This window comes from Pseudomonas sp. (assembly GCF_051660785.1).
GTDB lineage: Bacteria > Pseudomonadota > Gammaproteobacteria > Pseudomonadales > Pseudomonadaceae > Aquipseudomonas.
This window is the reverse complement of record NZ_JBOFQE010000105.1, coordinates 1-50671: the sequence shown is the minus strand read 5'-3', so window position 1 is coordinate 50671 and position 50671 is coordinate 1. Positions and strand designations below refer to the sequence as shown.

34 protein-coding genes and 1 pseudogene are annotated in these 50671 nt (G+C 59.7%); 10 read left to right on the top strand and 25 right to left on the bottom strand.

Annotated elements, in window-relative coordinates; translation table 11 throughout:
• Positions 1-158 precede the first annotated feature (158 nt).
• The 3 genes from ACRC4F_RS29585 to ACRC4F_RS29575 are packed head-to-tail and all read left to right on the top strand — an operon-like array spanning position 159 to position 3141.
• A complete protein-coding gene (locus tag ACRC4F_RS29585) occupies positions 159-1334 on the top strand; it encodes an NAD(P)/FAD-dependent oxidoreductase (RefSeq protein ID WP_438662481.1) in 1176 nt (391 codons plus the stop codon).
• Positions 1331-2143 carry an aldo/keto reductase gene (locus ACRC4F_RS29580; protein ID WP_438662480.1) on the top strand — a complete coding sequence of 271 codons (813 nt, stop codon included), beginning with the start codon at positions 1331-1333 and terminating at the stop codon, positions 2141-2143. The genes ACRC4F_RS29585 and ACRC4F_RS29580 overlap by 4 nt, the downstream gene beginning before the upstream one ends.
• A gap of 32 nt (positions 2144-2175) precedes the next feature.
• Positions 2176-3141 (top strand): metal ABC transporter ATPase, encoded by a 966-nt coding sequence (locus ACRC4F_RS29575; protein WP_438662479.1) that lies wholly within the window; start codon positions 2176-2178, stop codon positions 3139-3141.
• A 162-nt stretch (positions 3142-3303) separates the two neighbouring features.
• Here the strand turns inward: ACRC4F_RS29575 and hldE are convergent, their stop codons facing one another.
• Together hldE and msbA are read right to left on the bottom strand one after the other, a co-directional pair.
• Positions 3304-4725 (bottom strand): bifunctional D-glycero-beta-D-manno-heptose-7-phosphate kinase/D-glycero-beta-D-manno-heptose 1-phosphate adenylyltransferase HldE, encoded by a 1422-nt coding sequence (hldE, locus tag ACRC4F_RS29570; RefSeq protein ID WP_438662478.1) that lies wholly within the window; start codon positions 4723-4725, stop codon positions 3304-3306.
• 173 nt (positions 4726-4898) lie between these two features.
• Positions 4899-6701 (bottom strand): lipid A export permease/ATP-binding protein MsbA, encoded by a 1803-nt coding sequence (msbA, locus tag ACRC4F_RS29565; protein ID WP_438662477.1) that lies wholly within the window; start codon positions 6699-6701, stop codon positions 4899-4901.
• A 157-nt stretch (positions 6702-6858) separates the two neighbouring features.
• On the opposite strand from msbA, the gene ACRC4F_RS29560 reads away from it, so the two are divergent.
• Positions 6859-8721 carry an O-antigen ligase family protein gene (locus tag ACRC4F_RS29560; protein ID WP_438662476.1) on the top strand — a complete coding sequence of 621 codons (1863 nt, stop codon included), beginning with the start codon at positions 6859-6861 and terminating at the stop codon, positions 8719-8721.
• Positions 8721-9938, top strand: a complete 1218-nt coding sequence (locus tag ACRC4F_RS29555; RefSeq protein ID WP_438662475.1) for an acyltransferase family protein — start codon at positions 8721-8723, stop codon at positions 9936-9938. The genes ACRC4F_RS29560 and ACRC4F_RS29555 overlap by 1 nt, the downstream gene beginning before the upstream one ends.
• Before the next feature lie 55 nt (positions 9939-9993).
• Here ACRC4F_RS29555 and ACRC4F_RS29550 read toward each other — a convergent pair whose 3' ends face one another.
• The 17 genes and pseudogenes from ACRC4F_RS29550 to glnE all read right to left on the bottom strand — a co-directional run bounded on the left by ACRC4F_RS29550 (position 9994) and on the right by glnE (position 30116).
• Positions 9994-10878 (bottom strand): glycosyltransferase, encoded by an 885-nt coding sequence (locus tag ACRC4F_RS29550; protein ID WP_438662474.1) that lies wholly within the window; start codon positions 10876-10878, stop codon positions 9994-9996.
• Positions 10875-12029 carry a glycosyltransferase family 4 protein gene (locus ACRC4F_RS29545; protein WP_438662473.1) on the bottom strand — a complete coding sequence of 385 codons (1155 nt, stop codon included), beginning with the start codon at positions 12027-12029 and terminating at the stop codon, positions 10875-10877. The genes ACRC4F_RS29550 and ACRC4F_RS29545 overlap by 4 nt, the downstream gene beginning before the upstream one ends.
• The gene (locus tag ACRC4F_RS29540) at positions 12026-12910 is read right to left on the bottom strand and encodes a DUF6625 family protein (protein ID WP_438662472.1); all 885 of its coding nucleotides are present in this window, start codon (positions 12908-12910) and stop codon (positions 12026-12028) included. Before ACRC4F_RS29540 ends, ACRC4F_RS29545 begins: the two co-directional genes overlap by 4 nt.
• Positions 12911-12963: 53 nt before the next feature.
• On the bottom strand, positions 12964-14397 hold the full coding sequence (locus ACRC4F_RS29535; RefSeq protein ID WP_438662471.1) for a PIG-L deacetylase family protein: 1434 nt from the start codon (positions 14395-14397) through the stop codon (positions 12964-12966).
• Between the two features lie 8 nt (positions 14398-14405).
• Complete coding sequence (locus ACRC4F_RS29530) at positions 14406-15302, bottom strand: antimicrobial resistance protein Mig-14 (protein WP_438662470.1); 897 nt, start codon at positions 15300-15302, stop codon at positions 14406-14408.
• Complete coding sequence (locus ACRC4F_RS29525) at positions 15302-16432, bottom strand: glycosyltransferase (protein ID WP_438662469.1); 1131 nt, start codon at positions 16430-16432, stop codon at positions 15302-15304. The genes ACRC4F_RS29530 and ACRC4F_RS29525 overlap by 1 nt, the downstream gene beginning before the upstream one ends.
• Positions 16416-18173, bottom strand: coding sequence for a carbamoyltransferase family protein (locus ACRC4F_RS29520; RefSeq protein WP_438662468.1), 1758 nt, complete (start codon positions 18171-18173; stop codon positions 16416-16418). Before ACRC4F_RS29520 ends, ACRC4F_RS29525 begins: the two co-directional genes overlap by 17 nt.
• 228 nt (positions 18174-18401) lie before the next feature.
• Positions 18402-19280 (bottom strand): annotated as a pseudogene (locus tag ACRC4F_RS29515) (DUF3800 domain-containing protein).
• A 72-nt stretch (positions 19281-19352) separates the two neighbouring features.
• Positions 19353-19688: a YceK/YidQ family lipoprotein gene (locus tag ACRC4F_RS29510; protein ID WP_438662467.1), complete on the bottom strand. Its 336-nt coding sequence runs from the start codon at positions 19686-19688 to the stop codon at positions 19353-19355.
• Between the two features lie 223 nt (positions 19689-19911).
• Positions 19912-21363: a lipopolysaccharide kinase InaA family protein gene (locus tag ACRC4F_RS29505; RefSeq protein WP_438662466.1), complete on the bottom strand. Its 1452-nt coding sequence runs from the start codon at positions 21361-21363 to the stop codon at positions 19912-19914.
• The gene (locus ACRC4F_RS29500) at positions 21363-22115 is read right to left on the bottom strand and encodes a lipopolysaccharide kinase InaA family protein (protein ID WP_438662465.1); all 753 of its coding nucleotides are present in this window, start codon (positions 22113-22115) and stop codon (positions 21363-21365) included. Before ACRC4F_RS29500 ends, ACRC4F_RS29505 begins: the two co-directional genes overlap by 1 nt.
• Positions 22112-22846 (bottom strand): lipopolysaccharide kinase InaA family protein, encoded by a 735-nt coding sequence (locus ACRC4F_RS29495; protein WP_438662464.1) that lies wholly within the window; start codon positions 22844-22846, stop codon positions 22112-22114. The genes ACRC4F_RS29500 and ACRC4F_RS29495 overlap by 4 nt, the downstream gene beginning before the upstream one ends.
• Positions 22846-23652, bottom strand: coding sequence for a lipopolysaccharide core heptose(I) kinase RfaP (gene rfaP / locus ACRC4F_RS29490; protein WP_438662463.1), 807 nt, complete (start codon positions 23650-23652; stop codon positions 22846-22848). The genes ACRC4F_RS29495 and rfaP overlap by 1 nt, the downstream gene beginning before the upstream one ends.
• A complete protein-coding gene (locus tag ACRC4F_RS29485; RefSeq protein ID WP_438662462.1) occupies positions 23652-24773 on the bottom strand; it encodes a glycosyltransferase family 4 protein in 1122 nt (373 codons plus the stop codon). The genes rfaP and ACRC4F_RS29485 overlap by 1 nt, the downstream gene beginning before the upstream one ends.
• Positions 24773-25834 (bottom strand): lipopolysaccharide heptosyltransferase I, encoded by a 1062-nt coding sequence (gene waaC, locus ACRC4F_RS29480; RefSeq protein WP_438662461.1) that lies wholly within the window; start codon positions 25832-25834, stop codon positions 24773-24775. Before waaC ends, ACRC4F_RS29485 begins: the two co-directional genes overlap by 1 nt.
• Position 25835: 1 nt before the next feature.
• Positions 25836-26870 (bottom strand): lipopolysaccharide heptosyltransferase II, encoded by a 1035-nt coding sequence (gene waaF, locus ACRC4F_RS29475; RefSeq protein WP_438662460.1) that lies wholly within the window; start codon positions 26868-26870, stop codon positions 25836-25838.
• 306 nt (positions 26871-27176) lie between these two features.
• Positions 27177-30116 (bottom strand): bifunctional [glutamate--ammonia ligase]-adenylyl-L-tyrosine phosphorylase/[glutamate--ammonia-ligase] adenylyltransferase, encoded by a 2940-nt coding sequence (glnE, locus tag ACRC4F_RS29470; protein ID WP_438662459.1) that lies wholly within the window; start codon positions 30114-30116, stop codon positions 27177-27179.
• Between the two features lie 384 nt (positions 30117-30500).
• Between glnE and aceE the strand changes: the two genes are divergently transcribed.
• From aceE to msrA, 5 genes are all read left to right on the top strand, one after another.
• The gene (aceE, locus tag ACRC4F_RS29465) at positions 30501-33146 is read left to right on the top strand and encodes a pyruvate dehydrogenase (acetyl-transferring), homodimeric type (RefSeq protein ID WP_438662458.1); all 2646 of its coding nucleotides are present in this window, start codon (positions 30501-30503) and stop codon (positions 33144-33146) included.
• 11 nt (positions 33147-33157) lie between these two features.
• A complete protein-coding gene (gene aceF, locus ACRC4F_RS29460) occupies positions 33158-35122 on the top strand; it encodes a dihydrolipoyllysine-residue acetyltransferase (RefSeq protein ID WP_438662457.1) in 1965 nt (654 codons plus the stop codon).
• A gap of 271 nt (positions 35123-35393) precedes the next feature.
• On the top strand, positions 35394-36785 hold the full coding sequence (locus tag ACRC4F_RS29455; protein WP_438662456.1) for an alkaline phosphatase D family protein: 1392 nt from the start codon (positions 35394-35396) through the stop codon (positions 36783-36785).
• 311 nt (positions 36786-37096) lie between these two features.
• Entirely contained in the window at positions 37097-39796 is a 2700-nt protein-coding gene (locus ACRC4F_RS29450) for a sensor domain-containing phosphodiesterase (RefSeq protein WP_438662455.1), read from the top strand.
• Positions 39797-39852: 56 nt separating this feature from the next.
• Entirely contained in the window at positions 39853-40500 is a 648-nt protein-coding gene (msrA, locus tag ACRC4F_RS29445; RefSeq protein WP_438662454.1) for a peptide-methionine (S)-S-oxide reductase MsrA, read from the top strand.
• A 127-nt stretch (positions 40501-40627) separates the two neighbouring features.
• On the opposite strand, the gene ACRC4F_RS29440 is transcribed toward msrA, so the two are convergent.
• From ACRC4F_RS29440 to ACRC4F_RS29415, 6 genes are all read right to left on the bottom strand, one after another.
• Entirely contained in the window at positions 40628-41467 is an 840-nt protein-coding gene (locus tag ACRC4F_RS29440) for a 23S rRNA (adenine(2030)-N(6))-methyltransferase RlmJ (RefSeq protein WP_131058746.1), read from the bottom strand.
• 309 nt (positions 41468-41776) lie between these two features.
• Positions 41777-42100, bottom strand: coding sequence for a hypothetical protein (locus ACRC4F_RS29435; protein ID WP_438662453.1), 324 nt, complete (start codon positions 42098-42100; stop codon positions 41777-41779).
• Positions 42101-42469: 369 nt separating this feature from the next.
• Entirely contained in the window at positions 42470-42886 is a 417-nt protein-coding gene (locus tag ACRC4F_RS29430) for a hypothetical protein (protein WP_438662452.1), read from the bottom strand.
• Positions 42886-47685 carry an RHS repeat-associated core domain-containing protein gene (locus tag ACRC4F_RS29425; RefSeq protein ID WP_438662451.1) on the bottom strand — a complete coding sequence of 1600 codons (4800 nt, stop codon included), beginning with the start codon at positions 47683-47685 and terminating at the stop codon, positions 42886-42888. Before ACRC4F_RS29425 ends, ACRC4F_RS29430 begins: the two co-directional genes overlap by 1 nt.
• The gene (locus tag ACRC4F_RS29420; RefSeq protein ID WP_438662450.1) at positions 47685-48422 is read right to left on the bottom strand and encodes a DUF4123 domain-containing protein; all 738 of its coding nucleotides are present in this window, start codon (positions 48420-48422) and stop codon (positions 47685-47687) included. Before ACRC4F_RS29420 ends, ACRC4F_RS29425 begins: the two co-directional genes overlap by 1 nt.
• The gene (locus ACRC4F_RS29415) at positions 48412-50430 is read right to left on the bottom strand and encodes a type VI secretion system Vgr family protein (RefSeq protein WP_438662449.1); all 2019 of its coding nucleotides are present in this window, start codon (positions 50428-50430) and stop codon (positions 48412-48414) included. The genes ACRC4F_RS29420 and ACRC4F_RS29415 overlap by 11 nt, the downstream gene beginning before the upstream one ends.
• Positions 50431-50671: the final 241 nt, after the last annotated feature.

Genomic DNA, 50671 nt, shown 5'->3' with positions numbered 1-50671 from the left:
AGCGAGCCTGCTCGCGATGGCGGTGTACCAGTCGACTGAAAGGTTGCCTGACCCACCGCTATCGCGAGCAGGCTCGCTCCCACAGTTTGATCAGCAACAAATCCCCACTTCCTCGAGTCTGTATACTGCGCCCTCGTCTTGAACACTGAGGTCGCTGCATGCCATCCGTTATTTCCACCGACGTTTTGATTGTCGGCGCTGGTGTCGCCGGCCTCTGGCTGAATGCGCGTCTGCGTCGCCAGGGTTTTTCGACCGTGCTGGTGGAAAGCGCCAGCCTCGGCGGCGGGCAGAGTGTGAAGTCCCAGGGCATCATCCACGGTGGCGCCAAGTACGCGCTGCATGGCGCCCTGACCGGTGCCTCGGAAGCTATCGCCGACATGCCGCGCCGCTGGCGTGAAGCATTGGCTGGCGACGGCGAGCTGGACTTGTCCGGGGTGCGCCTGCTGTCCGAAGCCCATTACCTCTGGTCTCCGGGAACGATCGCCGGCAACCTCACCAGCTTCTTCGCCAGCAAAGCGGTGCGTGGCCGGGTCGATCAGGTCAAGGGCGACCAACTGCCGCCAGCCCTGCAAGACAAGCGCTTCAAAGGCAAGGTCTATCGCCTGGCGGAACTGGTGATCGACGTGCCGAGCCTGATTCAGCGCCTGGCCGATCTGGCCGGTGATGGCCTGCTTGCCGGTCAGAAGATCGAACCGTTGCTCGACGGCGGCGTGCTGGTGGGCCTGAAGGTCGACGAGCGCGAGATCCGCGCCCAGCGCATCGTGCTCAGCGCCGGTGCCGGCACAGCGTCGTTGCTCGAGTCACTGGGCCTGAGCCGGCCGGCCATGCAACGCCGACCGTTGCACATGATCATCGCCAAAGGCCCAGGCCTCAAACCGCTGTACGCTCACTGCCTGGGCGGCGGTACCAAGCCGCGCATCACCGTGACCACCCATCCGGCCGCCGATGGCCAATGGGTCTGGTACATGGGCGGCGATATCGCCGAAGCCGAAGGGGTTGCCCGCGAACCCGCCGAGCAAATCGCCACGGCACAGAAAGAGCTGGGCCAGTTATTGCCATGGATTGACCTGAGTACCGCGCAATGGGCGACCTTGCGCGTGGATCGCGCCGAACCGCTGCAATCGGGGCTGACTCGTCCTGACAATGCATTCCTTGCCGAAGAAGGCCGGCTGCTGGTTGGCTGGCCAACCAAACTGGCGCTGGCGCCGGACTTCGCCGACCGGGTCATCACATCCTTGCAGCGTGACGGCATTCAGCCAAGCCATCCGGCGCCGCTGCCCGAACTGCCAAAACCACCGATTTGTGTCCCCGCCTGGGAGCAACTACTGCCATGAGCCAACCGACCCTGCATGAACTGCATCGCCCCTTAGGCAGCACCGGCCTGCTGGTGTCGCCGCTGGGCCTGGGCACGGTCAAGCTCGGCCGCGATCAAGGCGTGAAATACCCCAACGGCTTCCAGATTCCCGGCGATGACGAAGCGCGCATGTTGCTCAAACTCGCGCACAACATGGGCATCAACCTGATCGATACCGCCCCGGCCTATGGTCGTAGCGAAGAACGACTCGGGCCGTTGTTGCGCGGCCAGCGCCAGGATTGGGTGATCGTCAGCAAGGTCGGCGAAGAGTTTGCCGACGGCCAGTCGAGCCACGATTTCAGCGCCGCTCATACTCGATTGTCAGTGGAACGCAGCCTGCAACGCCTGGAAACGGATTTCATCGACCTGGTGCTGGTGCACTCCGATGGCAACGACCTGGCAATCCTCAATGACAGTGAGGTCTACGCGACCCTCGCCGCGCTCAAGGCCGAAGGCAAGATTCGCGGCTTCGGTTTTTCCGGCAAAACCGTTGAAGGTGGTTTGAAGGCTCTGGAACAAGGTGATTGCGCCATGGTCACCTACAATCTGAACGAACAGAGCGAGAAGCCAGTCATTGACTATGCTGCTGCTCACGGTAAAGCCATTCTGGTCAAAAAAGCCCTCGCCAGCGGTCACGTCTGCCTGAGTCCGGGCGTGGACCCGGTGCGCGCCAGCTTTGAGTTGTTGTTTGAACACCCGGGTGTTGCCAGTGCTATTGTCGGGACCATCAATCCGCTGCACCTCGCCCACAACGTCGCGACCGTTGCCCAGGTCCTACGTAGAAACTGATGCCGCCCACGCGGCCTTAAGCAGGAGCCGACATGCCGCGTACGCTCATAAGAAAGAACCCGAGCAACTTCAAGACCCTGCCGTTGTACGTCGAAGCGACTCCCGAAGGCTTGAGTTATCAGAGCGTCGGGATGCCGCTCAATTTCTCCCAGACCCTGCAACGTCGCCGCCCGGTGACGGTGCCCGACACCGAGCGCTTCGCTCTCGAACTGGCCAACCTCGGGGTCTCGGTGCGCCTGACCCTGCATTGGCAGAATCGCGATTACTGGGTGTTGGTGCGTCAGCGCCGGCAAGACCGTGGCGATGTGGTGCTCAAGTTGATCTCCGGCTATGTGCCGGCGCACGAGCTGAACCTGCCACTGCACACGGCGATCCAGGAGATTGCCGAAGAGTGCCTGCTGGAAACTCCGGAAGGTTGGCTAGGTGGGCGATTCAATGACACCTGGCTGCCGGCGCCCTACTCCTCCGCGCTGCATTATCGCGAGGCATTGCCCTTTCGCCTGACGCCGCTGTCCGGCTCGGCGCGGCCGGTGCGTTGCGCCAAAATGCAGCTGATCGAACGTCCACGGGCCTATGTGCATTTGCCGACGGCCTCGTTGCAATTGATTTATGACTTGCGCCTGGACGTGCCCAAAGAAGCCAAATCCCTGAGCCTGTTCCATGTCGACGAACGACTGGAAGGTGATCAACTGGTCGCGAGACTCGATCGCAAGCGCCCCGATTTGTACTTGATGCCGTTGCAGGACGGTCAGCCGATGGCCGAGTTGTACACCTTGAAAAAGGATCAACTGTACCCGGCGAGTACGCGCGGTTTGTATCTGGCCGAGAGCTTTGCCCAGCAGGAAGGCTGGCTGGTGCGGGATGAGCGGATTCGCTGGAAGGATTGGGTGCGCCAGCAGGGGTTGAGTCTGCCGGGGAAGGACTCAGGTTTGGCGCGGTTGCGCGGGAAGGCGAAGCAACTGCTGAAGAAGATCGTGCCGCGCAAGGCGGTGCGGTAGGAACAAGAGTTTTTTGTGGCGAGGGAGCTTGCTCCCGCTCGGCTACGCAGTAGCCGCAACCGGCTAACGACTGTTCCCCTGATATTACGCGGTGTATGGTTTTAGGGCTGCTTCGCAGCCCAGCGGGAGCAAGCTCCCTCGCCACAAGTGAGCGTTTCGCTCTCAGTTATTACGGATTTTCTCGACTATTGCGGTAGTCGAGCTGTTCGCCACCAGCCCCAGCACTTTCACGGTTCCGCCGTAAGCGGTCACGATGTCCGCGCCGACCACCTGGTCTATCCCGTAATCCCCGCCCTTCACCAATACGTCCGGCTTGACCTCGCGCAGCAGGTTTTCCGGGGTGCCTTCAGGGAAGCTGATCACCCAGTCCACTGCACCCAAACCGGCCAGTACCGCCATGCGACGGTCGACGCTGTTGATTGGCCGGCCCGGCCCTTTCAGGCGGCTCACCGAAGCATCGTCGTTGACCGCGACAATCAGACGATCACCTTGGGCGCGCGCCTGCTCGAGGTAGGTCACGTGGCCGGCGTGCAGGATGTCGAAGCAGCCGTTGGTGAAGACGATCTTCTCTTTATGCGCACGCGCATCGTCGACCGCCAGCAACAACTGCTCAAGGCCCAGCACACCGCGCTCGGAGCCTTCTTCACGCTGGATGGCGCGACGCAGTTCCGGGGCACTGATCGCCGCCGTACCGAGTTTACCGACGACGATGCCCGCCGCCAGGTTGGCCAGCGCTACCGCGTGTGGCAGCTCTTCGCCCGCGGCAATGGCGGCCGCCAGGGTGGAAATCACCGTGTCACCGGCACCGGTCACGTCGAACACTTCACGCGCACGAGCCGGCAGGTGCAGCGCCGGGTGATCCGGGCGCAGCAAGGTCATGCCGTGTTCGCCACGGGTCACCAGCAATGCGCCGAGGTCCAGGTCGTGCATCAACTGCGCGCCCTTGCTCACCAGCTCGTGCTCATCGGCGCAGCCACCGACGATGGTTTCGAATTCGCTGAGGTTCGGCGTGATCAGGCTCGCCCCCCGGTAGATCGAGAAATCCTTGCCCTTGGGATCGGCCAGCACCGGGATCCCACGGGCACGGGCGGCCTGGATCAGCACCTGATGGTTTTTCAGCGCGCCTTTGCCATAGTCGGACAGCACCAGAACCTTGATGCCTTCGAGCAACTCGTCGACTTGCTCGCCCAGCGCCCGGGCGTCAGTGGCGAAGGGTTCTTCGAAGTCAATACGCAGCAATTGCTGGTGACGACTCATGACCCGCAGCTTGACGATGGTTGGCTGGTGCGCAATACGCTGGAACATCGCGCGCACACCAGCACCCTTGAGGCTGTTGGCCAGGCTGTCGGCAGCTTCGTCATCGCCGGTCACGCCGACCAGCGAGGCCGGTGCACCGAGGGCGGCAATGTTCAACGCAACGTTGGCAGCACCGCCCGGGCGGTCCTCGATTTGCTCGACCTTGACTACCGGTACCGGCGCCTCAGGGGAAATCCGTGAGGTACCACCATGCCAGTAACGGTCGAGCATGACATCGCCGACCACCAAGACAGGGGCTTGATCGAATCGCGGCATGGACAACTTCATGGAGCAACCCACATACAAAATGAACAGGGGCGCGATATTACCACAGGGTTGACGCTGGCTTGCGTAGCGGCTGCAATGGGATGATCTGGCGGGGAAAACTGTTCATTTATTGAGCAGAAATGCCGATAAACGATACAAATCACCGGGCGCATTGCACGCCCGGTGAGCAAGGGTCAGGCGATGTCTTCCGCCGGAGCATCAAGGCCCATGGCGTTCAGTCGGGCGTAATAACCGTTGTGCGCAAGGAGTTCGGCATGGGTGCCGCGCTCGACGATCCGCCCCTGATCCATGACCAGAATCAGGTCCGCCTTCTCGATGGTGGACAACCGGTGAGCGATCACAAGCGTGGTCCGGCCTTTCATGACCTGGTCCAGCGCCGCCTGAATATGCCGCTCAGACTCGGTATCGAGGGCCGAAGTGGCTTCGTCGAGTATCAGCAACGGTGCGTTCTTCAACAGGGCACGGGCAATCGCCAGGCGCTGGCGCTGACCGCCGGACAGCAACACGCCGTTCTCGCCGACCTGGGTGTCCAGGCCTTCGGGCAACTGTGCGATGAAGTCCATCGCATAGGCGTCTCTTGCCGCTTTTTCAATGTCTTCGCGGGGCGCGCCCGCCAGATCGCCGTAGGCAATGTTGTTGGCTACGGTGTCGCTGAACAGGGTCACATGCTGGGTCACCTGGGCGATGTGCTTGCGCAGGTTCAGCAGTTTGTATTGTTCCACTTCGACGCCATCGATCAGGATCTCGCCCTTGTCGTGGTGATAGAAGCGCGGAATCAGGTTGGCCAGCGTCGACTTGCCGCTGCCCGAACGTCCGACCAGCGCGACCATTTGCCCCGGCTCGACCGAGAAACTGATGTCGTCGAGGACCTGGCGATCGGTGTCCGGGTAGGTGAAGCTCAGGTTGCGCACGTCCAGGCGACCACTGACGGCATCGCGCTCGACGGTGCCCGTATCAATTTCAGGCGCGACGTCCAGTTGCTCGAAGATGCTCTCGGCACCGGCCACACCCTTCTGGATGGTCGAGCTGACTTCGGACAATTGACGGATCGGCTTGGGCAGCAGGCCGGCCAGGGTGATGTAGGCGACCATGTCACCGGCCGACGCATCGCCGCGCAGGTACAGCACCAGGAACATCAGCACCGCCATGGCGCTGTAGATCACCAGTTGCAGCAACGGCGTGTAGATGGCGCCGGTGCGGGTCATGCGCAGCTGTTTGTCGGTGTTGCCCTGGCTGGCATCGTAGAAGCGTTTTTCTTCGTAGACTTCGCCGCCGAAGCTGCGCACCACGCGATAACCCTGGATGGTTTCCGACGCTACGTGCGTCACATCGCCCATGGCCAGCTGGATTTTCTTGCTCTGCTTGCGGAATTTCTTGCTCGCAGTGCGCACCATTAACGCAATCAACGGCAGGATGGCCACCATGACCAGGGTCAGGCGCCAGTTCATGAACAGCAGCGAGGCGAACAGGAAGATCACCGTCATGCCTTCACGGATTACGACCTTGATCGCATCTGTGGCCGCCCCGGTGACCATCGTCACGTTGAAGGTGATACGCGAAATCAGATGACCCGAGTTATGCTTGTCGAAATACCGATTGGGCAGAACCAGCAGGTTGTTGAACAACTGCACACGCAGGTCGTGCACCAGCCCGAGGGAAACCTTGGCCAGAAAGTAGTTGCCCAGATAAGATCCCAGCCCCTGCCATGCGGCAATCAGGATGATCAGCAACGGCACCGCCTGCAGCAGTTGCAGGTCACGCAGGTAAGGCACGGTTGGAAACAGCACCGCCTCAGGGTTGGACAAGCCGTCGACGAAGTATTTGAGGATGTAGCCGAGCATTGGCTGCGTCGAAGCGAAAATCAGAAAACCGACGATGCTGATCAGAAACAGGCTGATATACGGCCGGACATAGCCGAGCAGGCGGAAGTAGATTTTCAAGCTCGAAGGGCTTGCGGAGAGACTGGAGTCGGTCATATCACGCGAATGTCGATAAAAAGGACGCTGACTTTAGCACAGCTTCTTCAGGGTTCTGGCAATCGCATAAAGGCTGTTATTGTTAGGCGTCATATTCAGCATCAAATAGCCATCACCCCGAAATGGCCGATCAACTTTCAGGATTGAATCTCTCAGCATGCAACTCAGCGGCTTCAACAGCACATCCAATCGAGTTTTCGATTTCATCTGCCTCTGGATTCTTCCAATCGGCTATCTTTTGCTCCTGTGTGCGCTGTTCTTCCTGCCCGGCCGAAGTCTGCATCACAAGCTTTTTTATGGCCTGTTCAGCATTCCGTCGCTGATCGCCCTGTGCCTGCGCCCCCGTGAACTCAAGGAGTTGCTGCGCGAACCGGTCTTCATCGCCGTGCTGCTGTTCGCGACCTGGGCCATGATGAGTTTGTGCTGGGGTCCCGGCAGCGAAAGCGTTGCCGCACAACTCAAGGCTCCGCTCCATACCCTGCTGCTGTTTGGCGGCTGTTACCTGCTGGTGCGTTATCGCAGTGAAATCGTCCAGCCCTTGCTGTTCACTGCCGCGATGGTCGGACTGATCGGCACCGCCTACAACCTGTTCATGTTCGCCCGCGTGTACGCGCCCGGTTTGCGTCTGATCGGCGGCGGCGCATTCGACAACCCGCTGCTCAGTTCTCACATGTATGGTTTCTACTGTGCCTACTGGCTGAGCATGAGCATGATCTGCAAGCGTCGCCAGATGCTCTGGCTGAGTATCCCTGCGATGGCAATCATGTTCACCGCCGTCATTGCCACCGGTTCCAGGACGCCGCTGGTGGCCCTGACAATGGCCGCGCTCTGGCTGGGTTTCATCTGCTGGAACCGTCGGTCCCTCGTATTACTGATTGCCCTTATTGCCAGCGTGGCAGCGGTGACCGTGCTGTTTTCGCAGATGATCATCGAACGAGGCGATTCCTACCGCTTTGAAATCTGGCAATTGGCCGTGCAGAAAATTGCCGACCACCCATGGATCGGTCATGGCTACAACGCCGACCTGGCCCTCGACCCCGGTGTCGGCTACACCTTTCAAGAGCCCCACAGCTTTGCCTTGGGCGTGCTCTATTACGTCGGTATCTTCGGTTTGCTGCCGTGGCTGTTTTTCCAGGCCTGGGGGTTGTTCAGCAGCTGGCGCTATCGCCTGCAACCGTTGTTCATCATCGCCTCGACCTGGCTGATATTCGGTATCGGCGCTGGCCTGACCGAGGGCGGCGGGATCATTTCCCGGCCCAAGGAGCACTGGTTCCTGTTGTGGATTCCGTTGGCGCTGATCGTCGCGCTCAGCGTCAACCAGCGCGCCAGACGCTTGCTGGCAATGCCGATCAAGACGTTGACGCCGACCGCCCTGCAGCAGCTCACCGCCAGTGCGCACGTGATCGAAGAAGATGGCCTGGGCCCGAAAGTCCTGCGCCTGATCGATGGCAGCTTCCTCAAGCTGTTCCGCCGCCGCCGCTGGTACACCTCGGGCAGTTTCAATCCCTATTCCGAACGCTTTGCCGTCAACAGCGAGCAACTGCGCACCATGGGGATTCCAACCCCGGCTATTCTTGACCTTTACCGCCTCAAGGATGGGAGCAGCGCGGTGCATTACTCGCCGTTGCCGGGAAATACCCTGCGCCAGGTCCTGCAAGGCATAACCGCGCCGGCGGTGCGTCAGGCGCTGGTGGAGCGTTTCGGCAAGTTCATGGCTCAACTGCATGAGCAGGGGGTCTATTTCCGCTCGCTGCATCTGGGCAACGTGCTGGTGCTTGAAGATGGCGAGTTCGGCCTGATCGATGTGGCCGACATGCGCATCTATCCATCGTCGCTGAGCCTGTCCCTGCGTCAGCGTAATCTGCGTCATATGCAACGCTATACGGTGGATCGACGCTGGCTGTTCGAAGATCACTTCGAAGCGTTGCTCCAGGGGTACGCCATGACGGCGTCGAAATCCGCTGTTGATAACCTGCACAGGCAAGTGCTGGCCGGGAGTTCCCCGGCTCGGGCTCATTGATGAATCAAACCAACCCACTCATTGCGCTGGCAGCCTATCTGCTGGCCATCGTGACCGCCGCCCTGTTGTTGCGTGCCGTTCCGAAAATCGCCCGTCACCTGGAGCATTCCGGCGAAAGCCGCTATGCCAGCATTGATGGGCTTCGCGGCTATCTGGCGTTCGGCGTATTCGTGCACCACTCGGTCATTACCTGGATCTTCCTGCGTACCGGCGTTATCGAATTTCCGCCGAGCAACTTCTATTCACAGCTTGGCCAGGGCAGCGTCGCACTGTTTTTCATGATCACCGGTTTTCTGTTCTGGAACCGGTTGCTCGTTCAGGGACGTCAACACGACTGGCTGGCCTTTGCGGTCTCCCGGGTGTTTCGTCTCTACCCTTTGTACCTGCCGTTGATGCTGATTGTATTTGTCACGGTGTTCTATCTGCAGGACTGGGAACTGAAGGAGCCCGGCATTCGTCTTTTCGGCCAGATCCTGGCCTGGCTGACCTTCGACCGACCGGACGTCAACCAGTACCACCAGACCGGCATGCTGATCTCCAACGTCACCTGGACGCTGGGCTACGAGGTGTTTTTCTATCTGGCGCTGCCATTGGCCGGCATGGTCTTCATTTATCGCGGCAGCTGGCTGCAAGTGGTGCTGTGCCTGATCGGCATTTACGCCCTCTACCAACTGGTCGGCTGGGAGCACTCGCTGAAAAAACACTTCCTGGCGAGCTTCCTCGGCGGCATCGGTGCTGCGTACTGGGTTCACCGACCACAACTGGTGGCCTGGGGGCGGTCGCGACTGGCGGGGATTATCGCGTTGCTGGCCCTGGCGATTGCCTTTACGGCATTCAACCGCGCGTTCAACCTGGTGCCGCTGGTGCTGCTTTCCTTGTTTTTCGTGATCGTGGCATCCGGAAACACCCTGTTCGGCGCGCTCAAGCCACGCAGCATCCGCTGGTTAGGAGAAATCAGCTACAGCACCTATTTGCTGCACGGCTTCGTGCTTTGGGTGATGGTCCAGCGCCTGCCGCTGGTGCTGCACCTGGACGCTCGTGACACCTGGACGTATCTGTCGCTGCTGGCCGTGTGCAGTTGCCTGTTGATCGTCATCAGCAGCTTGACGTTCATGTACATAGAGAAGCCAGGCATGGCGGCCGGCAAGAAGGTCTTGCAGTGGCTGCGCCAAGGCAAAAAGGCCGAAAAGAGCATGGCGGAGAAGATCGCTCGCTGATATCGCCTGTCATGTAGCAGCTGGCGAAGCCGCCTGCTACAGGGATCGTACGGCCTTAGTCTTTTTCCAGCGGCGAGAAGTACAGTCGCCCCAGACCACGCCAGGTCTTCTTGTTCCAGGCCTTGAACGGGATCTGCGCCAGCAGCTCGCGGGCCAGCTTGCGATCACGGTTGGCGGTCTTGAGAAACATCGAACTGAGGAACCTGTAACGCACCTCGTCGTACAGCGGATGATCGCTGAACAGCGCGTAGGAGCGCAGGATGTTATCGATCATGAAGCGGTGATTCTTGTAGGAGTTGGTGGCGTGCTTGCGATAGCGCGCCATCAGTACATTCAAGCCATCGATAAAGTAACCGGCACGGGTCACCTTCAGCTCGATCAGCAAGTCTTCCAGGCGAATGTTCGGATCGAAACCGCCCACCTTGTCCAGCGCTTCCCGGCGGATCATCAGGGTTGGCGCCGGGGGATAAGGCTTGCGTTCCAGGAACATGTCATCGAAGTCCAGACGACGGAAGGGCACATCGCGGCGCTGACGCTTCTCGGGGTACAGATTGCCATCGGCGTCGATCAGCTCGATGTTGCCCGCGCAGATGCCGACCTCGGGCTTGCCGTCCATGTAGGCCACCTGCGTCGCGATACGCTCCGGCAGCATGATGTCATCAGAACCGAACGGCACGATCAGGCTTCCGCTGGAGCGCGCGATAGCGCCATTGAGCGTGTTGGTCAGCCCCTGATTCTGCTGAACCCGAAAATCGAAACCGTGCTGCGCCTGCAAGGCCTTGATCCGCTCGACACTGTCATCCTTGGAGCCGTCGTCGACCACCAGGAACTCGATGTTCTTATAGGTCTGGTTGATGACGCTGAGGATGCTTTCCTCGATGTAGCGAGCGTGGTTATACGACGCGATGATGACGGTTACGAGAGGTTGCGCGTCGCTCATGGTTGTTCCTTGCGGGCCTGTTCCAGGCCGGAGTCGATCAGGTTCAGGTATTCCTGACGGAACACCTCGATGTCATGTTGTTCCTGGAGATAACGGAAGGACTGTTCGCCCTTGGCCCTGAGCTCTTCATCCGACAGCCCGAGGTAATTGTCCAGCGCCGCCACCAGGCTTGGCACATCCTTCGGCGTAATCGCCAGCCCACCGGCACCTTCAATCAGCGGCAGCATGGCCGGCACATTGGAGGCGATCACTGGAAGATGCCCGCTCATGCCTTCGAGCAGTGCCAGCCCCAGGCCTTCCGCCAGGGACGGCATGGTCCAGATGTCGAACGCGCGGATGTACTGCAAGGCGATTTCCTTGAAGCCCAGCAGGTGCGCACGTCCGGTCAGGCCCAGGCTTTCGATTTCGGCTTTCAGGCGAGACTCTTCGCGACCGGCACCGATGATCGCTAATTGGGTGTTCGGGTACTTGTCCTTGAGGGCGGCGAACGCCTGCAACAGATAAGTGTGGCCCTTGACCGGCACCAGACGACCCAGCGCCCCGATCAAGCGCACCGACGGATCGATGCCCAGCATTTCGCGGGCACGTTCGCGGCTGTGCTGCAAACCTTCAGCCTGTTCGATGTCGATTGCATTGGTAATGGCGTAGGTGTTCTGGTCGGTGAAACCGCAGTCGCAGTCCAGCAGGTACTGTTTGACCGCCGGCGACACACCGACAAAGCGCCAGTGACGGTCGATCAGGCGCTGGGTCTGGCGGCGCCGGTAAAACCGGTCGTACTCGCCGAAACCGTGGGAAATGCCGATGCACAGCGGGACCTTCAACCAGCGGTTGAGCGCCAGCATCATGTTCACCGGCTTGAAGCGATTACAAATCACCACGTCGAACTTTTCCGCGCGGCAAAACTTGTACAGCGTCCACATCGCGCGCAGGCGCATGCCCTTGAGCGACTTGTCGGAAAACTCGAAATACACCGAACGGTCGGCCCGGCTCACAGCCTCGCCTGGCCCAGGCTTGCCACGCAGGAAGGCGGCAGTGACCTCATAGCGATCACTCGGCAGTGCCTTGACGATCTGCTCCGCGAGGTCGGCAAAATCATGGGCTTTGACGTTGTAGTCAGGCTGCAATTGCAGAACCTTTGACCGTTGACTCATAACTCTCCCCGGTGAAAACCTGTCGCATCGATGACCCAGGCCGGTTCGGCGGCAATACGCCTGACCTCGGCTGGATCGGGTGGAGGCAACCGTGACCACTCGTTGCGTTTCCAGCAAACGAAGTGGAAATACGGAAACCGGCGATCGCCATCGCGATCATTACTCAAACTGCCATTGCGCCAATACCAGTGATGCGGAAAATCATCCGTGCCGTCATGCCACTTGATGCAGCCACCGGGGGTGCTGAACGCCTCGGTAAACTCACTGCGACGACGCCACGGATTGAGCTTGCCCACCAGGGTGAACAAAGGCTCGGGGAAATTCTTGCGCCACAGGAAGATCCGACTGAATGCACCCTCGTCCAGCGCGTGATGCTCCTGATCGGTAAAACGCTCCCGCCAGCCCTTTATCTGCATGAACAACTCACGCTTGCGGGCGTTGTTGCGCATCAGGCAGAGATGCCCTGCAACCCGTCGCTCGTGCGTCGAGAACAGGTCATAACCGGCCAGCCGATCAGGGGTGAAGTAACTTCGCAGGTCACCATACACCAGATCAATATCGCCGAACCCCCAGAAATCATAGCCTTGCAGGCGGTCGGCATGAATGTGCCCCAGCGCCGGCTTGATGTCGCAAAGCTTGTAAGCCGCATCCGGGGCAAAGTCGATATCCAGCCGCTGAGATACCAGCCCACAATAATCACGGAACGTCATGCACTCGACGGTGACGTTCGGTGGCAGATGCTCAGGCGTGCCGCAGTCGCTGAACAGCAACCAGTCGATATCGGCGTTGCGACGACAACTCTCCAGAAAAAACGGCATCCAGAACGGCCATTGGCCGAAATACGGAATCAGGAAAACAATACGCGGGCACGGATTAATCACAGAAGAATCACTGCAGTTACTCAAGACGCGGCCATGCTAGGCCGTGAAGTGCTTCATTTCTGCTGTCGAGATGTATCACCATGCTTCAACAGCCATAACAATTCATGCCGCCTGACCGCTTTGCGAAAAAATTCATTCTCGCCATAAAGGGGCGGTGCCCGACGGGCCAGCAGCCGCTGTATCAGCCGACGCAAACGGCGCTTGAACGGCATTGGCGGTTGCAGGTCATGCATCATGCCCAGCGCCATCGCTTTATCGCGCTGAAGGTCCAGCGACAGTGGCAGGCAGCACGGCTGCATTGGCGCTGACGGGTCGAAGGCCGGCGGCAGCGCGATGCCATGACCCGCATCGCCCATCGGCCAGCGGTCGTTATCGTGCAAATGATTGGCGTAGCCGAGCAGGGTCGTCGGCTGCCATTCCAGGCCTTTCAAGGCTTCGAGGACCGCTTGCTGGGCGCAGAGATGATCGGGGTGCGGATCGAGCGTCGGGTGCGGCAGCACGATCACTTCAGGGCGCGCGCGCAACAGCAGTTCACGCAGATCGGCCAGCAGATTGTTCCAGGTCGGAGCGCCGTCGAGGTCGCCCGGCAAGGGGAATGGATTCAACTGGCGATACACGCGGGTGTCGCTCAATCCGGCTTCACGCGATCCCATCGACTGCGTCGGTGCGGCCTGCATCGCCGCCAGTTGCAGGCAGAAATAACCCAGCTGCACGCAATGCGCTTCAGGTACACCCGCCCAACGCGGCACTGCGATGCTGTCCCAGGCGCGCAAACGGCCCTTGAGCCGGGCGGCCTCGACCTTGCTCAGGCCAATCTGCTGATAATGTTCGGCTTCGATTTCGCCAGCGGTCAGGGTGACAATCCAGGCTTCGTCAGCCTGACTGTACAAACCATAGGCGGCCAGTTCGGCATCGTCGGCGTGGGGTGCGATCACCATCACTCGCTGGCGGCGATAATCCGGTTGCTCCAGCGCCCACAGCACCGGCTCGCCGAGCAATCGGCAGAAGCGCCCATGCAAACGCAACTCGCCCCGCGACAACACTTGCGCCTGACCACTGAGGTTCAGATAACGCAGGCCATTCACACCACGCTCAAAGGTTTGTCGGTCCGGATTATCGCCGCCCAGCAATTCGACCACAGGGTCGATAAAGCGCCCCAGCCACGTGCTTTTTACCCGCAGTGCCAACACCAGCGTTGCGTCGTCGACCAGCATCACGCCGTCGTCCAGGCGTAAACGCTCACCGTCCAGATGCACCTTGGGCTGCGGGGTGTAAGGCGGAAAACTGTATTGGTAATCGTCTTTCGGTGAATAGAACAAATGGTCGGCGAACCACGCCTCGTGGGCAATCCAGCCCAGCACCGCGAGCACCAGCGGCAGCCACCAGGCGACCAGCACGCCGACAGCAATCAACAGCAACAGCGCGATCAACAGGCCAATACGTTTGTTGCGCCGATGGCGCTTGAGCAGTTGCTGTTTACGGCTCATGGGCTCACTCACACGGTGAAGACCGGCACAGGATTGCACCAGCGGTCCTTGTATTCCCGGTCGGCGCGGCCGAAGGAAAACCGCAAGGGTTTACCAAGGGCCCGTGCATGCTCCCAGGCACTTTGGGTGTTGAGGAAACTCAGCACGCTACCGGGGCTGAACTCACGTGTTTCGGGATCGACGCCGCCGTTGATGTACTCGACGCTGATCCACTCCGGTGCCTCGACGCGGTACACCAGTTGAATCGCAATCGGTGCATCGTTGAGGAAAATCACCGAGCCGATCAGCAAGTCCCGCAGCAGCTCGATGACCTCTGCCATGCGTTCGGCACCGGTGGCCGGGAAGCCCCAGCGACGCTGGAACAGATCGCAGTAGATTGCGGCCAGTTCGCTGCTGGAAAACTCCGCGACCGGCCGCACCACTCCGCCCGCCTCTTCCAGCAGACGCAATTCACGGCGCTGGTTGTAGCGAAACTTCTTCGACAACTCTTCGGGCGTGCGGGCCATGGCCAGTTGTTCGGTCTGCAGCTTGATGTCGGTGAAACGGCCTTCGCTCAGCGCCGACAGATATCGACCGCGATGGCGCAGTGGCGCTTGTGCATCAGCAGCAGCCGGCAAAATCAACTCGGCATTGCCGAGGTCGAACAAGCCCTTCTTACCGCGGCGCTTGAGTACGTCTTTGGACAATGCCAGGTCGCGGCCCCAAGTCGGGATGGCGGCTTTCACCTCACCGCCTTGCTCCCAGGCCAGGTAACGCACCGGGATCCCGGCCAACTGCGCCAGGCGTTCAACCACCAGAGGATGTGTCGCGACGCTGCCGCCAAAACGCTGCCAGGCTTGTGCATAAGTCGAGGCGTCGACCACCGCCCAGCCACGTTCGCGCCAGCCTTGAAATCGGTTGAGCATCAGCCCCTCTGTGCCAGTTCTGTAACGTGCGGCAAATGCCAGAAAGCATCGCGTACCGCGCGGTCGGAGAAACGCTCACGCAGGCGTTCGAGCATCAGCTCGGCACACTGGCGACGTTGCTGGTCGTCCATCGCGGCCAGATGTTGCAGCCCTTGGGCCAAATGTTCGGCATCGCCCAGCGGAAACAGAATGCCCACGCCTTCGACGACTTCCTTCGCCCCACCGCATGCGGTGGCGAGCAACGGCACGCCAGCGGCCATGGCTTCCAGCAGCACCATGCCGAAGGGCTCGTGATCAGAACTCAGGGCAAACACATCGAAGGCACGGAAGTAGCGACGGGCATCCGGCACTTGGCCGAGAAACAGCACGCGATTGCCGATTCCCAGTTCGCGGGCCAGGCCCTTGAGGTCCTCTTCCAGACGACCGCTACCGAGAATCACCAGTTGGCTGTTGGCCGGCAAGCCCGGCAGTGCCTCGGCGAAACCCTGCAGCAGCGTGGTCTGGTCTTTGTCCGGGTGCAGCCGCCCGACATTGCCGACAATCCAGGCATCCGCCGACAGGCCGAGGGTTTCCCGGGCTTCGCGCACCGATACCTGGCTGGTCTGCAACGCTGGTACATCGACGCGGTTGTAGAGCGTCTGAATCCGCCCGGCCGGCCACTTCGGCAGGCAACGGCGCATGTCGTCACGCACCGCATCGGAGACCCCGAGAAGGCTCAGGCGCTTGCGGAAAATATGCGCGAAGAGTTTGCGAGTCCCGCGTTTGTAATCGTCAAACGCGTGATGCACACCGATCACCGGCAGCGAGGTGCCGAGCAAGGCGATATAGATCGGCTTGAATCGGTGAGCAATGCAGAAACTGAAGTTGCGCGAGGCGGCGATCTTGCGCAGATCGCCGATGGCGCCCAGCTTCAGGCCACGAATGGCCTTGGAGCTGTATTCCATGAACAGCACTTCATCGGAAGCGCAGTTCGCGGCCACTTCGCTATCGGCGGCCCCGGTCAAAAAGACCGTGGTCACGCGATAGCCAGTCCCCGCGAACAGGCTGGCGTACTGCCGGGCGCAGTCCAGGAACGGCCCGTCATAGCCGTGGCAGAACTGCAGCACATGGCGTTCAGCCGAGCGTGTCATAAGCGTTGGCGCCCTCTTTGACCACCAGGATGTCTTCCATGATCAGATACTGTAGATCCGATCCGAAGAACATGTTCAGTGCGTCGGTCGGCGAGCAGATCATCGGCTCGCCACGACGGTTGAGCGAGGTGTTCAGCGACACGCCGTTGCCGGTCAGCACTTCCAGCGCCTTCATCATGTCGTAGTAGCGCGGGTTGTATTCGCGCTTGAGCACCTGGGCCCGGGAAGTACCGTCTTCGTGGACGACTTCCGGCACGCGGGTTTTCCACTCTTCCGCCACTTCGAAAGTGAAGGTCATGAACGGCGCCGGGTGATCGATCTTGATCATCTGCGGTGCGACGGTGTCGAGCATCGACGGGCAGAAAGGCCTCCAGCGCTCGCGGAACTTGATCTGGTGGTTGATCCGGTCAGCCACGCCGACAGCGCTTGGGCAACCGATGATCGAACGACCGCCCAAGGCACGCGGACCGAACTCCATGCGCCCCTGGAACCAGGCCACCGGGTTGCCATCGACCATGATTTTGGCGATGTTTTCCGGCATGTTCTCTAGCTTGCGCCATGCCGGCTTGCTCGGGTGACGGGCGCACGCAGCGATGACGTCCTCGTTGCTGTACGACGGGCCGAGGTAGACGTGTTCCATCTTCTCGACCGGTACGCCACGGGCGTGAGACACATAGGCCGCCGCACCGACCGCCGTACCGGCATCGCCGGACGCAGGCTGCACGAACAGTTCTTTTACGTCATCGCGGGCGATGATTTTCTGGTTGAGCTTGACGTTCAACGCACAGCCGCCGGCGTATGCCAGCTTGCCGGTTTCCTTGAGCACGTCGCCCAAATAGTGGTCGATCATCTGCAGCGAGATTTTTTCGAACAGCGCTTGAATGCTCGCCGCGTAGTGAATGTACGGCTCGTCGGCGATATCGCCTTCGCGCTTCGGACCCAGCCACTCGATCAGCTTCGGCGAGAAGTAGTAGCCTTTGCCCTTCTCTTTATAACGACGCAGGCCGATGACGTTGGCGTAGTCGGTGTTGATCACCAACTCGCCGTTTTCGAACGAAGCCAGGCGCGAGAAATCATATTTGCTGGCGTCGCCGTACGGCGCCATGCCCATGACCTTGAACTCACCGTCGAGCATATCGAAACCGAGGAACTCGGTGATCGCGCCGTACAGGCCGCCGAGGGAGTCCGGGTCGAAGAATTCCTTGATCTTGTGGATCTTGCCGTTTTCGCCGTAACCGAAGAAGGTCGTGGCGTACTCACCCTTGCCGTCGATCCCGAGGATCGCGGTTTTCTCTTTGAAACCGGAACAGTGGTAAGCACTGGAGGCGTGGGCCAGGTGATGCTCGACGGGTTCGATCTTGATTTTCTTCGGATCGAAGCCCAGTTGCTCGAGGCACCAGACAATCTTGTTGCGATAACGCTTGTAACGACGGTTGCCCATCAGGATCGCGTCGAGGGCGCGGTCCGGGGCGTACCAGTAACGCTTGGCGTACTGCCACCGAGCCTTGCCGAACAGGCTGATCGGGGCGAATGGGATCGCGACCACGTCAACGTCGGACGGCTTGATGCCCGCCTGCTCGAGGCAGAACTTCGCCGATTCATAAGGCATGCGGTTCTTTGCATGTTTATCGCGCACAAAGCGCTCTTCTTCAGCCGCCGCGACCAGCTTGCCGTCGATGTACAAGGCTGCGGAAGGATCATGGCTAAGGGCGCCGGACAGGCCAAGAATCGTCAATGCCACAGGGGTCTAGCCTCTTTAGTCTGCATGCAGGCGACAAGCGCCTCAAAAATTGATGTGCCCCTCGCAAGGGGCGAGAGACAGCTAAAGGGCGGGATTATAGCTTAAAAGCGGCGGCAAGCCTCTAGCGGGAAGTGGCAAGCTGGCGCGTTGACAGATGAAGGACCCCGACATAAACTCCTGCGCAAATGGACTGGGGGATCCCGGTCGGCGTTCTGGCCTCGGTGAGTTTCATCGGGGCTTTTCGCTTTCTGAAAGAGGAAAAATTTTCAAACCCCAGTTTTCGAAACCCTCCCCCACATTTTCGCGACCACCACTGCAGTAGAACTTACGCTTGAGCACGTCAAAGGCACGATTTTCTTGCCCTGACCGTAAAACGCTCATACCAATGGGTCTTGCTACAAGATCCGCTAGCTGTAACCCCGTGGAATTCACTTGCTTGGTTGCAAAGACGATGTCGAACGGCAACTGAATGCTCAGCCGGTTCGCGCCATCACACATCCGACGAAACTCCAGTTCAAGCTCGTTATCCTCCCTTTTTCCGCGACGCTCGAAAATCACATGAGTCAACGCACTCTGCTGATTCTTTTCCTGTAGAAACTCATAAAGCGTTTCCAGGCAGAAGCCGAGGGCGACGTGATAAGGATTGTGAACAGGACCTTGTTTTTCGCGAAGAGCGGCTTTGTCGATAACACAACTGATTAGCACGAAATTGCTTGCGTTAATGATGGCCGTCAACTCTTCCAGAAAGGCGTGTTTGTGATGCCTGGATGTGAACAGGCTAGAGAACGCTCCTTTTTCTTTCCGGATTTCCAAATCATGCAGACCGACCAGGTCGTGCCCCATATGATTGAACTTAAACTTCTGAATGGCAGGGATAACCTTCTCGCAATAATGCCTTTTATGAAATACACAAAATGCGAGCACAAACATTGGATAGTTTGGATCTAACGTTTGCATCCCATGATCGCCGCTTTCATCCACCTAAATTATGAAATCGCTATACCTCCCGGACGGAGGTAAGAGCTTCTTCGCCTCAACATTTGCTTCGAATTCACTTTCGTTTTCAAAAAGAAAAAACTGTTGAGAGGGCAAAGTCGGGGTCGACACTGATCAAGTCTTCCTTATTTTTTTGAGCCAGGTGCGTTTGGTGCAGCACTGACACGCCGGAATACAAAAGCGTTACCCACGGCCTGCCCGCCAGTAAATACCGAGATTGCCGTCGCTGGCCTGGCGGTAAATCGTGTAGGGCAAGGAAACGGTGTCCATGACCCCCGACAGGGTCAGGTCCAGCAATACGAAGGGGACGAGGAAGCCGGTGGGATCAGGCGGGGCATTCAGGATGCAGAAGTCGTAGGCCAGGCCGCTGTAGATGCGGGGGATGGACTGGCAGTAGGTTTTTTGCTTTCGCAGGCCGCGAGCGGCGTCTTCGTCATCTTGCAGCACCGTCAGTGCGGTGCCGCAGCCTGATAAAACCAGTGAGAAAGTACCAATCGCAACAACCGTTTTTATGGTCAAGATTTGCCCTCCGTGAACGTCAGGCAAACTAGCATCGCGGCTATTCAGGGCACAGTTCATGGGGTCTGTGGATCATGTAGGACGATTCACAAGAACTTGTCCTCTTAATCTCGGGTGTCTGTTCTGGCCCCATCGCGAGCAGGCTCGCTCCTACATTTGATCTGCGGTGAACACCGAACCACTGTGGGAGCGAGCCTGCTCGCGATAGGGTCGAAGACCCGATTCAGGCGACGCCAGAGATGTCTTTGGGAAGCCGCTGATCGATGACCTGATACAGCGCACTGCTCTCAGGCCAGTTACGCATGAACCGCGCCCGGTCCCGCGCATACGCCGGGGCAAAGCTGCCCACAGAGCCATGCTGACACATCGAATCCAGGTCGATCAGCGCCCAGCGATCCTGCTGCCAGAACAGGTTGTGCCCCTTGAAATCCCCATGGCTGATGCGTTCGCGGATCAGTTCGGCAAACAAATGATCCAGCGCCACCAATTCAACTTCGGGCGCATCGCCACGTTCCACGTATGGCGCAAAGCGCTCGATGATATCCGGACCCGGCAGATACTCGGTTACCAGGTACGCCCGGCTGCGCAACCACAGAAAACGCTTCTCCAGCAACGCCAAGGGTTTGGGCGTGGCGATGCCGAGGAACTCCAGGCGATTGCCTTCGCGCCACGAGTGCCAGGCACGACTCGGGCGCCAGAAGCGTTTGAGCCAGTGCGCAAAACCTTTGATGTTGTAGCGCTTGATCACCAGCGTCCGACCATCAACCTCGACTTTTCCTACGCTCGCCGCGCCGCCGGTCTTATACAGATGACCCTGATCGAGCAAGGTATCGGCCTGGTCCAGCACGGGCATCATTGCCGCTTCTTCCTCACGACGAATAGCCCGCAGGCCAAACGCCCCGCGCTGAACGCTGAACAACGAACACTCGCGGCCAACCTTGATCAGGTAATCCTTCAAACGCCAGCTACGAACCTTGTCGATCTGCTTCTGCAACGCTTCCATCGGCAACGCGTGTTCGCCATTGCTCAGCAGGTAATACACCAGCAATTCTTCGGTGAACGGCTCCAGCGTCTTGGGCAACTGGGCGAAAAATACGCCGAGGTTTTCCAGGACCTTCTGCCGTGACAGCGGCTGACCCGGCGTTTCAGCGCAAACCCCGCCGCCATCGATCAGGTACAACCGACCGCGCTGACGCAAGAGGTTGTCCAGGTGCAGGTCTTCCTGCCAGAGCCCCTTGCGATGCATCTGGCCAATAGCGCCCAACGCCTCTGCAAGCACGGCCCCTTGCATATCCGCCAGCACCGGCAAGTGTTCGACTTGTTTCCAGGTCTGCCCCAGGCTTTCGGCGCCTTCGAGGAAGTCGAACAACAGCCAGCCACCCTCACCCTCTTTCAGGCCATCCACCAGCAGTTGCGGCGTGGTCAGCCCCTGATCGGCGAGCAAACGCACACCGTCCAGTTCACGCTGGAAATGCCGCGCCGCCTTGCTGCCGACCAACAATTTGGCCAGTACCGGGCGGCCGCGCCATACGCCCGCGCCGACATAACGCTGTCCCGGCAAAACCCGCAACAGACTCAATAGCTGCAAATCGGCGGGACCGGCAGCATCGGCCAGCGAAATGCTCATCGGCAGGCTCGGGCTGCGACCGGCGTTTTTCAGTTCAGACAAACGCATCAGCGCGTCTCCTTGCGACTGCGCCGCGCGGTCAGGCGCGAAACCCAGCTGTCCACCAGCGAACTGTCCCGTGGCTGGTCCACATAGACCGCCAGCAACTCGCGCAACTGCGCTTCAGTCCACTCCGGCGCGCGACGCAACAACGGCTCCAGGTCCTTGATCCGGTCACGCTGACCGAACAGCAACGGTCGGGTTTTTTCCAGGTCGATCAACTGCGCCTTATAACCGTCGCCCGTGGCCTGCAGAAAAATGTGTTTGGGGTAGAAACACCCGTGAAGCTGGCGCACGCCGTGCAGACGCCGCGCCAGTTCGCCACAGGCTTTCATAATGGCTACGTGCTGCGCCTCACTCAGGTCCGACCAGCGTTGCAACAGCGAATCCAGGTCATCCCAACCGTCCAGCGCGCGCGTCAGCAGAACCGCCCGCACCTCCCCGTCGACTTTGCGCTCACCAAAAAACGCCGCCTGCAGCGCCGGAATACCCAGCTTCTGATAACGACTGATGTTGCGAAACTCGCGGGCAAAACTCGGTTCGCCCAACGGCGCATGGAAGGTGCGCGTCAGGTAGTTGCTCTGGCGCTTGAGGTAGTAGCCATGACCTTCCAGATCCAGCCGAAACACGCTGCTCCAGCCGCCACCGACGGTGTTGGGTTCATCCACCGCGTCGAGCTGCTTGGCCCAGAGCGCATCGAACGTGCCGAGACCATGGCGCTCAAGCAGCGCACGGTCTTCAGCGGCCAGAAAATCAGTCATTCGCGTCCCTCGAAAAATCTCACCACGTGCCGGATGCGTTTTTTGTCGTCGGCATTCAGCCGGTCACGCTGGCGGTATTGCAGGTAAAAGCGCAGACGCTGGGTCGCCGACAGGTGATATTTCGCCACCTTGTCGAGGCAGGCCAGGTCCTTGGTGATCCGGTACTTGAGCCAGAAGCCGCGCCAGAAATCGCCGTTTGGGCAATCGATCAAAAACAGCTTGGCCTCATCGTCGATCAGCAGGTTGCGCCACTTCAAATCGTTATGGGTGAAACGGTGGTCGTGCATGGTCCGGGTGTAGCCGGCCAACTGACGGCTGACGGTGTCGACCCAGGCGCGATCCGTCAACTTCGGATCGTGCCGGTCGGCCAGGGCCGACAAGTCTTCGGTGTTGGGCAGTTCACGGGTGATCATCGCACCACGGGCGTACGCCGCACCGCGCCGCTCCAGGCCCCAGGCGACGACTTCAGCGGTGGGAATGCCCCACTTGGCGAAGCGCTTGAGGTTCTGCCATTCGGCTTTTACCCGAGGCTTGCCCAGATAACGGCGCAGGCCTTTGCCGGCGCCACTGTAGCGCTTGACGTAATAATTGACGCCGTTGCGCTTGACGCGGATCACCTCGGACAACGGGTCGCGGGTCAGGCGTTCGCCTTGAAGCGAGAACACCGCTTCCAGGCTGCCAAAATCCTGCGCCAGATCGCTGTAAGCAGGTTCCAGTCTCCAACCCGGCATCAGAGCGCATCCCCGTATCGCTGTTTACGGTCGTAGAGTTTGTTGGCCTTGCCTTCGAGCCAGGCGAGCAATCCGGCTTCCTCGCCCAGAATCTGGCGCAAAGGCCGCTGGAAGTAACCCTTGAGGAATCGCAGTTTGTCGCGCTTGGTCAGGCCGATGTCGAGTGCCGAAAAGTACAGCGCCGCCAGATCCTTGTTGCGCCAGCGCTGAGTGATCGTCGATCGGGTCTGGGCGCGGTGCAGGTCGATCACCGAGAGCTTGAAGTCGTCGACGGTCACCGGTTTATCGGTGTGCAGCAGGAAGTGGCAGATGTAGCAATCGCGATGGTTGACCCCGGCGCGGTGCATCATGCCGGTCATGCGTGCGACTTCGGCGATCAGGGCGCGCTTGAGCCGGGGCTCGGGCGGATTCTTGATCCAGTCGATGCTGAAGTCTTCAAGGCTGACGGTGGGCGCCAGCTCTTCGGTGACGATAAACGAATGCTGATCCGCCGGATTGCTGCCCTTCTCACCGTAAGCGACCGCCGTCATGGTCGGTACGCCGACTTCTTTCAGGCGCTGAATGGCCTTCCACTCCTGGCCCGCGCCGAGTACCGGCAGCTTGGCCGTCAGCAGGTTCTTGAAGATCTCGCCCCAGCCGATGCCACGGTGGATCTTCACAAAAAAACCATTGCCGTTCACTTCAGTGCGCAAGGTGCGGCGCGCTTCCAGTTCACGGTAAACCTCGCCCTGCAAGCCTTCGACTTCGGTGAACGCATCGCGTCCGGCCCAAAGGCTCTTGAACGGTTCAGCCAGCATCAACTTCATTAAGCGTGCTCCGCCAGAATCACATCGGCCGCGTGCTGCGGCATGCTGTAGAGGTCGGCCGTCTCAGCGAAGGCCAGACCGTTGCGGCTCCAGGCCGCCCGTGCTTGAGCGTCGTTCAACATGCCGGTCAGGTACTGGGTCAGTTGCGCCTGATCGAACGGTTCGTCCAACACCAGGCCAGCGTCGGCCTCGGCGATGTAATGGGCGTAACCACAGACTGCGCTGACCAATACCGGCAACCCGGCCACCAGGGCTTCAAGCAGCACCGTCCCGGTGTTTTCGTTATACGCCGGATGGATCAACAGGTCGGCACCCAGCAGGAAACGCGGGATATCGCTGCGCCCCTTGAGGAACGTCACGTTGTCGCCGAGCCCCAACGTGGCGCTCTGCATCTGGAATAATTTGGGGTCGTCCTGGCCAATTACAAACAGCCGGGTGCGTTTCTTCAGATCGGCGGGCAACGCGGCCAGCGCCTTGAGGCTGCGATCCACGCCCTTGGTCTTAAACCCGGAACCGATCTGTACCAGCAGCAGCTCGTCGTCTTTCAGGTCGAATTCGCGACGAAAATCCGCACGAATCTCGGCAGCATTGGCCGGCGCGCGACGGTCCTGAGAGATACCCGGCGGCAGCAAATGGAAGCGCTCCAGCGGCGTGTCGTAATGCTTGATGAACAGCGGCTGCTGGACCTCGGAGATCATCAGCACCTCCGTCTTGGCGTCCTTGGCAAACACCGCGCGCTCGAACTCGGCGAAGTGCCGGTAGCGACCCCAGCGACGGTACAGCGAGTTGCGCAGGTTCTGCGCCTTGTCTTCGAAGCAGCCGTCGGCAGCGTAGTAAACGTCCAGGCCCGGCATCTTGTTGAAACCGATAAGGCGGTCCACAGGACGCTTGGCCAGGTCCGCTTCCATCCATTCACTGAGCTTCTCGTTGCGCCGATGATTGAAGAACGCCTTGACCGGCGCCACCAGCACTTCGAAACCCGGCGGGACATCGCCTTCCCAGATCAGCGTGTAGACGCGAATCTGATGGCCGCGCTGCTGGCATTCCAGGGCGATGCGCATGAAGTCGCGCTGCAAGCCCCCGAATGGAAAGTACTTGTACAAGACGAATGCCAATTGCATCAGCGAAGCTCCTCAGCCAGTAACAACGTGCTCAGTCGGGTCGCGACACGCTCGGGATTCAGACGCGTGAAGCACAGAGGCCACTCGCGTTTCAGGTCGAACTGACGGGCATCTTCGGCCGTCGGTTGATAGGTGCATTTCTTTTGCAGGCACGGCGCGCAAGGGAAGTCGCTGGCAATGTGAATCTGCGCCTTGCCGTAGGCGCCGGTCAGGCCCGGGTTGGTCGGGCCGAACAGCGACAGGGTCGGCACGTCGAGTGCGGCGGCCAGATGACCGAGACCGGTGTCCACGGCCACGCAGGCTTGAGCGCCGGCCAGAACCTTGCCGACACCGGCCAGGTTCAGTTTGGGCAGCACTTCGACATGCCTGAACCCTGCGGCAATGCGTTCGGCGCGGGCTTTTTCGATGGGATTGCCCCACGGCAGCTTCACGCCGACGCCGAGATAGCCAACGCGCTCGGCCAGCTCACGCCAATAGGCTTCCGGCCAGTGTTTGGTGTCCCACGTGGTGCCGTGCAGGAACAGCACGTACGGATTCTTGCGCGGCAATTCCACCAGGCGTTCGACGTTCAGGCCGTAATCGCCCAGGCCTTTGGGCAAGTCGTAGCCGAGTGCCAGGGCGAACAATTGGCGGACCCGCTCTACCGCGTGCTGCCCACGGCCGACCGCCAGACGACGGGAATAGAAACGTGCAGCGATGGGTTCGCGCGCCGAATCCTTGTCGAGTCCGGCGACCGGCGCTTTGACATAGCGCGTCAACCAGGCGCTCTTCAGCAGGCCCTGAGCATCAATCACCAGATCGTATTTCGAGGCGCGAACGCTTTGCTTGAAACGCTTCCACTCGCCACTTTTAATGGTTTGCCAGATGTTCTTGCGCCAGCGACGGATCGCCACCGGAATCACCTTGCCCACAGCCGGGTGCCAGGTCGGGATTTCGGCGAAGCCTTCTTCCACCACCCAGTCGAACGTGATGCCGGGAATCGCACGCGCCGCGTCGGTCAACGCTGGCAATGCGTGAATCACATCGCCCAGCGAAGAAGTCTTGATCAACAGAACGCGCAAACTATTTGACCTCGACCACTGTGCCCTGCAATCGCTGCAAGGCTTCGTTCACCGCTTGCGGCATGAGCTGGCGCAGGCAGTTGTAATGACCGAAGCGGCAGGTGCGATCAAAGCAGGGGCTGCATTCGATGCCCAGGCGCACGATCTCGACGTGCTCGGCCAAGGGTGGCGTGAAGCCAGGCGAGGTCGAGCCGTAAACTGCCACCAACGGGCGGTTCAGCGCGGCGGCAACGTGCATCAGGCCGGAGTCGTTGGACACTACCGAATCGGCGCAGGACATCAAGTCGATGGCTTCGGCCAGTGAGGTGCCGCCGCTGAGGTTGACCGATTCTTCACGCAAACCGGGAATCAGCCGCGCGCGGATGTCTTCGCCGACCGCGTGATCGTTTTTCGAACCGAACAGCCAGACTTGCCAGCCTTCGCGAATCTTCGCCTCGGCGACCTTGGCGTAGTGCTCGGACGGCCAGCGTTTGGATTCGCCGAACTCGGCACCGGGGCACAGGGCCAACACCGGACGGTCGAGGGTCAGACCGAATTTGGCCAGCGCCGCTTCGCGGGTGACCGGGTCGATCTGCAGGCTTGGCCGTGGATACGGCTTCGGCAGCTCGGCATCGCGCTCATAAGCCAGCGCCATGAAGCGCTCGATCATCAGCGGGTAACGTTCTTTGTCCAGCGTGCGCACGTCATTGAGCAGGCCGTAGCGGAACTCGCCACGCCAGCCAGTGCGTTTCGGGATGCCGGCGAAGAACGGCACCAGCGCCGACTTCAAGGAGTTAGGCAGCAGGATCGCCTGGTCGTACTGGCCGGCCAGGGATTTGCCGATGCGCCGACGGGTCGCCAGCTCGAGGGCACCGTGGCCGAGCGGAAAGCTCAAGGCCTGACGGACTTCGGGCATGCGCTCCAGGATCGGCCGACTCCACTCGGGAGCCAGGACGTCGATTTCGCATTGCGGGTGGCGTTGCTTGAGACACTGAAACAGTGTCTGCGCCATCACCATGTCACCGACCCAACTGGGCCCAACGATCAGAATTTTCATGTGGTTTCCATAAACGAACCGGGGAGGCATACGCCTCCCCGCCTCGAGAATCACTGCGGGAGCCTGCCGGCTTGCGATGGGTCATCACCTTCAACATTGCTGTCGACTGTCACTCCGCTATCGCGAGCAGGCTCGCTCCCACATTGGGATTTGGTGTACATCGATCTGCGAAACAATGCAGATCTACTGTGGGAGTGAGCCTGCTCGCGATGGCGGCGTGACAGTCAGCATAAATGTTGTATGTGACGGCCTCATCGCGGGCAAGCCCGCTCCCACAGGGGTATTCGGTGCTTCAAATATCCGGTTTCAGCTTAGCCCCAGCTCGCGCCAGATCCGCAATACCTGCCGCCGTTCGTCCGCGAACTGATCGCCCGGTATCACCCCGGCGTCCTTCTGCAAGGCCTGCCGGTGCGCGGCGGAGCGGTAGGCTTTATAGGCCTCGCGCAACAGGCTGGCGTCTTCGGCGGGCATCAACCCTTCGTGTTCCAGCTCTTCCAGAATGCGGATGTTGTCCGTCCAGCGCAGCAATGGCGGGTGTGTTTCGGACCACGCCAGGGCCGCGTATTGCACCATAAATTCAATATCGACGATACCTCCGGCGTCCTGCTTGAGATCGAACGGCGCCGTGGCCTCAAAGGCATTTGCCGCGGTGCCGGCCGCGGTGCTCTTGCTGCCGAGGTTATCGCGCATCTTGGCGCGCATCTCGCTGACCTCCTGGCGCAAGGTCGCCAGGTCGCGCGACTTGCCCAAAATCGCCGCGCGGACCTTCTCGAAGGCTTGACCGACATCCTGGCTGCCGACCAGCACCCGCGCTCGCACCAGCGCCTGATGTTCCCAGGTCCAGGCTTCGTTTTCCTGATAGCGGGCAAATGCCCCCACCGAACTCACCAGCAACCCCGAGGCACCGGAAGGTCGCAGGCGCATATCAACTTCATACAGCTGGCCGGAGTTGGTCTGGGTGGTAATCAAATGAATGATCCGCTGCCCCAAACGGGTGAAAAATTGCGCGCCGTCGATGGGTTTCGCCCCGTCGGTTTCCGCCTGCGGATCACCGTCATGGATGAACACCAGGTCCAGGTCCGAACCATGCCCCAGTTCCAGCCCGCCGACTTTCCCATAACCGACAATGATGAAGCCCGGATCGCACAAAGTGCCGTCGGTGCGCAGTGGCGTGCCGTACTTGGCCACGGTCTGGCGCCAAGCCAGCGCCAGCACTTGCGCGAGGATCGCTTCAGCCAGCCAGGTCAGGTAATCGCTGACTTTCATCAACGGCAGGCTGCCGGCGATTTCCGAAGCGGCGACCCGCAAGCGGTGCGCCAGTTTGAAATGGCGCAGGGCTTCCATTTGCTGTTCGAGGTCGTCCTCGGGAATCCGCGTCAGGCGCTCGCGCAACTCGGCGGCCAATTCCGGTGCCAGCGGCGGCTTGAACAGTCGGCCTTCGTTGAGCAATTCGTCGAGCAGCAGCGGGAAGCGGGTGATCTGCTCAGCGATCCACGGGCTTGCCGCACACAATGTCAGCAAACGTCGCAGCGCGCCGGGGTTCTCGGTCAGCAACACCAGATACGCGGAGCGACGGGCCACCGCCTCCACCAACGGCAGCACGCGCTCCAGCACCAGATCCGGGTCGGCATGTTCGACAGCCTGAGCCAGCAACCGCGGAATAAACGCATCGAGGCGCTCGCGCCCCAAGCGTTGCATCGCGCGCAATTGCGGGCTGCTGCGCAAACCGGCCAACGCCTTCAAGGCCTTGGTTGCATCGGCAAAACCGCCCTCTTCCAGCTGACGGCAAGCGGCTTCTTCGTCCTGGGCCTCTTCCCACAGCGGCAGCCACTCACCGCCGACCACCACTTCGCTTTCTGTGCCTTGCTCTTCATCGGGATCGGCAATCACCTGACCGAAGTGCCAGGCCACGCGGCCGCGCCAATACATCAGCTGCTCATGGAAAGCTTCCCAGTCAGCGAAGCCCAACATGAAGGCAATACGCGCCTGATCCTGCGCGCCATCCGGCAGCATTTGGGTCTGGCGGTCGGCAATCGCCTGGATCGCGTGCTCGGTGTACCGCAGGAATTCGTAGCCTTCGCGCAACTCGCTGACCACCGCCGGCGGCAGGTAACCCTGACCTTCCAGTGTGCTCAGTACTTTTAATAGAGGTCGTTGCTGCAGGCTCAGGTCGCGACCACCGTGAATCAGCTGGAAGGCCTGGGCGATAAATTCCACTTCGCGGATGCCGCCGGAGCCAAGCTTGATATTGTCGGCCATGCCCTTGCGCCGCACTTCCTGCTGGATCAGCTGCTTCATGGTGCGCAGCGCTTCGATCGCCGAGAAATCCAGGTAACGCCGGTAAACAAACGGGCGCAGCATCTCTTGCAGTTGCGCGCCGGCCACTTGATCGCCGGCCACCACTCGCGACTTGATCATCGCGTAGCGTTCCCAGTCGCGGCCCTGGTCCTGGTAATACTGTTCCAGCGCGTTGAAGCTCAGCACCAAAGCACCGGCCGAGCCGTATGGCCGCAGGCGCATGTCGACGCGGAACACAAAACCGTCGACGGTCATCGGGTCCAGCGCCTTGATCAGGCGCTGGCCGAGCCGGATGAAAAATTCCTGGTTATCCAGCGAGCGTTTCACGCCGACGGTTTCGCCGCCTTCGGGATAGGCAAAGATCAGGTCGATGTCCGACGACAGGTTGAGCTCCACCGCGCCGAGCTTGCCCATGCCGAGGATGACCATTTGCTGCGGCTCGCCGCTGCGCCGGCCGGTCGGCACGCCGAACTGCTGGCAATGCCGCGCGTACAACCACTGATAGGCCTGATCGATGCTCGCATCGGCCATGTCCGAGAGGTCGCGGCAGGTCTGGATCAGATCCGCCTGACGGGTCAGGTCACGCCAGATGATCCGCACTTGATGACGGGTGCGCTGACGGCGCAAGGCGCGACCGAGCTCATCATCGGTTTCGGCCGCATTCACCGCCGCCGCAATCTGCCCGCACAGCTCGCCGGGCGCAAAGCTGCGATCCAGTTCGCCGGACTGCACCAGCGTCAGCAACATCAAAGGGTCACGCACACATTGCTCAGTCACGAAGTCGCTGGCGGCGGTAACGCGGGCGAATTGCGCCCAACGTTCAGGCGTCCAGGCAGACAGGCCATAGTCGTCTTCCAACTCGTCGACGGCGGCGCGCAACGACTGCTCGGCGCGGGTGACAAACGGCAGGAGAATGCCGGGCAGTTCGGCAAGCGCAGGGAGGCTCATGGTCTATCCTTGATCGGCGTGTAGAGGGCGGCATGTAGTGAATTTTCAAATCGCACTACGTGATCGACTGTCGAACAAAGGTTAGAAATAGCTGAAATTTCTTTATTTTTGGCAGACAGCATCAAGCTTTCACCTTTTTCGGTTGGCAAAAGACCAACCTTAACGATTATTCTCACAACGCAGCCGGAGGCCACAAGCCGCTCATCTGTAGTTTTACTACTCGTATATACATTCGGATAGCTGAAATGCCCGATGATTTGTAGTAAAACTACACGCCGCCGGAACCTACCACTCGGCAATCCAAGAATTTATATCGTCTGCCCACAAGGCCAGTCGCAAACTCAGGCAACCGATTCTGGAAGCCTTTCCGCCCTGGAGCAAGCCATGCAAGACCTCGATCCCGTCGAAACCCAGGAATGGCTGGACGCCCTGGAATCGGTTCTCGACAAAGAAGGCGAAGACCGCGCTCACTATCTGATGACCCGTATGGGCGAACTCGCAACCCGCAGCGGTTCGCAGTTGCCTTACGCCATCACCACGCCATACCGCAACACCATTCCCGTTACCCACGAAGCACGCATGCCTGGCGACCTGTTCATGGAACGCCGCATTCGCTCGTTGGTGCGCTGGAACGCGATGGCCATGGTGATGCGTACGAACCTGAAAGATTCGGACCTGGGCGGTCACATCTCCAGCTTCGCCTCCAGCGCCACCCTGTATGACATCGGCTTCAACTATTTCTTCCAGGCCCCGACCGACGAGCACGGCGGCGACCTGATCTACTTCCAGGGTCACACCTCGCCAGGCGTTTACGCCCGTGCGTTCATGGAAGGCCGCATCACCGAAGACCAGATGAACAACTTCCGCCAGGAAGTGGACGGTCAGGGCCTGTCGTCCTACCCGCACCCTTGGCTGATGCCTGATTTCTGGCAGTTCCCGACCGTATCCATGGGTCTGGGCCCGATCCAGGCGATCTACCAGGCACGTTTCATGAAGTACCTGGAAGCCCGTGGCTTCATCCCTGAAGGCAAGCAGAAAGTCTGGTGCTTCCTGGGCGACGGCGAGTGCGACGAACCGGAATCCCTGGGCGCCATCTCGCTGGCTGGCCGCGAGAAGCTCGACAACCTGATCTTCGTCATCAACTGCAACCTGCAGCGCCTCGACGGCCCGGTTCGCGGCAACGGCAAGATCATTCAGGAACTCGAAGGCGTGTTCCGCGGTGCTCAGTGGAACGTGACCAAAGTCATCTGGGGCCGTTTCTGGGACCCACTGCTGGCCAAAGACGTCGACGGCATCCTGCAACGTCGCATGGACGAAGTCATCGACGGCGAGTACCAGAACTACAAAGCCAAAGACGGCGCGTTCGTGCGTGAACACTTCTTCAACACGCCAGAACTCAAGGCAATGGTTGAAGACTTGTCCGACGACGAGATCTGGAAACTCAACCGTGGCGGCCACGACCCGTACAAGGTCTACGCGGCGTACCACGAAGCGGTCAACCACAAAGAACAACCGACCGTCATCCTGGCCAAGACCATCAAGGGTTATGGCACCGGTGCCGGCGAAGCGAAGAACACCGCGCACAACACCAAGAAAGTGGATGTTGAAAGCCTGAAGCTGTTCCGCGATCGTTTCGACATTCCAGTCAAAGACGAACAGCTGGAAAACCTGCCGTTCTTCAAGCCAGAGCCAAACAGCGCTGAAGCCCGCTACCTGAGCGAGCGCCGCACTGCATTGGGCGGTTTCGTGCCACAGCGCCGCGCGCAGAGCTTCAGCGTGCCGACGCCATCGCTGGATACCCTCAAGGCTATCCTCGACGGTTCGGGCGACCGTGAAATTTCCACCACCATGGCCTTCGTGCGGATCCTCGCGCAGCTGGTCAAGGACAAGGAAATCGGCCCGCGCATCGTCCCGATCATCCCGGACGAAGCCCGTACCTTCGGTATGGAAGGCATGTTCCGTCAACTGGGCATCTACTCCTCCGTCGGCCAGCTCTACGAGCCAGTCGATAAAGACCAGGTGATGTTCTACAAGGAAGACAAGAAGGGCCAGATCCTCGAAGAAGGCATCAACGAAGCGGGCGCCATGAGCTCCTTCATCGCTGCCGGTACTTCGTACTCCAGCCACAACCAGCCAATGCTGCCGTTCTACATCTTCTACTCGATGTTCGGCTTCCAGCGTATCGGCGACCTGGCCTGGGCTGCCGGCGACAGCCGTACCCGTGGCTTCCTGATCGGCGGCACTGCCGGCCGGACCACGCTGAACGGCGAAGGCCTGCAACACGAAGACGGTCACAGCCACATCCTGGCTGCCACCATCCCGAACTGCCGCACCTTTGATCCAACCTACGGCTACGAGCTGGCGGTGATCATCCAGGACGGCATGAAGAAGATGACCGAAGAGCAGCAGGACGTTTTCTACTACATCACCGTGATGAACGAGTCCTACCAGCAGCCAGCCATGCCGGCCGGTGTCGAGGAAGGCATCATCAAGGGCATGTACCTGCTCGAAGAAGACACCCGCGAAGCGGCGCACCACGTTCAGCTGATGGGCTCCGGCACCATCCTGCGTGAAGTCCGTGAAGCGGCGAAGATCCTGCGTGAACAGTTCAACGTCGGCGCCGACGTGTGGAGCGTTACCAGCTTCAACGAACTGCGTCGCGATGGCCTGGCCGTTGAGCGCACCAACCGTCTGCACCCGGGCCAGAAGCCTAAACTGAGTTACGTCGAAGAGTGCCTGAACGGCCGTCAAGGTCCGGTCATTGCGTCTACCGACTACATGAAACTGTTCGCAGAGCAAATTCGTCAGTGGGTACCGTCCAAGGAATTCAAAGTCCTGGGCACCGACGGTTTCGGCCGCAGTGACAGCCGCAAGAAGCTGCGTCACTTCTTCGAAGTCGATCGTCATTTCGTGGTGTTGGCAGCCCTGGAAGCATTGGCTGACCGTGGCGACATCGAACCTAAAGTGGTGGCCGAAGCCATCGCCAAGTTCGGTATCGACCCGGAAAAACGCAACCCACTGGACTGCTGAGGAGACACTCTGTGAGCGAACTCATTCGCGTACCTGACATCGGCAGCGGTGAAGGTGAAGTAATTGAACTGTTTGTGAAGGTCGGCGACCGTATCGAAGCCGACCAGAGCATCCTGACGCTTGAGTCGGACAAGGCGAGCATGGAAGTGCCTGCGCCGAAGGCCGGCATCATCAAGAGCCTGAAAGTGAAGCTGGGCGATCGCCTGAAAGAAGGCGACGAACTGCTGGAACTGGAAGTCGAAGGTGCCGCTGCTGCGGCCCCTGCGGCTGCCGCTGCGCCGGCTGCCAAAGCTGAAGAGAAACCGGCTGCTGCGCCTGCCGCTGCTGCTCCAGCACCAGCTGCCGCACCTGCTGCCGCTTCGGTTCAGCAAGTGCACGTGCCGGATATCGGCTCGGCGGGCAAGGCCCAGATCATCGAGATCCAGGTTAAGGTCGGCGACACCGTCGCGGCCGATCAGTCGCTGATCACCCTGGAATCCGACAAGGCCAGCATGGAAATCCCATCGCCTGCCGCTGGCGTGGTCAAGGCCATCAGCGTCAAGCTCAACGACGAAGTCGGCACCGGCGACCTGATTCTGGATCTGGAAGTAGCGGGTGCTGCGGCCCCTGCTGCGGCCGCGCCAGCTCAGGCTGCTGCGCCTGCTGCCGCTGCTCCGGCGCCAGCCGCCGCGGCACCTGCGGCACCGGTTGCCGACAGCGTTCAGGATATTCACGTCCCGGACATCGGTTCGTCGGGCAAGGCCAAGATCATCGAAGTGCTGGTCAAGGCGGGCGACACCGTCACCGCCGACCAGTCGCTGATCACCCTGGAATCCGACAAGGCGAGCATGGAAATTCCATCGCCTGCCGCCGGCGTGGTGGAAAGCGTTTCCATCAAGCTGGATGACGAAGTCGGTACCGGCGACCTGATCCTGAAGCTGAAAGTCAAAGGCGCTGCTCCGGCCGCTGCTCCAGCTCCAGCCGCTGCTGCACCGAGCGCTCCTGCTCCGGCCGCCGCGGCTCCTGCTGCTGCTCCGGCACCCGCCGCACCTGCTGCTGCACCAGCCAAGCCGGGCGCCAAGGTTCACGCTGGCCCGGCTGTACGCCAACTGGCCCGTGAATTCGGCGTCGAGCTGAACGCCGTCGGCGCCAGTGGCCCGCACGGTCGCATCCTGAAAGAAGACGTGCAGGTTTACGTCAAGGCCATGATGCAGAAGGCCAAGGAAGCACCGGCCGCTGCTGCAGGCGCAACCGGTGGCGCGGGTATCCCGCCGATTCCGGTCGTGGACTTCAGCCGCTTCGGTGAAACCGAAGAAGTGCCGATGACCCGCCTGATGCAAATCGGCGCGTCGAGCCTGCACCGCAGCTGGCTGAACATCCCGCACGTGACTCAGTTCGATTCGGCTGATATCACCGAGCTGGAAGCGTTCCGTATCGCTCAGAAAGCCGTTGCAGAGAAGGCTGGCGTCAAGCTGACCATCCTGCCGCTGCTGCTCAAATCCTGCGCGCACCTGCTCAAGGAACTGCCGGACTTCAACAGTTCGCTGGCACCAAGCGGCAAGGCGATCATCCGCAAGAAGTACGTGAACATCGGCTTCGCCGTCGACACGCCTGAAGGCCTGCTGGTACCGGTCATCAAGAACGTCGACCAGAAGAGCCTTCTGCAGCTTGCGGCTGAGGCGGCTGCGCTGGCTGCCAAAGCCCGCGACAAGAAGCTCACCGCTGACGACATGCAAGGCGCCTGCTTCACCATTTCCAGCCTCGGCCACATTGGCGGCACCGGCTTCACGCCGATCGTCAACGCGCCGGAAGTGGCGATCCTCGGTGTTTCCAAGGCAACCATCCAGCCAGTCTGGGACGGCAAAGCCTTCCAGCCGAAACTGATGCTGCCGCTGTCGCTGTCCTACGATCACCGTGTGATCAACGGCGCCGCTGCCGCACGCTTCACCCAGCGTCTGAGCAGCCTGCTGGCGGACATCCGCACCATCTTGCTGTAACACCGGCCGGCCCTCCTTCACCGGAGGGCCTGTCGCGCTGCACGTTTTCCGAGCGCCACGCTCGTACCTCAACCCCGCCAATTTGGCGGGGCTTTTTTTTGCCTTGAATAAAGCATCTTCCTACAGTCGTGGCTTACATTGCCCACAACCCAAGTCCACTTTCACTCGATATTTTTTACTGTTTAATAACTAGGCTTAGTTCGACATAGTTTTCTTGCAACCACTGAAAAATTTATCTGCTTAGTTAGCGTTATTTCGAATGGATTCGAATATGTTCAAACCGACTGTCGGCCCTATTGTTGGCCACTCTACAACTAACCACGTCCGTATTTTTCTGCGCGGCGAATTTCAAGAACACGCATTGGTATTTGCCGGTATTCGCTACCGGCGCGCGGGGGAAGAGCGGTGGTCCCGCGGCGTATTCAGCAACCTGTCTATCTTTCGCGACATGTCCGATGTGATTGCACTCGACAACCTCGCCACCGACACCGCGTACGAATACCAGGCGGGATGGTTCAGTCCCATGAGCCCGGTGCACACCGTCGAGACCGTCCAGGAACTGCCGCTGCAATGGCCACGGGAGATTTATCGTTTTCGCACACGGTCCAGCAAAGCCGGCATACCGCGTGCTTACATTGTCGGTTCATGCCGCTATCTGCGCCTGACCGCAGGTGTGGCCATTGCGCCCCAGGCCGGCGACCGGATTTTTGCCGCGATCAGAGAACTCGCACAGCAGGCCGAACCGCCCATCAGCGCGATGTTGATGACAGGTGATCAAATCTACGTGGACGACCTGAACGTTATTGCGCCCGACCGGGAATACAAGGAAATACTCGGCAAGTATCGTGCGGCTTTTGCTCAGCCGAATATCGCCGGATTAATGTCAAACCTGTCGACTTATATGATTCTCGACGACCATGAAATAGAAGACAACTGGCCCGCCAACGAGAGTAAGCATGATGCTTATTTATATAAGAACGCGATGGCCGCCTATGAGTTATATCAGGCCAGCCACAGTCCGGCGCATGCATTACTGGCCAATGGGCAACCCGGCAAAAAACTGGAGCATTACTGGTATCAGTTTGCCGAAGGCGATATTGAATGGTTTGTCACCGACAGCCGCACCCGTCGCAACTTATCAGCCGATGATCGACGCATCCTCGACGAAGAGCAGGAACAGGCGCTCTGCAAATGGCTGATCCACAGCCCGGCCAGGGTCAAGTTCGTGGTCACCAGCGTAATGTTCTATCCCGACCGCCAGGTTGGCGACGACGCCTGGAAAGCCTTCCCGGAACAACGCCTACGGCTGCTGGAGACGATTCGTACGCACCGCATCAAGAACGTCGTCTTCGTTTCAGGCGATGTCCACGGCTCCCTGACCAGCCAACTGACCCACAGCGAGGATCCCGACTTCGAAGTCCACACCATCGTGTCGTCACCCCTGTGCAACAGCAAATTGCTGCCGTATGCCAAGGCTTCCACGTTCATTCTTGATCAGCCGCTGGCGCAAACGGCTGCGGGGGACTATCGGCATGAACTGACCAGCCAAGTCGTCAGCGAAGACAACTTTGCCCACCTGATCGTTGATAGCGAGCAGATCCAGGTCAATTACCACGACCGGAACGGCAAACCACTGCAATCAATCAGCATTCCATTACGTTGAAGTCGCAATACTTGTGGCGAGGGAGCTTGCTCCCGCTTGAGGGCGCAGCACTCACAAAATCGGTACTGGTTGCCGGAAATTTGGGGCCGCTACGCAGCCCAGCGTGAGCAAGCTCACTCGCCACCGACCTCAAATAGATTACTTTCAGCCCATGAACTGGAGAAATCTTCGCTCCTGCCGACATATTCTTATAGCACTTGGCCTTCATGTCTCTTGTCAGTCAGTGTCGCAATGATGCAACCTTGCCGCAGGCAACAGTTAAGAGGGCGAGAGCCCGGCGCGATCAGCACATTCGAAGCGAGTTTCCCTCAATGAAAAGCCAACCCGATGCCGCCAGCCGTATGGTGGCCGAGGTAGTGACGCAATTGCCTGTGCCCTCGCGGCTCGGCATGCTGCGTTTCGAACGGCTGAATGAAGCTAGCTGGGCGCTACTGTTTCTCGATCCCAATTGCGAACGACAGTTTGGTCTGCCGGCCGTGGAGCTCTGTGCCCTGGTCGACTCACCCTACGCCAGCCTGATGGAGCCCGAAGCGCGCTATCAGCTGCATGACGCGATTCAGCAACAACTCAGCGATAGCCCGAATTACCTGATCCGCTACAACCTGCACACCGCCAAAGGCTCCCTGAGCCTGCTCGAACTCGGCGAAGCCTACCGCCAACACAATCGACACCTGCTGCGCGGCTACCTGATGGTCGTGGACGGCTTGTTCGACGGTGAACCGCTGCTGCCGTCGCTGGACCTCGAAACCCAGAACTCGCGCCTGCAAATCGCCCTCGAACTCAATCAACGCGCCCAGTTGGAACAACTGCAGCACCTGGACCGGGTGCGTGCGCAGCAAGACTTGATCCTGCTTTTGACCCGCCAGCGCTACAGCACCAACAATTCCCTGCTGGAAGCCGCCGAACTGATCACCCGCAGCGCCTGCGATATCTACGAAATCGACTGCGCCAGCCTGTGGAACCTGGAAGGCTCGCTGCTGGTGCCGATCTCGGCCTATCACCGCGCCTCCGGGGATTACCAACTGCCGGACCCGATTGACGTCAGCGGCTTCCCCGATTACCTCGACGCCTTGCACAGCAGCCGCGCTATCGACGCGCACAACGCCATGCGCGACCCACGTACCCGAGAAATGGCCGAGAGCCTGCGCCCACGCGATGTGAACGCGATGCTCGACGCCAGCATCCGTGTCGACGGCCAGGTGGTCGGTGTGCTGTGTCTGGAGCAAACCGGTGCGACCCGCGCCTGGCAGTCTGACGAAATCGCCTTCGCTGGCGAGCTGGCCGACCAGTTCGCCCAAGTCATCAACAATCACAACCGCCGTACCGCCACCAGCGCGCTGCACCTGTTCCAGCGTGCGGTCGAGCAAAGCGCCAACGCCTTTTTGCTGGTCAATTGCGATGGCGTGGTGGAATACGTCAACCCGAGCTTCACGGCGATCACCCAGTACAGCACTGAAGAAGTCCACGGCCAGCGGCTGTCGGAACTGCCGGCGCTGGAAAACCTCAGTGAGCTGCTGTTCGACGCGCCCTCGGCGCTGGCCAAGAGCAACAGCTGGCAGGGCGAGTTCAAGAGCCGCCGTAAAAACCTCGAACCCTACTGGGGCCAGTTGTCGATTTCCAAGGTCTACGGCGACAACCGTGAGCTGACGCATTACATCGGCATCTACGAAGACATCACCCAGACCAAACTCGCCCAGCAGCGCATCGAGCGTCTGGCCTACACCGACAACCTGACCAACCTCGGCAACCGCCCGGCGTTCATTCGCAACCTCGACGAACGCTTCGCCCGGGACAGCGACACGCCGATCAGCCTGTTGCTGGTGGACATCGACAACTTCAAGCGCATCAACGACAGCCTCGGCCACCAGACCGGCGACAAACTGCTGATCAGCCTGGCCCGGCGCCTGCGCAACAGCCTGAGCCCGAGCGGCAGCCTGGCGCGGTTCGCCAGTAATGAATTCGCCGTGTTGCTGGACAACACCGACCTCGCGATGGGCCAGCACGTCGCCAACCAATTGCTCGCGACCCTCGACAAGCCGATGTTCGTCGACAACCAGTTGATCAGCGTCACCGGCTCCGTGGGCCTGGCCTGCGCGCCGCTGCACGGGCGCGATCCACAGACCCTGATGCGCAACGCCGGCCTGGCGCTGCACAAGGCCAAGGCCAACGGCAAACACCAGGTCCAGGTGTTCACCGAAGCGCTGAACGCCGAGGCCAGCTACAAACTGTTTGTCGAGAACAACCTGCGCCGCGCCCTGACCCAGAACGAGCTGGACGTGTTCTACCAGCCCAAGCTGTGCCTGCGCAGCGGTCGCCTTTTGGGCATGGAAGCGCTGCTGCGCTGGAACCATCCGGAAAAAGGCATGATCCGCCCGGACCAGTTCATCAGCGTCGCCGAAGAAACCGGATTGATCATCCCCATCGGCAAATGGATCGCCCGCCAGGCCTGCCGCATGAGCAAAGACCTGACCGCTGCCGGCCTGGGCAATCTTCAAGTGGCGATCAATTTGTCGCCCAAGCAGTTCTCCGACCCGGACCTGGTGGCGTCCATCGCCAACATCCTCAAGGAAGAAGCGCTGCCGGGGAACCTGCTGGAGCTGGAGCTGACCGAAGGCCTGCTGCTGGAAGCCACCGAAGACACCCACTTGCAGCTCGACCAGCTCAAGCGCCTGGGCCTGACCCTGGCCATGGACGACTTCGGCACCGGCTACTCGTCGCTCAGTTACCTGAAGAAATTCCCGATCGACATCATCAAGATCGATCGAAGCTTCATCCACGAAATCCCGGACAACCAGGACGACATGGAAATCACCTCCGCGGTGATCGCCATGGCCCACAACCTGAAACTCAAGGTTGTGGCGGAAGGCATCGAGACGGCCGAGCAGCTGGCGTTCCTGCGTCGCCACCGCTGCGACGTCGGCCAGGGCTACCTGTTCGACCGGCCAATCCCCGGCGCCGAGCTGATCGAAAAGCTCAAGCGCTACCCGCGCGGCTCGCTCCCACAGGGATAATTAGGCACACTTGCGGTCTGTGTCTTTACATCCAAACCTGACTGAGAGGACTGATCATGGTCTTGCGCTCGGAAATCCTGGTGAACAAAAACGTGCTCCCTACCAAAGAACAAGCTCTGCCCGGCCGCGAAACCCCAATGACCGTGCCGGAAAAACACTTCGTCCACGACGCCCCGCTGCTGGGCCCGTTTGCGATGGACGTGGATTTCGCCATCTTCGGCCTGGGCTGCTTCTGGGGCGCGGAACGCCGGTTCTGGCAACGTGAAGGTGTCGTCAGCACGGCAGTGGGTTACGCCGGCGGCTTTACGCCCAACCCGACGTACGAAGAAGTCTGCTCCGGCCTGACCGGCCACAGCGAAGTGGTGCTGGTGGTCTACGAGCCGGCAAAAGTCAGCTACGAAGAACTGCTGAAAATGTTCTGGGAATTGCACAACCCGACGCAAGGCATGCGCCAGGGCAACGACATCGGCACGCAGTATCGCTCGGTGATCTACGCGACCAACCCGACGCAACTGGACGCGGCGAAGGCCAGCGAGAAAGTCTTCCAGGTTGAATTGACCAAGGCCGGGAAAGGCGAAATCACCACCGAAATCGACGAAGCGCCGACGTTCTTCTTCGCCGAGGCCTATCACCAGCAGTACCTGGCGAAGAACCCTGAAGGGTATTGCGGGATTGGCGGCACGGGCGTTACCTGCCCGATCTAACCCCGCACTGATCGTTCCCACGCTCTGCGTGGGAATGCCTCAATGGACGCTCTGCGTCCGCTTCGGAGGGACGCGGAGCGTCCCGAGCTGCATTCCCACGCGGTGCGTGGGAACGATCAATCAGCCATCAACTCTCAGCAATCAACCAATCCATCTGCCACCCACCCTGGGTCTGCCCAAGCTTCTTGGACAACCACGGCAGCAGCTCACGCAATTCCTCTTCCAGCCCCCACGGCGGATTCGCAATCGCCAACCCGGACCCGTTCAGACTGTTCGGCGTATCCAGCGGATGCACCAGCAACTCCACCCGCAACAACTTCGGCGCGCCCGAGCCCGCCAGATCCTGATAAAAGCGACGCAACATGCGCTGGTCCTTCACCGGATACCAGATCGCCGCCACAGTTTGGCGCATCCGGCCAATCGCCTCTTTCAGCGACGCCGCACACCGCTGCATCTCATCGAGCTGCTCAAACGGCGGATCAATCAACATCACCGCCCGCTTCTCCTGCACCGGCAACATCGCCCGCGGCACATGCCAGCCTTCGCCCAGATGCACCTTCACCCGACGGTCGCCGGCCATGTTGTCCTTGAGCAGCACGCCATCCTCAGGGTGCTTCTCGTTGAGCATCACCCGGTCCTGCGGCCGCGTCAGACGCCGCGCCAGCTCCGGCGAACCCGGGTAATAGCGCAACTGGCCATCCGGATTCATGTCGTGCAGCACCTTCATGTAATCGGCGGTCAGCGCCGGCAGATCCGGCTGATCCCACAACCGCGCAATGCCTTCCAGGTACTCACCGGTACGGCTCGCCTGATCACCCTGCAAGTCATACAGACCAATGCCGGCGTGAGTGTCGAGATAGGCAAACGGCTGCTCCTTACGCGACATCAGGGCGATGAGGCGGGTCAAAGTCAGGTGTTTGAACACATCGGCGTGATTGCCGGCATGGAAGGCGTGACGATAATTCATGATTGCTCCTGCGAAGGCCGGGAAGTTTACCTTGTACCGAGGCGAACGTCAGGGCCTCGCAGCCGAGCGGGCAAAGCCCCCCTCACCCTAACCCTCTCCCCAGGGGGCGAGGGGACTGATTTTGGCGATCTCTCGGCCTCCATCGACCTGAACGATCAAAGTGAACTCAAGCTTGGCCAAACCAAGTTCATCTTGCAGTCGCAGGTCGCAGCACATTCCCCAAACACCTCGGTCAGTCCCCTCGCCCCTCGGGGCGGTCCGACGTTTCGGGAGGGCCAGGGTGAGGGGGATGGATCTCAAGCCTTACACCTACTCCAAAGGCCGAGCCCTCAACCGTCGCCCAAGAACATCCAGCACATCACAACCATCCCGCAACGGAATGGCACACAGCAAAGCAAAATCACTAAGAATGAACGACTCACACTCGACCGAACCGCGCATCGACAGGTTCTCAAGCACCTGCGTCACGGCGCGAATTCGATAGCTGGCAGCGTCATATAAAACATCGAGTGGTGCGTGAGTATCGACGAACAGCGTGGGCATGTCGGTGCAGTTGCCGGTGAGGGCCATGAAGCGGTTGTCGGGGTGGGGGATTGGTTTTTCGTAGGGTGGATCGGGGTGAAGGGTTTTCATTTTTTAGACCTTGGTGATTGGGTTAAAAGCTACCAACGGCCTTTCCTACGGGCTTGGGTGGCAGCCATACGCGGGAGTAGGAAACTGAGCAACTCACCAAACTCAGCCACGCCGTAGCGTGCCCCGCGCACAGCCGCCGCGTACGATGTTACGGACACAAGTTAAGTGCCGCAATCAAACGACAGCGCTGATGCACGGTGAGTTGTCCAGGGTTCCTACACCCTGCCACTGCATTTGCAGCGACAGCCAAAGACTATCCATGGATCTCACTTCGCACCAGTTCATGGAAACCGATACGGTTTGAAGGAAACTTCCGACGACCTTGCCCAGAAATTTCGCTGCCAGCGATAATCGGGACATCAGCCTCCCTCACCAAGTGGCTCGGTCTTCCAAGCTCGCTTTGAGCAGATCGTCTTTCCAAACATCTTGCGCCAGCGCATAGACATGCTGAAGAAAACTACGAGGATTTTCTAATTCGTACCACTCGCCGCGAGGCCAGCTCGCAGCCTCATCCTCGTCAATATCGAACAAAACCTGAAAATCATAGCTTTCATCATTCAGCTTATTTGCCAGAGACTCTACCAAAACGAACTTATGCCGATAGGTTAAATACCCTAGATTCAAGCTGTACTTTCTGATCAGCTCAGCTCTATCGTCTTTGTTGTTAGGATCATAGACTTCAAGCTCTGCACCTAGAGTTTCTTCACGATCGTAAACACCAAAGACCCCGATAAACCACATTAAATCCGGCCGAAACTCTTCATCTAAAAACGGATCTCGCAACATCATTTTTTCTCCGAAGGAAAACCTGTATAGGGCCGAGTCATATTGTCTTTATCAAATTTAATCTCAAACCAATTCAAGTTTTCATTTAACCTAGGATCATTGATATCTTTTTTGTTTGGCCTATATCCTCGCCCAGCTCCAGGAAGTTCCATCCTTACAATCGGATCTTTGTTGTGGTCTATACCCGTATGGGGGCTCAACCCCAACCTTTCCCTAGTCATTGCTTTATTCAAAGCGTTGAAATGAACCCTCCAGTTACCAAACTGAGAGCTTAAATTCCCTTTTGCACCTTTCGGAATTCTCCCCGTATGAGGATCCGCCCCGTTAATGGCTCGCTGCTTTAGTGCGGCATCAGGTATTTCTGAGCTGTGCTTTTTGACGGTGTGCATATCGTATTTTTTCTCCATCGCGATAACCCGCCCCTTAGCATTCGCCTCAGCCAGTTCATCTATCCGCGCCCGCCGCTGCTCACCCGTCAGCCTCGGCAGCTTCGCCTCACCCTCATCAACCCTAACGCCAGTCGTATCATCCGGCGCCTCACACCCAGCCTTACCCGACTGCGGACAATTGCCGCTCAACCCCAACGGATCAACCCACCCCGTCGGATTCGGCGTGTACTGGTACTGGTTCAGCCCACCCGCCAATTTCACCGGGTCCGGCGTCAGGTACCGTCCAACCTCCGGATCATAGTACCGATGCCGGTTGTAGTGCAGACCACTCTCCACATCAAAGTACTGCCCCTGAAACCGCAACGGCTGATGAAGCTCCTCGCCCCCGGCCAACGTCTGGTGCGTGACTTTGCCGTAGGCGTTGTACTTCGCCGACCAAACAATCTCGCCACCAAAATCGGTCAGTTCCTGTGGTGTGCCGAGGTGGTCGAGTTGGTAGTAGAACGGGCAGGCCTTGCGCGGGCCTTTGCCGTCGAGCATGGCGAGGGGGCGGAAGCCGCCGGGTTCGTAGACGTAGCTGCGGTAGTGTTCGCAGCTGCTTTCGCCGACGAGGTTGTCGCCTTGCCAGAAGAACTCGGTGGTGTTGCCGTCGACGGTTTTGGCGATGCGGCGGCCGAAGGCGTCGTAGCGATAACTTGAGCAACGTCCGTTTGGCATCGTGACGCCGACCAATCGGTGCTGGCAGTCGTAGCGGTATTCGGTGATGAGTTTTTGCGCGGTGCCGCGGCGTTCACGAACCAGATTGCCGAAGGCGTCGTAGTCGTAATGCCGGTCGCCCTGCATCAGCAGGCGATTACCTTTAACAGTCGCCAAACCAGGCCGATCCTGCATCAGCAGGTTGCCGGCGGGGTCGTGGGCGAAGGTTTCCGGTGGGTCGTCGCGGGTGTGGCGTACGCGGGTCAGGCGGTTGAGCGGGTCGTAGTAATAGCTGCGCTGGCCGTGGCGGCTGTCGGCAATGGTCGCGAGGTTGCCGTTGACCGCATAGCCGTAATGGCGCATGTACAGCGGTCGGGTTTGCTGGTTGATCGCGTGGGCCTGCAACCGGCCCTGTTCGTCGTAGTGGTAGTGGCTGGTGAGCTGGCCTTGCTGGCGTTGTTGTTCGCGACCGAAGGCAAACTCGTGAGTGGTGAGCCGCGCGCCGTTGAGGTCAATGGCGGTCAGCGCGCCGCCCTTGGCGTGGTGGTAATCGAGTTTGCTGCCGTCCGGCAGGCGCAGGCGATTGAGTTGGCCGCAGGCGTCGTAGCCATAGCGCAACGTGCCCCAACCCTGATGCTCGGTAATCAGTCGGTCTTGTTGGTCGTACTCGAATTCCAGTGGGTGGTCGTGGCCATCGTCGACGCCGATCAGTCGACCAAGGCTGTCGTAGCGGTATTCGACCTTGATGCCGTCGGGCAGCGTTTTGACCAGCAAGCGCCCTGCCGCGTCTCGTTCATAAGCGGTGACGAGTTGCGAGCCGTCATCGCCGAACTCGGTTTTCTCCAGGAGGTGGCCGCTGAGGTCATAAGCGTACGCGGTGCGCTGGCCGTCGAAGCCGGTTTCCTGTCGGATCAATCCGCCGGGTGTGTAGTCCAGACGATATTTTTCGCCGGATTCGTTTTCGATTTCCGTGAGCAACAGCTGCGCGTTGTCGTAGCGATACTTGAGCTGGGTGCCATCAGCATTGAGGCGGCGGCTAACCAGATGCAGATCGTCGACGTATTCGTAGCGCGTAACGCGGCCCAGTTCGTCGCGTTCGGCGGTGATCTTGCCGTAGGCGTTGTAGCTGTAACCGCGAACGGCTCCGGTCGGCAGCGTCGTCTGGATCAGTCGGCCAACGGCATCCCATTGCGACTTGGTGACCGCACCCTGTTCGTCCTGGCGGGTAATCTGCCGCCCCAGCGCGTCGTAGGAAAACCGCCTTACACCACCGTTCGGCAGCGTCTCTTCGACCAGTTGCCCCAAGCCATTCCAGACGAAAACATGCCGACTGCTATCCGGGTAACGGATCGACAACAGCTGACCTTTTTCGTCGTAGTGATAGTGGGTGACCTGACCGTCAGGATCGGTCGCTTCGGTGATGTCGCCCTGGGCATTGCGCTGATATTTCCAGACGGTTTTGCCGCGATAGCGCGCGTGCAGGAAACCGTTGCGATACTCGTAGGCCGTTGGCTCGCCTTCTGGCGGAATCAGCGCCACCAGCCGTCCAACTTCGTCGTAACGGTATTCAGTGACGGCGCCGAGCGGGTCCTGCTCGGCAATCAGCCGGCCTTCATCGTCGTAGGCCTTGAGCTGTTCACCGCCGTCCAGTTCGACCTTGCGCACCAGCCGCGCCCGCTCGTCGTGGACGTAAACCTCTTTGCTGCCGTCGAGGTTGTGGACGGTGACACTGCCGGCATCATCCCAGACGTAGCACGCATCCATCTGCGCAAACGACGCCCAATGGCGGACGCAGCGCGCCGCTTTGCCGGAACGTTCCCACGCCCAGAAGAAACTCGCCCCACCGGCCAGTTGTCGCTGGAGAATAACGTGCCGATCGTCGTAGTCGTAACGCTCGCTTTCGCCAGCGGCGTTGGTGGCTTCGATGAGTCGGGCGCGTTCGTCGTAACGGTAACCGACCAGTGTTTGCTCGGTCTTCCACGCTTCTTCGAGGGATTGGGCCGGTACGAAAACCTGATAGTCGACGGCAACCAGGTGGCTGCGTTCATAACGCAACAGCAAGGCGCGGCCGGCACCGTTGTCGAGGCGCTGGATGCGGTCCTGGCGGTCGCGAGTGATGCGCAGTCGGTTGTCGTAACCGTCGCTGATTGCTGTAAGAAAGCCGTTATGAAAGTGGTAGAACCGTGTCGCGTCGCCGGACTGGGCGAGGATCAATTCTTCGGGTTCATTGCCGAGGTAAATCGCGGCGCGCGAGAGGCTGTTGTGAATTGCCGGGCGTTCGCTGCTCGGAAGCGGAAAGGAGGTGCGACGGTTTTCATGGTCAATCCAGATGACCGTTTCACCGTCGATTTCCAGTCGATGGGATAACGAATGACTCCAGCCGAATCCGAGGCCGACATTGATCTCGGCGGCGCTGGTGCGGTAAAGCCGGGTGAAGTCGAACGGCAGGATGCCGTCCAGCGAACCGTCGGTAAGGGTCAGCAGTTCTTCGCCGGTGACCATCGATACCGGGCATTTGTTGGTGGCGGTTTTATCGACGGAATCGGCGGGGTCACCGTTGGGGTTTTTTGCCTGATTCGGGACGTTGACGTGGTGTTCGTTTTGTTTGAGTGTGGTGTTGCGTTTGGCATCCCAACGCAGTTGCATGCGACCTTTTTTCAGACCCGCCGCCACACCACGCGCAGCAACTTTTTTATAGCGATCAACGTAAGTAATGAAGCTGTTGATGATGTTGAAGATCGCTTTGACGAAGCCCACTACAGCATCGACGATCCGGGCGCCGTAGTTGGCAAGGCGCATACCCAAATAGGCAATGCCTGCACCTGCACCGGCAAAAGTCAGAACTACCCCGATCAGAATATCGATGAGCAGTTGCACCACCACGGTTGAAACCGCTTCGGCCGTTTTGCCGGCGATTTCGCTGGGTGGCAGCATCTCCAACCAGAGGCTGGCCGTGCGCAACAACAGACAGAGGGCCGCTTCATCACTGACTAGCAGCTGGACCTTTTCCATCGTTGCCGGGAATTTCTCCGCCAGCTCGGCCAGTTGGGCAGCACCGCTACCCAAGCGGTCAACGAACTTGCGGGGATCTTGGAGAATGTCCGAGAGCAGGCTGATGCTGTCCCACACACCAGTAATCGCAGCCCAACTTCCCGCGAGCATGCCGTTACCCGTGGCTGCAAAAGTCGATTGCGACCATTGCGGTTTGAACCCTGCCCACTCCTTGTGCAGCCAACCTTCAAGTTCTGAGGTCAGGCCATCGTAAGAGGAGAAAAGATCGTCAATTTGTGCCGGGGTCACTTCACTCTGGACATGAACACGGTAGAACTTGCCAGGCGCGCCTTTGAACTGTCCCTTACCGTTCTCATCGAGCGTGACAGGCTTGCTTTCACCGCCATCAACGGCAATCACATCAACCGAAATATTCCCCAGTGGAATGTCATAGACCGATTCAAACTTGCTCTCTATCTCCAGAATTCCATTTGCCGGACACTGCGCAACACTCGAGAGAAAATCATCGTCACCACTACTCACCGCCGTCGTGGTATTGCCAAGTTTTACCAGCCGCTCCATGTCCAACAGCGAAGGCATGTCCGCAGCCCGACTTACCTTGTCTGCATTGCGACTCAAGAAGCCACCAAGTTGCTGGCGATACAAACTCAGCGTGTCTTTAAAACCGTCGAGCTCCTGCTCAATCCGTACAATCTGATCCATCAGTTCAGCTCCGCCATCAGGTAATCCACCAAGGCTTGTTTCAGTGCTTGAGGCAGGTCCGGCGTCTGCAAAAAGATCGCGACCTTGTGGCGCAATACGTGCTCTGAAAGCGCCTCAAAAAGATCAGGACGGTCCTCGCTCAACCACTTCATCAAGTTGTTGATTCGAGTTGTCGTGGATTCGGCGGCGAGGTCTTCAAGCAGCGATTCGGTAACTTCCCACCACGGAAAAACCCTGGAGGTTTTCATTGCGCTGCCGCCGATATCGAGCGGCTGCCCATTGATCAAACAACGGTCAATCACCGGCATTAATTGCGTGGCACTAACGTCGGCAGACTGAAGAATCGGCAACAGATAACGGCCATCCCAGAAGCGGAAAAACACCGCATTACCGTTCGGCAAAAGCACTAGAGTGAGGCTGCGCAGATGCTCGACCAGCGCTTCTTGAGACGCAGAAGAAACCGCCAGCCAACCCCAATCACGGGACTCGGTCGTGGAAACCCACTCCAGAAACTCACTGCCAGCGGCGACGATTCCGACATAAGGCATTACCGGTTCCCACTCGGCATACGCGGTATCCGCCCAGATCGGGCTCGGCGCTTTTGCCGTAGTTGAGCGTTGCCAGGCGTTGAACGGCTGCGCAGCACTGGCGTTGCCGAAAATCGCAAACAACTGCTCGGCAGGTCTGAGCGGCTGGCGTCCCAGCCAGTCATTGGGCGACAAGCGATCAAGCTGCACAGACACCGTCCTTGCAGCGCTCGCATTCTTCGCAGAACGGCGCGTCGCTTTGCAGGCTCAGGATCTGTGCAGCGCTCAACAGGGCAGCCGGGGCGGCGACGAGTCTCAACGGTGTATTCGGCGACACGGGCGCAGCAGCCATCGCCGGCATCAGCGCGCCGCCGACCTGAATCGGCACACTGCTGAAAATCCCGCCTGGACCGATGTTGATCCACTGCCCGCCCGCCTGAATCGTCGCGCTGGCGCCACCGTCGATCACCACTTGCTGACCGGCGCTGACGTGGAATTGCTGACTGGCGTTGAGCGCCTGACTGGTCACGCGGATGTGCCGGTCGCCGACTACCAGCAAGTGATCGTCGAGCTTCACTTCGGTCTGACGCTGGCCGTGGGTGATGCGTTGTTCGTCAGCCTTCAACTCATGACGAGCCGTACCGGTGACGACGATGCTGCGCTGGTTATCGACCTGCACCTGTTGATCATTCAGCACGTGCTGAGTCCAGTTTCGCTGGGCGCGCAGGTAGATTTCCTCGGCGCCTTTGCGATCCTCGATGCGCAATTCGTTGTAACCGCCGCCCCCAGGACTGCTCTGGCTGCGGAAAATACTGCGGGTCTTGTCGGCGGGCAGGTCCAGCGGCACCGGTGTTGCGGCGTTGGGCAGGCAACCCATCACCAGCGGTTTGTCGGCATCGGCATCGATGAAACCCACCAGCACTTCCATGCCGACGCGCGGGATCAGCACACTGCCGTAATGGTCGTGGGCCCAGCCGGTGGAGACCCGCAACCAGCAACTGGAGTGTTCGTTGAGCTGACCGTCGCGGTCCCAGGCGAGCTGAACCTTGACCCGACCGTACTCGTCGCAATGGATCTCGCTGTCGACGGGACCGGTGACCACGGCAGGTTGGTAACCGAGCATGCGTGGCTTTTCCGGCCCCAACGGTGGGCGAAACGAAACGTCCCACGGTGTCGCCAGAAAAGTATTGCGGTAGCCCTGGAAATCATCCGGGTCGTCGCTGGTGGCCGACTCCTCCAGCACTTGCGGTTGTCGGCCACGGTGTTCGATTTCGGTGATCAGCCACAGATCGTTCCACGCCTGACGCGGGTGCTCGGCAAGGTGCAGGAAATGTCCGCTGACCAAGGCAGAATCGTCTCCACGCCCTTCGGCCTGACGGAAGTCCGCGCTGTGCCGTTCCAGCGCTCGATGCGTCAGTTGTTTGCCATGCTCGCGATCAGTGAATTGGCCAGGAAAGTGGTAGTCCTCCAGCACCGGGCGCTGTTCGCTATCGACACGGCTTTCAAGTTGCAGGCGCGGCTTCTGAAAGTCGTAATCGCGACGAGTGACCGCCGTGGTGCGGGTCTCCAGACGTACGTTGAATCGCTTGATGGCCGGCGCATCCGCCGCCATGCCACTGCCCGGCAGGTACAGCGTCGGCTCGAGCAGACGCGGGAACACCGTTTGATCATCGCCGAACACCAGCAGATGCCCGTCGGGGCTGTGCTGGAAGTGGTAATGAATGCCGATCTCGGCACACAGCCGCTGGATAAACGCGAGGTCGCTTTCGGCGTACTGCACGCAGTACTCGCGCGGTGCGTAGTCGCTGCCGAGTTGAAATTCGAATGCATCACGCTGAATGCCATGGTCCTTGAGGACCTGCGCGATGATCGCAGGCACGCTTTTGTGCTGGAAGATCCGCTGATTGATGCGCTGACCGAGGTAGGCCAGTCGCGGTACGAGACTGATCTGGTAGCCCGTCAGACGTTTCCCGGAGTCGCTTTGACCGACGCGAAAGATCTGACCGTGTATGCCGCAACCTTGCGCATCGAAACTCAGAAACGCCTGACGATGCAGCAGGCTTTCGAGCTCGATGTCCGGCCGTTCGCTGACCAGTTCCAGGTCAAATCGGTAGGGTTGGCTGATGGCTTCCGTGCCCGTGAACTCAAGCACCTTGAGCTCATTCTGGACGCCGTCGATCGTCAACGTGAAACGCGGTTGATTGGCAGGAGCGAACATCCGATGTGTCTCTGCAGAATGAAGGCGGGCGATTCTGCATGAGCGACAAGGGGTGTTGAGGGAGGGACAGGAAAATCAGATTTGCCCTACTTTTTTAAGGATTTTTCCTTCAAAAATAGGTGCGTTTGGCTACAGACATCTCCTTCAAAACCACCACCAAACCCTGTGGGAGCGAGCCTGCTCGCGATTGCGGTGTGTCAGTCGACATCAATGTTGAATCAACAACCGCAATCGCGAGCAG

Excerpts from the sequence above, each read along its gene's own strand:
- ACRC4F_RS29525 (WP_438662469.1), bottom strand. The coding sequence starts at position 16,432 with ATGACACGCTCGGCTGAACGCCATGTGCTGCAGTTCTGCCACGGCTAT.
- ACRC4F_RS29485 (WP_438662462.1), bottom strand. The coding sequence starts at position 24,773 with ATGCAATTGGCATTCGTCTTGTACAAGTACTTTCCATTCGGGGGCTTG.
- ACRC4F_RS29495 (WP_438662464.1), bottom strand. The coding sequence starts at position 22,846 with ATGCCGGGTTGGAGACTGGAACCTGCTTACAGCGATCTGGCGCAGGAT.
- glnE (WP_438662459.1), bottom strand. The coding sequence starts at position 30,116 with ATGAGCCTCCCTGCGCTTGCCGAACTGCCCGGCATTCTCCTGCCGTTT.
- ACRC4F_RS29555 (WP_438662475.1), top strand. The coding sequence starts at position 8,721 with ATGAATCAAACCAACCCACTCATTGCGCTGGCAGCCTATCTGCTGGCC.
- ACRC4F_RS29500 (WP_438662465.1), bottom strand. The coding sequence starts at position 22,115 with ATGACTGATTTTCTGGCCGCTGAAGACCGTGCGCTGCTTGAGCGCCAT.
- ACRC4F_RS29425 (WP_438662451.1), bottom strand. The coding sequence starts at position 47,685 with ATGGATCAGATTGTACGGATTGAGCAGGAGCTCGACGGTTTTAAAGAC.
- hldE (WP_438662478.1), bottom strand. The coding sequence starts at position 4,725 with ATGAAGTTGTCCATGCCGCGATTCGATCAAGCCCCTGTCTTGGTGGTC.
- ACRC4F_RS29580 (WP_438662480.1), top strand. The coding sequence starts at position 1,331 with ATGAGCCAACCGACCCTGCATGAACTGCATCGCCCCTTAGGCAGCACC.
- rfaP (WP_438662463.1), bottom strand. The coding sequence starts at position 23,652 with ATGAAGTTGATGCTGGCTGAACCGTTCAAGAGCCTTTGGGCCGGACGC.
- msbA (WP_438662477.1), bottom strand. The coding sequence starts at position 6,701 with ATGACCGACTCCAGTCTCTCCGCAAGCCCTTCGAGCTTGAAAATCTAC.
- ACRC4F_RS29440 (WP_131058746.1), bottom strand. The coding sequence starts at position 41,467 with ATGAATTATCGTCACGCCTTCCATGCCGGCAATCACGCCGATGTGTTC.
- ACRC4F_RS29505 (WP_438662466.1), bottom strand. The coding sequence starts at position 21,363 with ATGCGTTTGTCTGAACTGAAAAACGCCGGTCGCAGCCCGAGCCTGCCG.
- msrA (WP_438662454.1), top strand. The coding sequence starts at position 39,853 with ATGGTCTTGCGCTCGGAAATCCTGGTGAACAAAAACGTGCTCCCTACC.
- ACRC4F_RS29585 (WP_438662481.1), top strand. The coding sequence starts at position 159 with ATGCCATCCGTTATTTCCACCGACGTTTTGATTGTCGGCGCTGGTGTC.
- ACRC4F_RS29435 (WP_438662453.1), bottom strand. The coding sequence starts at position 42,100 with ATGAAAACCCTTCACCCCGATCCACCCTACGAAAAACCAATCCCCCAC.
- ACRC4F_RS29430 (WP_438662452.1), bottom strand. The coding sequence starts at position 42,886 with ATGTTGCGAGATCCGTTTTTAGATGAAGAGTTTCGGCCGGATTTAATG.
- ACRC4F_RS29575 (WP_438662479.1), top strand. The coding sequence starts at position 2,176 with ATGCCGCGTACGCTCATAAGAAAGAACCCGAGCAACTTCAAGACCCTG.
- ACRC4F_RS29530 (WP_438662470.1), bottom strand. The coding sequence starts at position 15,302 with ATGCTCAACCGATTTCAAGGCTGGCGCGAACGTGGCTGGGCGGTGGTC.
- ACRC4F_RS29550 (WP_438662474.1), bottom strand. The coding sequence starts at position 10,878 with ATGAGCGACGCGCAACCTCTCGTAACCGTCATCATCGCGTCGTATAAC.
- waaF (WP_438662460.1), bottom strand. The coding sequence starts at position 26,870 with ATGAAAATTCTGATCGTTGGGCCCAGTTGGGTCGGTGACATGGTGATG.
- ACRC4F_RS29450 (WP_438662455.1), top strand. The coding sequence starts at position 37,097 with ATGAAAAGCCAACCCGATGCCGCCAGCCGTATGGTGGCCGAGGTAGTG.
- ACRC4F_RS29455 (WP_438662456.1), top strand. The coding sequence starts at position 35,394 with ATGTTCAAACCGACTGTCGGCCCTATTGTTGGCCACTCTACAACTAAC.
- ACRC4F_RS29545 (WP_438662473.1), bottom strand. The coding sequence starts at position 12,029 with ATGAGTCAACGGTCAAAGGTTCTGCAATTGCAGCCTGACTACAACGTC.
- ACRC4F_RS29560 (WP_438662476.1), top strand. The coding sequence starts at position 6,859 with ATGCAACTCAGCGGCTTCAACAGCACATCCAATCGAGTTTTCGATTTC.
- ACRC4F_RS29415 (WP_438662449.1), bottom strand. The coding sequence starts at position 50,430 with ATGTTCGCTCCTGCCAATCAACCGCGTTTCACGTTGACGATCGACGGC.
- ACRC4F_RS29535 (WP_438662471.1), bottom strand. The coding sequence starts at position 14,397 with ATGAGCCGTAAACAGCAACTGCTCAAGCGCCATCGGCGCAACAAACGT.
- aceE (WP_438662458.1), top strand. The coding sequence starts at position 30,501 with ATGCAAGACCTCGATCCCGTCGAAACCCAGGAATGGCTGGACGCCCTG.